Origin of the sequence: Paracoccus sp. MKU1 (assembly GCF_001447385.1) — a bacterium.
Taxonomy (GTDB): Bacteria; Pseudomonadota; Alphaproteobacteria; order Rhodobacterales; family Rhodobacteraceae; genus Paracoccus.
Genome location: NZ_LLWQ01000193.1, coordinates 276,991 through 330,289, shown reverse-complemented (window position 1 = coordinate 330,289; position 53,299 = coordinate 276,991). Strand labels below are relative to the sequence as shown.

General features: G+C 69.5%; 58 protein-coding genes and 2 riboswitches (2 of these 60 running past the window's edge). Of the genes, 17 read left to right on the top strand and 41 right to left on the bottom strand.

Annotation, left to right across the window (positions count from 1 at the left end; genetic code table 11):
• The 4 genes in view from AQY21_RS17785 to cbiE are tightly spaced (each overlapping or abutting the next) and all read right to left on the bottom strand, a layout consistent with a single transcriptional unit that may run on beyond the window.
• A protein-coding gene (locus tag AQY21_RS17785; RefSeq protein WP_058098939.1) for a cobyrinate a,c-diamide synthase crosses the window boundary here: on the bottom strand, positions 1-266 show its start. 1,027 nt of this gene lie to the left of the window's left edge; the window shows 266 of its 1,293 coding nt (coding positions 1-266); its start codon is at positions 264-266; the stop codon falls past the left edge of the window.
• Complete coding sequence (gene cobM, locus AQY21_RS17780; protein WP_058098938.1) at positions 263-1,036, bottom strand: precorrin-4 C(11)-methyltransferase; 774 nt, start codon at positions 1,034-1,036, stop codon at positions 263-265. Before cobM ends, AQY21_RS17785 begins: the two co-directional genes overlap by 4 nt.
• Positions 1,033-1,383: a cobalamin biosynthesis protein gene (locus AQY21_RS17775; RefSeq protein WP_058098964.1), complete on the bottom strand. Its 351-nt coding sequence runs from the start codon at positions 1,381-1,383 to the stop codon at positions 1,033-1,035. The genes cobM and AQY21_RS17775 overlap by 4 nt, the downstream gene beginning before the upstream one ends.
• Complete coding sequence (gene cbiE, locus AQY21_RS17770) at positions 1,380-2,552, bottom strand: precorrin-6y C5,15-methyltransferase (decarboxylating) subunit CbiE (RefSeq protein WP_058098937.1); 1,173 nt, start codon at positions 2,550-2,552, stop codon at positions 1,380-1,382. The genes AQY21_RS17775 and cbiE overlap by 4 nt, the downstream gene beginning before the upstream one ends.
• On the opposite strand from cbiE, the gene AQY21_RS17765 reads away from it, so the two are divergent.
• Positions 2,551-3,288 carry a cobalt-precorrin-6A reductase gene (locus tag AQY21_RS17765; protein ID WP_058098936.1) on the top strand — a complete coding sequence of 246 codons (738 nt, stop codon included), beginning with the start codon at positions 2,551-2,553 and terminating at the stop codon, positions 3,286-3,288. The genes cbiE and AQY21_RS17765 overlap by 2 nt on opposite strands.
• Here AQY21_RS17765 and cobJ read toward each other — a convergent pair.
• Genes cobJ through AQY21_RS17730 form a run of 7 tightly spaced genes read right to left on the bottom strand, consistent with a single transcriptional unit; the run spans position 3,264 to position 11,146 of the window.
• The gene (gene cobJ / locus AQY21_RS17760; RefSeq protein ID WP_058098935.1) at positions 3,264-3,992 is read right to left on the bottom strand and encodes a precorrin-3B C(17)-methyltransferase; all 729 of its coding nucleotides are present in this window, start codon (positions 3,990-3,992) and stop codon (positions 3,264-3,266) included. The two genes, AQY21_RS17765 and cobJ, sit on opposite strands and share 25 nt — an antisense overlap.
• Positions 3,989-4,750, bottom strand: a complete 762-nt coding sequence (locus AQY21_RS17755) for a precorrin-2 C(20)-methyltransferase (RefSeq protein ID WP_058098934.1) — start codon at positions 4,748-4,750, stop codon at positions 3,989-3,991. Before AQY21_RS17755 ends, cobJ begins: the two co-directional genes overlap by 4 nt.
• 2 nt (positions 4,751-4,752) lie before the next feature.
• Positions 4,753-5,382, bottom strand: coding sequence for a precorrin-8X methylmutase (locus AQY21_RS17750; protein ID WP_058098933.1), 630 nt, complete (start codon positions 5,380-5,382; stop codon positions 4,753-4,755).
• A 54-nt stretch (positions 5,383-5,436) separates the two neighbouring features.
• Positions 5,437-6,603, bottom strand: a complete 1,167-nt coding sequence (locus AQY21_RS17745) for a precorrin-3B synthase (RefSeq protein WP_058098932.1) — start codon at positions 6,601-6,603, stop codon at positions 5,437-5,439.
• A complete protein-coding gene (cobN, locus tag AQY21_RS17740; protein WP_058098931.1) occupies positions 6,600-9,752 on the bottom strand; it encodes a cobaltochelatase subunit CobN in 3,153 nt (1,050 codons plus the stop codon). Before cobN ends, AQY21_RS17745 begins: the two co-directional genes overlap by 4 nt.
• Before the next feature lie 2 nt (positions 9,753-9,754).
• Positions 9,755-10,789: a cobalamin biosynthesis protein CobW gene (gene cobW, locus AQY21_RS17735; protein ID WP_058098930.1), complete on the bottom strand. Its 1,035-nt coding sequence runs from the start codon at positions 10,787-10,789 to the stop codon at positions 9,755-9,757.
• 3 nt (positions 10,790-10,792) lie between these two features.
• The gene (locus tag AQY21_RS17730; protein ID WP_058098929.1) at positions 10,793-11,146 is read right to left on the bottom strand and encodes a DUF1636 domain-containing protein; all 354 of its coding nucleotides are present in this window, start codon (positions 11,144-11,146) and stop codon (positions 10,793-10,795) included.
• Positions 11,147-11,221: 75 nt separating this feature from the next.
• Positions 11,222-11,423: riboswitch (cobalamin riboswitch) on the bottom strand.
• Positions 11,424-11,460: 37 nt separating this feature from the next.
• On the opposite strand from AQY21_RS17730, the gene cobO reads away from it, so the two are divergent.
• Entirely contained in the window at positions 11,461-12,072 is a 612-nt protein-coding gene (gene cobO / locus AQY21_RS17725) for a cob(I)yrinic acid a,c-diamide adenosyltransferase (protein ID WP_058098928.1), read from the top strand.
• Positions 12,073-12,076: 4 nt separating this feature from the next.
• Entirely contained in the window at positions 12,077-12,493 is a 417-nt protein-coding gene (locus AQY21_RS17720; RefSeq protein ID WP_058098927.1) for a DUF1801 domain-containing protein, read from the top strand.
• A gap of 3 nt (positions 12,494-12,496) precedes the next feature.
• On the opposite strand, the gene bluB is transcribed toward AQY21_RS17720, so the two are convergent.
• The 6 genes from bluB to leuD all read right to left on the bottom strand — a co-directional run bounded on the left by bluB (position 12,497) and on the right by leuD (position 16,654).
• The gene (gene bluB / locus AQY21_RS17715; protein ID WP_058098926.1) at positions 12,497-13,120 is read right to left on the bottom strand and encodes a 5,6-dimethylbenzimidazole synthase; all 624 of its coding nucleotides are present in this window, start codon (positions 13,118-13,120) and stop codon (positions 12,497-12,499) included.
• Entirely contained in the window at positions 13,120-13,653 is a 534-nt protein-coding gene (locus tag AQY21_RS17710) for a hypothetical protein (RefSeq protein ID WP_058098925.1), read from the bottom strand. The genes bluB and AQY21_RS17710 overlap by 1 nt, the downstream gene beginning before the upstream one ends.
• A gap of 69 nt (positions 13,654-13,722) precedes the next feature.
• Positions 13,723-14,421, bottom strand: coding sequence for a CbtA family protein (locus AQY21_RS17705; RefSeq protein ID WP_058098924.1), 699 nt, complete (start codon positions 14,419-14,421; stop codon positions 13,723-13,725).
• A complete protein-coding gene (locus tag AQY21_RS17700; protein ID WP_011748804.1) occupies positions 14,421-14,597 on the bottom strand; it encodes a CbtB domain-containing protein in 177 nt (58 codons plus the stop codon). Before AQY21_RS17700 ends, AQY21_RS17705 begins: the two co-directional genes overlap by 1 nt.
• Positions 14,598-14,633: 36 nt before the next feature.
• Positions 14,634-14,840, bottom strand: a riboswitch (cobalamin riboswitch).
• 165 nt (positions 14,841-15,005) lie between these two features.
• Entirely contained in the window at positions 15,006-16,058 is a 1,053-nt protein-coding gene (locus AQY21_RS17695) for an endonuclease/exonuclease/phosphatase family protein (protein WP_058098923.1), read from the bottom strand.
• Positions 16,049-16,654, bottom strand: a complete 606-nt coding sequence (gene leuD, locus AQY21_RS17690) for a 3-isopropylmalate dehydratase small subunit (protein WP_058098922.1) — start codon at positions 16,652-16,654, stop codon at positions 16,049-16,051. The genes AQY21_RS17695 and leuD overlap by 10 nt, the downstream gene beginning before the upstream one ends.
• Positions 16,655-16,747: 93 nt before the next feature.
• On the opposite strand from leuD, the gene AQY21_RS17685 reads away from it, so the two are divergent.
• On the top strand, positions 16,748-17,329 hold the full coding sequence (locus AQY21_RS17685; RefSeq protein ID WP_058098921.1) for a hypothetical protein: 582 nt from the start codon (positions 16,748-16,750) through the stop codon (positions 17,327-17,329).
• A 16-nt stretch (positions 17,330-17,345) separates the two neighbouring features.
• Here the strand turns inward: AQY21_RS17685 and leuC are convergent, their stop codons facing one another.
• The gene (gene leuC / locus AQY21_RS17680) at positions 17,346-18,782 is read right to left on the bottom strand and encodes a 3-isopropylmalate dehydratase large subunit (protein ID WP_058098920.1); all 1,437 of its coding nucleotides are present in this window, start codon (positions 18,780-18,782) and stop codon (positions 17,346-17,348) included.
• A gap of 293 nt (positions 18,783-19,075) precedes the next feature.
• Here leuC and AQY21_RS17675 point away from each other — a divergent pair, with 293 nt between their 5' ends.
• The 4 genes from AQY21_RS17675 to AQY21_RS17660 all read left to right on the top strand — a co-directional run bounded on the left by AQY21_RS17675 (position 19,076) and on the right by AQY21_RS17660 (position 20,955).
• The gene (locus tag AQY21_RS17675; RefSeq protein ID WP_058098919.1) at positions 19,076-19,309 is read left to right on the top strand and encodes a hypothetical protein; all 234 of its coding nucleotides are present in this window, start codon (positions 19,076-19,078) and stop codon (positions 19,307-19,309) included.
• Positions 19,310-19,441: 132 nt separating this feature from the next.
• Positions 19,442-19,840, top strand: a complete 399-nt coding sequence (gene rsfS / locus AQY21_RS17670; protein ID WP_152988261.1) for a ribosome silencing factor — start codon at positions 19,442-19,444, stop codon at positions 19,838-19,840.
• A 3-nt stretch (positions 19,841-19,843) separates the two neighbouring features.
• Positions 19,844-20,311, top strand: coding sequence for a 23S rRNA (pseudouridine(1915)-N(3))-methyltransferase RlmH (rlmH, locus tag AQY21_RS17665; protein ID WP_058098917.1), 468 nt, complete (start codon positions 19,844-19,846; stop codon positions 20,309-20,311).
• Positions 20,312-20,484: 173 nt separating this feature from the next.
• Positions 20,485-20,955, top strand: coding sequence for a hypothetical protein (locus AQY21_RS17660; RefSeq protein ID WP_238986817.1), 471 nt, complete (start codon positions 20,485-20,487; stop codon positions 20,953-20,955).
• A 278-nt stretch (positions 20,956-21,233) separates the two neighbouring features.
• On the opposite strand, the gene AQY21_RS17655 is transcribed toward AQY21_RS17660, so the two are convergent.
• Positions 21,234-22,061: an LOG family protein gene (locus tag AQY21_RS17655; protein ID WP_152988260.1), complete on the bottom strand. Its 828-nt coding sequence runs from the start codon at positions 22,059-22,061 to the stop codon at positions 21,234-21,236.
• A gap of 92 nt (positions 22,062-22,153) precedes the next feature.
• On the opposite strand from AQY21_RS17655, the gene dapD reads away from it, so the two are divergent.
• Both dapD and AQY21_RS17645 read left to right on the top strand, forming a co-directional pair.
• Entirely contained in the window at positions 22,154-22,978 is an 825-nt protein-coding gene (gene dapD, locus AQY21_RS17650; protein WP_058098915.1) for a 2,3,4,5-tetrahydropyridine-2,6-dicarboxylate N-succinyltransferase, read from the top strand.
• Between the two features lie 106 nt (positions 22,979-23,084).
• Positions 23,085-23,336 (top strand): GlsB/YeaQ/YmgE family stress response membrane protein, encoded by a 252-nt coding sequence (locus AQY21_RS17645; RefSeq protein ID WP_028713184.1) that lies wholly within the window; start codon positions 23,085-23,087, stop codon positions 23,334-23,336.
• 36 nt (positions 23,337-23,372) lie between these two features.
• Here AQY21_RS17645 and AQY21_RS17640 read toward each other — a convergent pair whose 3' ends face one another.
• Positions 23,373-23,843 (bottom strand): YbaK/EbsC family protein, encoded by a 471-nt coding sequence (locus tag AQY21_RS17640; RefSeq protein ID WP_058098914.1) that lies wholly within the window; start codon positions 23,841-23,843, stop codon positions 23,373-23,375.
• A gap of 56 nt (positions 23,844-23,899) precedes the next feature.
• Here AQY21_RS17640 and AQY21_RS17635 point away from each other — a divergent pair, with 56 nt between their 5' ends.
• Both AQY21_RS17635 and AQY21_RS17630 read left to right on the top strand, forming a co-directional pair.
• Positions 23,900-24,217: a hypothetical protein gene (locus tag AQY21_RS17635; RefSeq protein ID WP_082658159.1), complete on the top strand. Its 318-nt coding sequence runs from the start codon at positions 23,900-23,902 to the stop codon at positions 24,215-24,217.
• A gap of 77 nt (positions 24,218-24,294) precedes the next feature.
• Positions 24,295-25,548: a lytic murein transglycosylase gene (locus AQY21_RS17630; RefSeq protein ID WP_058098912.1), complete on the top strand. Its 1,254-nt coding sequence runs from the start codon at positions 24,295-24,297 to the stop codon at positions 25,546-25,548.
• A gap of 90 nt (positions 25,549-25,638) precedes the next feature.
• Here AQY21_RS17630 and AQY21_RS17625 read toward each other — a convergent pair whose 3' ends face one another.
• The 6 genes from AQY21_RS17625 to AQY21_RS17600 all read right to left on the bottom strand — a co-directional run bounded on the left by AQY21_RS17625 (position 25,639) and on the right by AQY21_RS17600 (position 32,375).
• A complete protein-coding gene (locus AQY21_RS17625; RefSeq protein WP_058098911.1) occupies positions 25,639-26,130 on the bottom strand; it encodes an RNA pyrophosphohydrolase in 492 nt (163 codons plus the stop codon).
• Positions 26,127-27,542, bottom strand: a complete 1,416-nt coding sequence (locus tag AQY21_RS17620; protein WP_058098910.1) for a S41 family peptidase — start codon at positions 27,540-27,542, stop codon at positions 26,127-26,129. The genes AQY21_RS17625 and AQY21_RS17620 overlap by 4 nt, the downstream gene beginning before the upstream one ends.
• Entirely contained in the window at positions 27,539-28,774 is a 1,236-nt protein-coding gene (locus tag AQY21_RS17615) for a murein hydrolase activator EnvC (protein ID WP_058098909.1), read from the bottom strand. The genes AQY21_RS17620 and AQY21_RS17615 overlap by 4 nt, the downstream gene beginning before the upstream one ends.
• The gene (gpmI, locus tag AQY21_RS17610) at positions 28,771-30,294 is read right to left on the bottom strand and encodes a 2,3-bisphosphoglycerate-independent phosphoglycerate mutase (protein ID WP_058098908.1); all 1,524 of its coding nucleotides are present in this window, start codon (positions 30,292-30,294) and stop codon (positions 28,771-28,773) included. The genes AQY21_RS17615 and gpmI overlap by 4 nt, the downstream gene beginning before the upstream one ends.
• Before the next feature lie 247 nt (positions 30,295-30,541).
• On the bottom strand, positions 30,542-31,738 hold the full coding sequence (rlmN, locus tag AQY21_RS17605) for a 23S rRNA (adenine(2503)-C(2))-methyltransferase RlmN (protein ID WP_058098907.1): 1,197 nt from the start codon (positions 31,736-31,738) through the stop codon (positions 30,542-30,544).
• Positions 31,739-31,847: 109 nt separating this feature from the next.
• The gene (locus AQY21_RS17600; protein ID WP_058098906.1) at positions 31,848-32,375 is read right to left on the bottom strand and encodes an invasion associated locus B family protein; all 528 of its coding nucleotides are present in this window, start codon (positions 32,373-32,375) and stop codon (positions 31,848-31,850) included.
• A gap of 151 nt (positions 32,376-32,526) precedes the next feature.
• On the opposite strand from AQY21_RS17600, the gene AQY21_RS17595 reads away from it, so the two are divergent.
• Positions 32,527-33,513 (top strand): asparaginase, encoded by a 987-nt coding sequence (locus AQY21_RS17595; RefSeq protein WP_058098905.1) that lies wholly within the window; start codon positions 32,527-32,529, stop codon positions 33,511-33,513.
• A gap of 201 nt (positions 33,514-33,714) precedes the next feature.
• Here AQY21_RS17595 and AQY21_RS17590 read toward each other — a convergent pair whose 3' ends face one another.
• The 4 genes from AQY21_RS17590 to fsa form a co-directional block, all read right to left on the bottom strand.
• Positions 33,715-34,473, bottom strand: a complete 759-nt coding sequence (locus AQY21_RS17590; RefSeq protein ID WP_058098904.1) for a TSUP family transporter — start codon at positions 34,471-34,473, stop codon at positions 33,715-33,717.
• Between the two features lie 144 nt (positions 34,474-34,617).
• On the bottom strand, positions 34,618-35,556 hold the full coding sequence (locus AQY21_RS17585) for a tyrosine recombinase XerC (RefSeq protein ID WP_058098903.1): 939 nt from the start codon (positions 35,554-35,556) through the stop codon (positions 34,618-34,620).
• On the bottom strand, positions 35,553-36,263 hold the full coding sequence (locus AQY21_RS17580) for a DUF484 family protein (protein WP_058098902.1): 711 nt from the start codon (positions 36,261-36,263) through the stop codon (positions 35,553-35,555). The genes AQY21_RS17585 and AQY21_RS17580 overlap by 4 nt, the downstream gene beginning before the upstream one ends.
• Positions 36,263-36,916 carry a fructose-6-phosphate aldolase gene (fsa, locus tag AQY21_RS17575; RefSeq protein WP_024843021.1) on the bottom strand — a complete coding sequence of 218 codons (654 nt, stop codon included), beginning with the start codon at positions 36,914-36,916 and terminating at the stop codon, positions 36,263-36,265. The genes AQY21_RS17580 and fsa overlap by 1 nt, the downstream gene beginning before the upstream one ends.
• A 96-nt stretch (positions 36,917-37,012) precedes the next feature.
• Between fsa and AQY21_RS29180 the strand changes: the two genes are divergently transcribed.
• Both AQY21_RS29180 and AQY21_RS17570 read left to right on the top strand, forming a co-directional pair.
• Entirely contained in the window at positions 37,013-37,165 is a 153-nt protein-coding gene (locus AQY21_RS29180; RefSeq protein WP_162531879.1) for a hypothetical protein, read from the top strand.
• Position 37,166: 1 nt separating this feature from the next.
• Positions 37,167-39,368 (top strand): primosomal protein N', encoded by a 2,202-nt coding sequence (locus AQY21_RS17570; protein ID WP_058098901.1) that lies wholly within the window; start codon positions 37,167-37,169, stop codon positions 39,366-39,368.
• Between the two features lie 187 nt (positions 39,369-39,555).
• Here AQY21_RS17570 and katG read toward each other — a convergent pair whose 3' ends face one another.
• From katG to AQY21_RS17515, 11 genes are all read right to left on the bottom strand, one after another.
• Positions 39,556-41,727, bottom strand: coding sequence for a catalase/peroxidase HPI (gene katG / locus AQY21_RS17565; protein WP_058098900.1), 2,172 nt, complete (start codon positions 41,725-41,727; stop codon positions 39,556-39,558).
• Between the two features lie 206 nt (positions 41,728-41,933).
• Positions 41,934-42,200, bottom strand: coding sequence for a hypothetical protein (locus AQY21_RS17560; RefSeq protein WP_058098899.1), 267 nt, complete (start codon positions 42,198-42,200; stop codon positions 41,934-41,936).
• Positions 42,157-43,611 carry a nitrite reductase gene (locus tag AQY21_RS17555; protein WP_058098898.1) on the bottom strand — a complete coding sequence of 485 codons (1,455 nt, stop codon included), beginning with the start codon at positions 43,609-43,611 and terminating at the stop codon, positions 42,157-42,159. Before AQY21_RS17555 ends, AQY21_RS17560 begins: the two co-directional genes overlap by 44 nt.
• Positions 43,586-44,809 carry a heme d1 biosynthesis radical SAM protein NirJ gene (gene nirJ, locus AQY21_RS17550; RefSeq protein ID WP_058098897.1) on the bottom strand — a complete coding sequence of 408 codons (1,224 nt, stop codon included), beginning with the start codon at positions 44,807-44,809 and terminating at the stop codon, positions 43,586-43,588. The genes AQY21_RS17555 and nirJ overlap by 26 nt, the downstream gene beginning before the upstream one ends.
• A gap of 12 nt (positions 44,810-44,821) precedes the next feature.
• Positions 44,822-45,304 carry an AsnC family transcriptional regulator gene (locus tag AQY21_RS17545; RefSeq protein WP_058098896.1) on the bottom strand — a complete coding sequence of 161 codons (483 nt, stop codon included), beginning with the start codon at positions 45,302-45,304 and terminating at the stop codon, positions 44,822-44,824.
• A complete protein-coding gene (locus AQY21_RS17540; RefSeq protein WP_058098895.1) occupies positions 45,301-45,774 on the bottom strand; it encodes an Lrp/AsnC family transcriptional regulator in 474 nt (157 codons plus the stop codon). Before AQY21_RS17540 ends, AQY21_RS17545 begins: the two co-directional genes overlap by 4 nt.
• Entirely contained in the window at positions 45,771-46,745 is a 975-nt protein-coding gene (locus AQY21_RS17535) for an AsnC family transcriptional regulator (protein WP_058098894.1), read from the bottom strand. The genes AQY21_RS17540 and AQY21_RS17535 overlap by 4 nt, the downstream gene beginning before the upstream one ends.
• 2 nt (positions 46,746-46,747) lie before the next feature.
• A complete protein-coding gene (locus AQY21_RS17530; protein ID WP_058098893.1) occupies positions 46,748-47,902 on the bottom strand; it encodes a cytochrome D1 domain-containing protein in 1,155 nt (384 codons plus the stop codon).
• Complete coding sequence (locus AQY21_RS17525; protein ID WP_058098892.1) at positions 47,899-48,210, bottom strand: cytochrome c; 312 nt, start codon at positions 48,208-48,210, stop codon at positions 47,899-47,901. Before AQY21_RS17525 ends, AQY21_RS17530 begins: the two co-directional genes overlap by 4 nt.
• Complete coding sequence (gene cobA, locus AQY21_RS17520) at positions 48,203-49,066, bottom strand: uroporphyrinogen-III C-methyltransferase (protein ID WP_058098891.1); 864 nt, start codon at positions 49,064-49,066, stop codon at positions 48,203-48,205. The genes AQY21_RS17525 and cobA overlap by 8 nt, the downstream gene beginning before the upstream one ends.
• Positions 49,067-49,131: 65 nt before the next feature.
• A complete protein-coding gene (locus AQY21_RS17515; protein WP_058098890.1) occupies positions 49,132-50,922 on the bottom strand; it encodes a nitrite reductase in 1,791 nt (596 codons plus the stop codon).
• 127 nt (positions 50,923-51,049) lie between these two features.
• On the opposite strand from AQY21_RS17515, the gene AQY21_RS17510 reads away from it, so the two are divergent.
• Entirely contained in the window at positions 51,050-53,095 is a 2,046-nt protein-coding gene (locus AQY21_RS17510) for a NosR/NirI family protein (RefSeq protein WP_058098889.1), read from the top strand.
• Positions 53,092-53,299, top strand: the start of a protein-coding gene (locus AQY21_RS17505) for an FAD:protein FMN transferase (protein ID WP_058098888.1). 707 nt of this gene lie beyond the right edge of the window; the window shows 208 of its 915 coding nt (coding positions 1-208); it begins with the start codon at positions 53,092-53,094; its stop codon lies beyond the right edge, outside the window. The genes AQY21_RS17510 and AQY21_RS17505 overlap by 4 nt, the downstream gene beginning before the upstream one ends.

Sequence of the window (53,299 nt, the reverse complement as noted above, 5' to 3'; positions counted from 1 at the left end):
ATCGAGCCCTCGGCCAGCGCGATATCCGCGCCGTCCGCCGCGCCGATCAGCTGCGCGATCTGCGCCCGGCCCATGGCCCAGCTGTCCAGGTTGAAGGACTCCCGCCCCGCCGCGGCGCGGTGAAAGGCGGGGTCGATATAATCCGGCCCGCTTTTGAAGGGCTGCACCACCAGACCGCGCGCCCGCAGGGCGGCGATCAGCCCCAGCGTGACCGTGGTCTTGCCGGAACCCGAGGCCGGCGCGCTGACGATCAGGCCGCGAGTCATTCCGGGAACCTCGGCGCGGTGCCGACGGGGCGGAAGCGGCGGTCGTAGTCGCCGGCATAGAGCCGGCTTTCGTCGAAGCCCTCGGCCGCCAGCGCCCTTCCGACAAGGATCAGGGCCGTGCGCTCACCCGCGCCGATGGCGGGGTCCAGCGTGGCCAGCGTGGCGCGGTGAATGCGCTGGTCGGGCCAACTGGCGCGGAACACCACGGCAACCGGGCAATCGGCGCCGTAATGCGGCGCCAGCTCCGCCTGCACGCGGTCCAGCACATGCACCGACAGGTGGATGGCCAGCGTCGCGCCGGTGGCGGCGAAATTGGCCAAGGTCTCGCCCTCGGGCATCGAGGAGGCGCGGCCCGAGGTCCGGGTCAGCACCACCGATTGCGCGATGCCCGGCAGGGTCAGTTCCGCCCCCAGCGCCGCGGCGGCGGCGGCGAATGACGGCACGCCGGGGGTCACGTCATAGGGGATGCCGAGGTCGCGCAGCCGCCGCAACTGCTCGCCCATTGCCGACCAGACCGACAGGTCGCCCGAATGCAGCCGCGCCACGTCCTGGCCTGCCTGATGCGCGGCGGCGATCTCGGCGATGATCTGGTCGAGGTCCATGGGCGCGGTGTTCACGATCCGCGCGCCGGGCGGGCAATGGCTGAGCAGCGCCTGAGGCACCAGCGAGCCGGCATAGAGGCAGACCGGGCAGGATGCGATCAGGTCGCGGCCGCGCAGGGTGATGAGGTCGGCCGCGCCGGGGCCGGCGCCGATGAAATGGACGGTCATGCGGGGTCTCCTTCTGCGATGGCGGCGGTGGCCGTGCCGTCTTGCGAGATGACGCGCGGCGCGACGATGCGCGCGCCGGGGCCGAGCGCGGCCAGGGCGGCGGCTTCGGCCAGCGAGCCGGTGCCGTGGCGCGCCAGGATGCGCGGCGATCGGGTGGGGGTGGCGATGCCGGCGACCTCGACCGCGATCAGCGGCAGGCCGGTCTGCGCGGCCAGCGCCCGCATCACCGGCGCATCCGCCTTGGCCGGGCTGGTCGCCAGCGCATCCGCCGAACCGGCGCGGGCCAGCGCGTCGGCCAGCGAGGCGAGGCTTGCCGCCTGCCGAAAGCCGATGCCCGCGACCCTCATGGCCAGCTCCATTGTGTGACGCCGCGCGCGGGGGTCCAGCCGCGCATCCGGCCCAGGGGGGCGGCTTCCTCCAGCGCGATCCGGGTCAGGCTGCCGCCACGCGCGGCGTGGAGCGCGATCAGCAGCGCCTCGGTCTCCAGCGTGACCGCGTTCGCGACCAGACGGGCGGGGGGCAGGGCGTCGATCAGCGCGGTGCTGGCGCCGCCGCCGATGAAGATGGCGTCGGGCGGCGGCAGATCGTGTAGTGCCTCGGGGGCCGCGCCTTGGACGGCGCGCATCCGGCCTGCCAGCCCGAACGCCTCGATATTCGCGGCGATATTGGCGAGCCTGTCGGTGCGGGGCTCGATGGTCACGGCCCGGCCGCCGTTCAGGCACCATTCCACGCTGACCGAGCCCGAGCCGCCGCCGATGTCCCAGAGCATCTCGCCCGCGCGCGGTCCCAGCGCCGCCAGAGTCACCGCCCGGATGGCGCGCCTGGTGATCTGGCCGTCATGGGCGAAGCTGTCGTCGGGCAGGCCGAAGCCGCGCGGCAGGCCGGCGCCTTGCGGCAGGTCCGATCCATCCAGCGCCACCGCCACCGGCGCGATGCAGTCCAGCGCGAAGCCGTCGGCGCGCGCCTCGCGGATGCGTTCGCGCGGGCCGCCAAGCGCCTCCAGCACCACCATGCGCGTCGCGCCCAGCCCATGCGCTACCAGCCATTCGGCCAGTTGCGCGGGCGCGGCGCCGTCGCGCAGCAGGCAGATCGCCCGCGCGCCCCGCGCCATTACCGGGCGCAGCCGGGCCAGGGGCGCGGCGTGCAGGCCAAGGCAAGCGACCTCTTCCAGCCGCCAGCCCAGCCTTGCGGCGGCCAGCGAAAAGGTGCCCGGCGCGGGAAAGGCCCGCCATTCGCCCGCTTGCAGCACGGCGGCGATGCTGCCGCCGGCGCCGTGCCAGAACGGATCGCCCGAGACCAGCGCCGCCACGCCTTGCCCGCGCAGGGCCAGCAGCGGGGCCAGATCGAAAGGCACCGGCCATTCCCGGCCCCGCGGCCCTGCGATCCCCGCTAGTCCCAGATGCCGGGGGGCGCCGAAGACGATTTCCGCCCGATCCAGCGCATCGCGGCTTGCAGGCGGCAGGCCGGCGGGGCCATCCTCGCCCAGACCGATGATGGAAAGCCAGGGATCAGGCATGACGCGCATCCTTCTGCTGGGCGGCACCACCGAGGCGGGGGCCATGGCCCGCGCGCTGGCCGAGGCCGGGCTGGACGCGGTCTATTCCTATGCCGGCCGCACCAGGAAGCCGATGGCGCAGCCGCTGCCCATGCGCATCGGCGGCTTCGGCGGGACCGAGGGGCTGGTGGACTATCTGCGGGCCGAGCGCATCACCCATGTCATCGACGCCACCCACCCCTTTGCCGCGGGCATGAGCCGCAATGCCGTCGCCGCCTGCACGGCCACCGGCACGCCGCTGATCGCGCTGGAGCGCCCGCCCTGGGCCGCGCAGCCCGGAGACCGCTGGCTGCACGTTCCCGATTACGCCGCCGCCGCCAGGGCGCTGCCCGGCGACGGTTCGGCGGTGTTCCTGGCCATCGGGCGGCAGAACCTGCAACCTTTCGTCGGGCTGAACCACAGCTGGATGCTGCGCTTTGCCGAGGTGGCGGCGCATCCCCTGCGCGATGCGACGCTGATCGTCTCGCGCGGGCCGTTCACCGTCGCGGGCGACATGGCGCTGATGCGGCGGCACGCCATCGCCCATGTCGTCGCCAAGAATGCCGGGGGTCAGGCCGCCCAGGCCAAGCTGGCCGCCGCCCGCGCCCTTGGCCTGCCGGTGGTGATGATCGACCGGCCCGCGCTGCCGCTGCGCCGCGTCGTCGCCACGCCGGCCGAGGTGATGGCCTGGCTTCATGGCGCGGATCGCGGCGTATAGACCCAGGCGCCGACCCGGCGGGTGGCGCTGTTGCCGAGGATGACCACGGTGCGCATGTCGGCCATCTCGGGGCAGGCTTCGGCCAGGGTGACGGTGCTCAGCGCCTCGTCCGGGGTCGAGATGGCGCGGGCGAATGAGATCAGCCGCTCGGGGCCGCAAGCCTCGCGCAGGATCTCCAGCACGCGGGCGAAGCCTTCGGGCCGGGCCTTCGAGCGCGGGTTGTAGAAGGCCATGGCGAAATCCGCCTCGGCCGCCAGTCGCAGGCGCTTTTCGATCAGCGCCCAGGGCTTGAGATTGTCCGACAGGTTGATGGCGCAGAAGTCATGGCCCAGCGGCGCGCCCAGCCGGGCGCTGGCGGCCAGCATGGCGGTGATGCCGGGCAGGATGCGGATATCGGGCGTCCTGTCGCGCCCCTCCAGCGCCTCGAACAGCGCCGAGGCCATGGCAAAGACCCCCGGATCGCCCGAGGAGACCACCACGACCCGCTGCCCCCGCGCCGCCAGGTCCAGCGCGAAGCGCGCGCGGTCCAGCTCGACGCGGTTGTCCGAGGGGTGCAGCGCCAGCCCCTCGCGCGGGGCGACGCGGGCGACATAGGGGATGTAGCCCACGACATCGGTGGCCTCGGCCAGCGCCGCCTGCACCTCGGGCGTGACCAGATCCTCCGCGCCCGGCCCAAGGCCCGCCACCGCGACCCAGCCGCTCATTCCGCGGCATCCGCCGCAGAATCGGACAGCGGTCGGCGGCCGTTGCCATGCACAAGCACGGTGGCGAAATAGGGGCAGGCATCCAGGTCGGCCTGCGCCAGCGGCGTCACGCGCTGGTTCGGCATGGTGCCGCGCTCGACCAGCCAGGCATCGGCCATGCGCCCGGCCGAGGCCAGCGCGCGGGCGATCTTGGGCAGGTTGCGGCCGGTCTTCATCACCACCACCGCGTCGGCGGCGCGCATGTGGCGGGCCAGCTCGGCCTCGGGCAGGGTGCCCATCAGCACGGTCATGGCGTCGTCGCCCCAGGTCATCGGCTGGCCGATGGCGTTCCAGCAGCCGGTCATGCCGGGAATGCCGGGGATGATCTCGACCGGGACAATGCCTTGCAGCCGGGCATGCAGATGCATGAACGAGCCGTAGAACAGCGGGTCGCCCTCGCACAGCACCACCACGTCGCTATCGGCGGCCAGGGCGGCCAGACGCATTGTCCAGTCGTCGTAGAAACCCGCAAGCAGCCGGTTGTATTCCGGGCTGTCGAAGGGAATCTCGGTCGTGACCGGATATTCCATCGCGTGCTCGACCACCTCCGGCGCCAGCATCTCGGCGACGATGCGGCGGGCCTGTCCGGCCCGGCCCTTCTTGCGGAAATAGGCGATCTGCCGCGCATTGCGGATGGCGCGGTCGGCGCGGACCGAGATCAGGTCGGGATCGCCGGGGCCGAGGCCGGCGCAGATGATCTTTCCGGTTTGGGGGCCCATGGCTATTCCTTCCGGCTGGCGAGGGCGTTGACGGCGGCGACGGTGATGGCCGAGCCGCCCAGCCGCCCGCGCACCACCAGCGCCGGCGCGGGCAGGTCGTCCATCAGCGCCGCCTTGGATTCCGCCGCCCCGACGAAGCCCACCGGGCAGCCGATGATCGCGGCCGGGCGCGGGCAGGCCGGATCGCGGAGCATGTTGAGCAGGTGGAACAGCGCCGTCGGCGCGTTGCCAATGGCGACCACGGCGCCGTCCAGGTCGTCGCGCCACAGCTCCAGCGCGGCGGCGCTGCGCGTGTTGCCCATCCGGGCCGCGAGATCCGGCACGCGGGGGTCGTTCAGCGTGCAGATGACCCGGTTCGCGGCGGGCAGGCGGGCACGGGTGATGCCCTCGCTGACCATGCGCGCATCGCAGAGGATCGGCGCGCCATCCTCCAGCGCCTGGCGCGCCGCTGTGGCCATGCCGGGCGAGAATGCCATGTCGCGTTCCAGCCCCACCAGCCCGGCGGCATGGATCATGCGCACGACGACCGGCTCTTCCTCGGCGGTGAAGCGGGCGAGCTCGGCCTCGGCCCGGATGGTGGCGAAGGACTGCGCATAGATCCGGGCGCCGTCGGTTTCGTATTGGTGCAGCATCGGGGTTCCCTGGGATTTCTGCGGCTATCTCATGCAAGCGGGGGTCGGGCAAGGTCAGAGCGGGATGCGGTGCGGCGCGAGCCCGCATTGCGCGGCGGGATCGCGCGTGCCGCCGCCCCGGATCAGGTCGAAGCGGTCGGGCGCGGTGGCGACCAGCGTGACCGAGGCGGCGCCGCGATGCGCGCAGCCCTTGGCGCAGCCGCTGACATGCAGGCTTTGGCCGGGGGCGAGGCGCGGGGCGAGGCTGCGGGCCAGGGCGCGGACATCGGCCAGCGCCTGCGGGCAGCCGGGCGCGCCGGTGCAGGCATGGCTGCGCAGGAGCGGGTCGTCGGGGTCGAGGATGGCGCCCTCGATGCGCGGATGGCTCGCGCCCTCGATCAGCAATGCGCGCCAGGGGGTCAGGCGCAAGGCGCCGATCGCGGCGGCGGCGGTCAGCTGCTGGGGCGTGATCTGGCCGAAGGCAAAGCCCAGCAGCCAGCCGTTCGGCGCCGGGCCGGGGCTGGGCGAGGTGGCGCCGGCGGTTCCGGCGGCGCGGTCGCATGGGTATTTGGACAACAGAGAAGATGCCAGCGGGGCCGCGCCGGAGGGCGGGGCGGGGGCGCGGCGCAGGTGGTCGCGCATCCGGCCGCGGCCCTCCTGTACGCCGCCCTGCATGAACCAGCGCGCCAGGGCGACGGCGCGGGCGGCGGCCTCGGCGGCGTTGTCGGCCTCCAGCGCCCAGTCCCCGCCGTCCGGCAGGATCAGCCAGCCGGGGCCATGCGGGTGCAGCCTGATGTCCGAGGGCGTGTCGGCCAGCACCGGCGGGCTGGCATCGACGGCGAAGCCGAACTTGTTGGGCACCTGCGGCGCATCCGGGGTGGTCATGGCCCGGGCGATGGCTTCGGCCAACTGCCAGGCCGCGCCGCCCATCGGGGCGAAGGGCGACAGGATCACGTTGCGCCGCGCTTCGGACTCGGGGCTGTCGTCGATCAGGCCGATGCCGTCCAGCGCCGCGACGCTTGCCGCATGGCCGGCGGGATCCAGCCCGCGCAATTGCAGATTGGCGCGGCTGGTCAGGTCCATCAGCCCGTTGCCATGGCGCGCCGAAAGCCCGGCGATCAGACGGGCCTGGTCGGGCGTGAGCCGGCCGTTCCGGGCCCGGATGCGCAGGACCAGCCCGTCGCCCGATGCCATCGGCCGCAGCGCGCCGGGGCACCAGCCCTTGACCGCGAAGCCGGTCATGGCGCCGCCTCGGCCAGCACCGAGTTGCGCCGCGTGACCCAGAGGCCCGATTCCAGCAGCCGCGCGAACATCGCCCGCATCGCCGTCAGCGCCTGCGGATTCTCGCGCTGCATGAAGGCGACGACCTCGGGCCGCCCCAGCGTGGCGTCGTGATAGAGGTCGAAAAGGTGGCCGGGCACCACGCCGGCCAGGTTGGCGAAGGCGGCCATGTGGTCGAGCGTCGCCGCGATCTCGGCCGCGCCGCGGAAGCCGTGCCGCATCATGCCGTCGGCCCAGGCCGGATTGGCGGCGCGGGCGCGGGTGACGCGGGCGATTTCCTCGGCCAGGCTGCGGGCGCGGGGGGCCTCGGGCCGGGTCGCGTCCAGGTGGTAAAGCGCGGGTGCGGGAGCGCCGATCCGCGCCATGGCGGCGGCGAAGCCCGCCTCGTGCGCGGCATAGTCGCCGGCCAGCAGCAGGTCGGATTCCGGCAGGTCCTGCGCGTGGACGAAGGCATCGGCCCGGGCGAGGCGGTCGCGGATCGCCTGCGGCTGGTGGGTGATCCGGCCATCGGCGCCGATGGCGTGGGAGGAGGCGGCAAGCCATGCCTCGCCCGCTGCCTGCCGCGCCTCGTCCGTGAAACTCTCGGCCAGGTCGGTCATGCCGAGGCCGTAGAGGCCGGGCTTGGGACCGAAGACGCGAGGGGCGCGGCTGCGATAGGGGTTGTCCCCGGGCGCCTCGTCGCGGGCGGAGAGCGCCTCGGCCCCGGTCTCGAACAGTTGCGCGAGGCCTGGGAAGATGTCGCGGAACAGGCCCGAGACCCGCAGCGTCACGTCGATCCGCGGCCGGCCCAGCTCGGCCAGGGGCAGGATCTCGATGCCCGCGACGCGGCCCGACTCGCCGTCCCAGCGGGGGCTGAGACCGGCCAGATGCAGCGCCATGGCGAATTCCTCGCCCGCCGTGCGCATGGTGGCGCTGCCCCACAGGTCCACGATCAGCCCGCGCGGCCAGTCGCCGTGGTCTTGCAGGTGGCGGCGCAGCAGCTCCTCGGCCAGCTTCACCCCCTGGGCATGGGCCGCGCGCGAGGGCACGGCGCGGGGATCGACGGCGAACAGGTTGCGCCCGGTGGGCAGCACGTCCCGCCGCCCCCGCGCCGGCGAGCCCGAGGGGCCGGGTGCCACCCGCTTGCCGGCCAGCGCGCGGGCCAGGCCCTCGGTTTCGCCGGGAGCGGTGCCATAGACATGCAGCCCGTCGCCGAAGCGGCTGTCCTTGAGGTCGCAGAGGAAACGGTCGATCAGCGGGATCGCCTCGGCCGGCGCGGCATCGGGGGGCAGGCCAAGGTCGGCCTCGACCCCGGCGGCGCGGGCCTCGTCGCGGATCGCCAGGATCAGCCGGTCGCGGCGGCGCGGGTCCAGCCCGTCGGCGGTGGAATATTCGTCGAGCAGGCGCTCCAGATGCGTCAGGTTTTCGGGGACGCCCGAGTCCACCAGCGGCGGCGGCAGGTGGCCCAGCGTCACGGCAGAGAGCCGGCGCTTGGCCTGCGCGGCCTCGCCGGGGTCGTTGACGATGAAGGGATAGATCACGGGCAGGTCGGCCAGCAGCGCCTCGGGCCAGCATTCATCGGACAGGGCCACGGATTTCCCCGGCAGCCATTCCAGCGTGCCATGCGCGCCCATGTGGATTAGGACATCCGCCTGACCGCGCAGCCAGAGGTAGAAGGCGACGTATTCGTGGCGCGGGGTGCGCGTCAGGTCGTGGTAATCGTGGGCGCGGGTCTTCGCCTCGCCGCGCTCGGGTTGCAGGGCGATCAGGTCGGTGCCGTGGCGGATGGCGGCGAAGCGGAAGCCGTCGGGCGGCGGCTCGCCCCATGCCGCAGCGAGGTCGTCGCGCAGGCGTTGGGGCAGGGTGGCCAGCGCCTCGCGGTAATCGTCCAGCGGCCAGGCGATGCGCTGGGACGTCAGTCGCCGGCCCAGGTCGCCATGCGGGATGCCAAGGATCGCGCCGCATGATGCCAGCGCGTCCAGCCCCACCGCATGGGCAAGCTGATGCGCCTTGCCGGGATAGGTAGAGAGCACCACCGCCCGGCGTGCCGCCTGCCGCAGCCGGTGCCAGGCCGTGATTCGCGCCACGGCCGCGTCGATGCGGTCCGGGTCGGGGGCATGGATCACGCGGGCGAATTGCAGGTCGGGGTCGCGGTCCTGCGGTTCCTTGAAGCTGATCGCGCCCAGGAAGATGCGGCCATCGACCTCGGGCAGCACGACATGCATGGCCAGATCGGCGGCGGAAAGGCCGCGCTCCTCGGCTACCCAAAGGGTGCGCGGCGCGGTGGACAGCGCCACCTGAAAGACCGGGCAATCCGCGCCGTCGAAGGGCGTCGCGCCCGCATCGTCGCGGGCGGAAAAGGCGGTCAGGTTCACCACCGCCGCAAGCCCGGGCAGGTGCGGCGCCAGCCAGTCGGCGAAGCCCGGCGCTTTCAGCGAGGGCGCGAAGACCCCGGTCGCGGCAAGGCCGACCCCGCGCAGGGCGCGGATCATCGCATCCACCGGCGCAAGGTCGGCTGCGGTCAGGTAGCTGCGATAGAAGCTGACCAGAACGCCGGGCTCGGGGCGGTCGATCACGCCGCGGTCGGGGTCGTAGAAGCCGAAGTCCGGGATCGCGGCCTCGCCACGGACAGGGGCGGCGGGCAGTCCTGCCGCATGCGCCAGTTCCGCCAGCGCCATCTGCGCCGCGACTGCGCCGCCCTGGTCGCAAAGCGCTGCAAGCCGGCGCAGCAGCGGCACCGGCAGCGTGGAAAAGCGGTCCAGCGTTGGGTCGGGGCGGCCGTCCGCCGGCAGGAAGGCCAGCGCGATGCCCCGCCGTCGGGCCAGATCCTGAAGGCTGGCTGTGCCGTAGGGCCAATAGGGCTCGCCGCCGATCAGCCGGACCAGCACGGCGCGGGCGCCGGACAGCGTCGCCTCGCAATACTGATCGACCGAGATCGGGTGCCGCAGCGCCGAGAGGTTGCACAGCCGCAGCGCAGGCAGCCCTCCGGCCGCCCGCTGCCAGCCCGCCGCGAAAGCGCCGAGGTCGCTGTCGGAATAGGACAGCACGACCAGATCGGCAGGGCCTTGGCCGGGGTCGGTCGGAACCTCGGTTTCCTCGAGCCCACGGCTTTCGCGGAAGACGACGTGCATCGTCAGGCCGCCAGGACCGCCCGGATCGCGATCTCGTCGATATCGTCATGCTCGGCGATCACGACAAGGCGCGAGGCGCGGGGGCCGTCGCCCCAGGGCCGGTCGTATTGATGGCGCACCCGCTCGCCCACCGCCTGCACCAACAGGCGCATGGGCTTGCCGGCGACGGCGACATGGCCCTTGACGCGCAGGATGTTCTGCTCGCGGGCCAGCCGCTCGATGCGGGCGGCAAGCTCGGCAGGGTCGGCGATCTCGGCCAGCTCGATCACCACCGAGTCGAAATCGTCATGTTCATGATCGTCGGCGCCGTCGTGATGGCTGGGGCGGGCGGCGAGGTCGTCCTCGGCCGCCGCACCCAGGCCGAGGATCACGCGCGGGTCGATCACCCCATCGGTCAGCGGCAGGATCGGCAGCTTGCGCGGCGCCTCGGCCTCGATCACCGCGCGGGCGGCGGCCAGCCCCTCCTCGCCGGCCAGGTCGGCCTTGGACAGCAGCACGATGTCGGCGCAGGCGATCTGGTCCTCGAAGACCTCGGAGAGCGGCGTTTCGTGGTCCAGGCTGTCGTCGGCGGCGCGCTGCGCCTCGACCGCTTCCTCGTCGGGGGCGAAGCGGCCGGCGGCCACCGCCTCGGCATCGGCCAGCGCGATCACCCCGTCCACGGTGATGCGCGAGCGGATCGCCGGCCAGTCGAAGGCCTTGAGCAGGGGTTTCGGCAGCGCCAGGCCCGAGGTCTCGATCAGGATATGGTCGGGCTTGACGGGCATCGCCATCAGCCGCTCCAGCGTCGGGATGAAATCGTCGGCGACCGTGCAGCAGATGCAGCCGTTCGACAGTTCCATGATGTTCTCGGCCGGGCAGTTCTCGTCGGCGCAGCTTTTCAGGATCTCGCCATCGACGCCCATGGTGCCGAATTCATTGACCAGCACCGCCAGCCGCTTGCCCTGCGGGTGCAGCATCAGGTGGCGGATCAGCGTGGTCTTGCCGGCGCCGAGAAAGCCGGTGATGACGGTCACGGGGGTCTTGGTCAGGTCGGTCATCTCTCATCCAATCGGGGGAATGCGCGCGAGGCTGCGCTTGCGGAAAATCGTGACGCGCTCGCGCCAGGGCACGATGCCGTCGGGGGCCTGGGCATAGGCGGCGGCGCCGGCCAGGATCTCGGGGGCGTCCTCGGCGGCCATGCGGCCATAGACATAGGTCCAGCGGCCGGGCGCCGACAGCGCGATGGCGGCGCCGTTGGCGCAGGCGGACAGGCATTCGACCGGGACGATGCGCACGCCCTCGGGCGGGTCTCCGGCGGTCAGCGCGTCATGCAGCCGCGCGCCGGGCACCGGCTCGCCCTCGGGGACGGGCTGGCCGGCGCGGCAGGTGATGCAGACATGCAGCGTGACGGTCATGCGCCTTTCATCCCTCAAGGCGGCACGAGGCAGGGGACCAGCGCCCAAGCCCCAGCGGGAACACCCCGTCCGCCGGTCAATCCTTCCCGCGCTGGCAGGTCTCCCGGCTTGCGGATTCGGGCCTGGGCCCACGGCCGCCCCGCCTTCCCGGCTTTCGCCAGTGGCTTCGGGGCGACCTTTCCGGTCACGGTCGCGGGGGCGGCTGCTTTCAGGCGGTTGCCTGTCGCATTCCCTCTTCGCCTGTCGTAGGACAGGAACCAGCGCCTTTCGTCTGTGCGCGCCCGGTCCCGACTTGTCAAGCAAAGGAGTGCCCGATGCAGACCGACGACAATACCCGCCATGCCGAAAAGATGGCCCGGATCAAGGCCGCCCGCGACAGGATGATGCAGGAAAAGCAGGGCGAAAAGGGCTTGGTCATCGTCCATACCGGCAAGGGCAAGGGCAAGTCCTCGTCAGGCTTCGGCATGATCCTGCGCTGCATCGCCCATGGCATGCCCTGCGCCGTCGTGCAGTTCATCAAGGGCGCCTGGGATACCGGCGAGCGGCGGTTGCTGACCACGCATTTCGGCGATCTGTGCCAGTTCCATGCCATGGGCGAGGGCTTTACCTGGGAAACCCAGGACCGCGAGCGCGACATCGCCGCCGCCCGCGCCGGCTGGGAAAAGGCCAAGCAGCTGATCCGCGATCCCTCGATCCGCATGGTGCTGCTGGACGAGATCAACATCGCGCTGCGCTATGACTACCTGGATCTGGACGAGGTGCTGGCCTTTCTGCGCGACGAAAAGCCGCCGATGACCCATGTCGTGCTGACCGGGCGCAACGCCAAGTCGGAACTTATCGCGCTGGCCGATCTTGTGACCGAGATGGAACAGGTCAAGCACCCGTTCCGCGACGGGATCAAGGCCCAGCCGGGCGTGGAGTTCTAGGAGCATGGAAAAATCGCAGGACAAGCCGAAGCTGCTTTCGGGCGGCAACCCGCAGATCCCCAAGGGCTATGGCGAGGCGCCGGTCCGCGCCTATATCGCCGCCATGCCGGGCTGGAAGCAGGAGATCGGCCAGAAGCTGGACGAGATCATCACCCGCACCGTTCCGGAGGTCAGGAAGGCGGTGAAATGGAACTCGCCCCTTTACGGGGTCGAGGAGGGACATTGGTTCCTCAGCTTCCATTGCATGACGAAATACATCAAGATCGGCTTCTTTCGCGGCGCCCAGCTTGAACCGATGCCGCCGGTCGCCTCGAAACAGCCGGATGTGCGCTACATGCACATCCCCGAGGGGCCGTTCGACGAGGACCAGTTCGCCGACTGGGTCAGGCAGGCCAGCCGCCTGCCGGGCGAGAAGATGTAGGGCTCAGCGCCGCTGCCAGTCCCGCGCGGTGTTTTCCTGCCAGCCGCTGCGGTGCAGAAGCGGCGTGTCGTCGGTGAATTCGGGCCAGCCGAGGCAGAGGAGCGCCGAGAACTCCCAATCCTCGGGCACTTGCAGCAGCGCCGTGACCCGCGCGGGGTCGAGGATCGAGACCATGCCGAGGCCCAGATTGCGCACCCGTGCCGCCAGCCACAGCGCATGGATCGCCATGGCCGTCGATTGCCGCAGGGTCTGCGGCATGGTGGCGCGGCCCAGGCCGTGGCCCTCGGTCGGGTCGATCCGGGTGAAGATGGCCAGCCAGACGGGCGCATGGTCCAGGCCGGCCAGCTTCAGCGCATCGTATTCCTGCCGCTGCCGGCCCTGATAGCGGTTTGCGGCCTCGGCATTGCAGCGCAGGAAATCGGCGCGGATCTCGGCGCGCAGGGCCGGGCTTTCCACGCGGATCACCCGCCAGGGCCGGGCATTGCCGACCGAGGGCGACAGTTCCATCGCCGCGTGCAACTCGTCCAGCAGCGGCTCGGGGACCGGGTCGTCGCGGAAATGCCGCACGTCGCGGCGCCAGCGCAGGATGCGCTCCAGTGCGGCCTGGTCCTCGGGGCCGAACTCCATCACGGCGCCGCGCAGATGGCGCTGTCGGGCAGGCCCTCGGCCCCGGCGCGGATGCCGACCGGCCGGTCGGGCACGGTCAGCTCGACGGCGAGCGGCTGGCCGGCGACGGTCAGCGGGCGGTGGTCGTTCGCGTTCAGCTCGACCCGCAGCCGGTCGCCGGGCGCGAGCGTGTCGAGGTGATGGGCCGGGCCGTAGAGCCGGGCGATCTTGGCGCCGTTGAGATAGAGATGCGCGTGGCCTTCGCCTTTGCGGTCGGCCAGCCCGGCATGTTCGGGGGCGAAGCAGAAACCCTGCGCCTCGACGAACAGGTTCCAGCCCGCGACGCTGTCCGGCTCCAGCCGGGCCGAGGCGGTGACGCTGCCGGCAGGCAGGTCAATGGGCGCGCCGTGGTCATGCGCCGCGGCCTGCGCGCCATGGCCATGCGCGCCGTGGTCGTGGCCGTCCAGCGTGATGCCGTTGGCGGCAGCGATGACGAAGCCCATGCCGCCGCCGAAGATCAGGCCGATCAGCAGCATCGGGATCGAGCGATCCATGTCGTTTTCCCCTGCTCATGAAAAGGCCGGGCACGGCAGCGCGCCCGGCGGGAAGGGTTGCGGCCCCGATCAGGCGGCCTGCGGCACGGGCGCGCGCTGGCTTTCGCGCTGCCAGAACCAGCCGGCCAGCAGGCCCAGGATCGCCCAGGCCATGGCTCCGGCACCCAGCGCGCGGCCGGCGAACTCGGCCGAAAGCTCGGGCGGGACCGGGCCGGCATAGCTGTCGGGCTGCGGCGCGCCGATCACATGCGGCGCCAGGAGCAGCACGATGGCCACGCCCCAGGCCGCCCAGCCCTTGCCAAAGGCGATCAGCCACAGCGCGAGGCCGGTGGCCAGTGCCGTGCCCAGCCACCAGAGGGCGCGGATCTGCACATCGGCGGCGGCGACGCCCGGCACCTCGGGGGCAAGGCCGAAAGCGGGGGCGAGCTGCATGGTCAGGTAGCCCGCAAGCCCCCAGAGCAGCCCCTGCCGCGCGGTGACCGCATGACCCTGCGCTTCGGAAACCGCCATCAGCGCCACCAGCATCAGCCCGTAGCCGGCATAGACCAGCATGGTGAACAGGACCGAAAGCATGTTGCGGGTCCATTCGAACGGCCCGAGATCCTGATGCGCGCTGACAACCTCGGCGCCGAAATGGGCCAGCTGGCCGGATTCATACAGTTCGGCATGCAGCAGCACGGGCTGCACGAACCAAAGCTGCAACAGGGCGGCAATCAACCCCGTTGCAGCGCCAGCGATCAATCCGCTGGTCAGAATGCGCGAGAACATCAGTGGCAGGGGAAGCCGGTCGCGTGACGCACGTCATGGGCGGCATCATGCAGGGTCTCGGCCTGCACCAGCCCGGACATGAAGATCAGCCCGAAGCCGATGGCGAAAGCGGCCACGGCGGGGAACAGGACCGAGGCGCGGCTGGCGCCGGCGGCGGTCATGGGTTTTGCGGTCATCTGCGACCCTTTCCTTTGGTCGTCCAACCCGACGACATTGCGGTTCCACGCATCGGCAGGTCTCCTGGCTCACGGGTCACGGCTGACGCCCGCCTTCCCGGCCGGATGGCCAGTGGCACGATGGGCGCCCGCTCTCCGCTTACAGTCGCGGGGGCGGCTGCGGATTTGGCCCCCGAGACGCCGGAGACCGCACCGCATTCCCTTTTGGCCCCGGAAAGGGGCACCGATACACACATATGTTATCCGTGATGCCGCGGCGGCGGCAAGCGGAATCGGGGCGAACGCTGCGGGTGGGCTCGGAGACCGGGCGACGGGCGGCGCTGTCGCATGGGTATTTGGACAACGAAGAAGATGCCAGGGGATCGCGCGGGGACGGGCGGGCGGGGAGCGGCGAGCGGCTTGTCCGAATCACGGCCCTTTCGGCCAGTCCAGATCGACCCAGACCAGCCGATGCGCGGAAGCTGCCAGCGCGGCCTCGGCCAGCGGCCCCTCGGCCGGCCAGAACACCCCCGAGTCCAGCACCGTCAGCCCTTGGGCCGGCAGGACGTAATCGACGCGCAGGTTGCCCGGCGGCTTGTCGTCCGGCCAGTCGCCGGTATCCAGCGCCGGATCGCCCTTGTGGCCGTCGTTCACGCCGCCCCTTGCCGCTGCGCCGCCGGGGCTGCGGGGCTGCGGGTCGATGACATGCGCCATGATGCGGGCCAGCGCCTCGGGCCGGCCCTCGCCGTCCAAGGGATCGAGGTTCAGGTTGCCGGCCAGCACGAAAGGGCCGTTGGGCAGGTGGTGAAGCCAGAAGGCCAGCTCGTCATGGTTGCGCCGCCCGTTCAGGTCCTCGGGCCCGTCGAAGACCGGCGGGGTCGCGGACATGGCGAGCAGATGCAGCGGCCGGTCCGCCACGGTGATCGTGGCGTCCCAATGCGCGGTCGAGGACAGGCGGCGCAGCGCCGCCACCGCCTCGGGCAGCGGCGGCATCAGGTGGCCGGGCAGGTCGCGCCACAGGACATCCGTGTAGTCGGTCACCGGCCCGATGGGGTGGCGCGACAGGATCGCCATGCCGCCCTGGCCCGGGAAGGTGCCGAAGCCCTGCGCATCGTCGGCGCTGCCCAGCCGCCCGTCGGCGTTCAGGTCGAGCTCCGTCGCCATGCCGGAATTCGGCCGGGCGGCGAAGCGGTGCGGATAATCCAGCCCGGCCTCGGCCAGCCTTGCGGCAAAGGCGTCCAGCGCCCGGCCGTCGTGGTCCCAGTCGAAATGCGTCAGCAGCAGGATGTCGGGCCGGGTTTCCGCCAGCACCTGCACCACCGCCGCGATCTGCGCATCCTTGCGGCCCAGGTCGCGCAACAAAAGCCCCGGCCCGTCGCGCGACAGGTCGGGGCTGTAGGTGGCGATCCGCAGGGGGTCGGCATGGGCGGCAAGGCCGAGGCCGGCGATCAGCGCCGCCCCGGCAAGGCGCCTCAGACCCAAGGACGGCTCTGGGCCATCTGCGCCTCGAAGGTGTCGATGGCGCTGGCCTTCTCCATGGTCAGGCCGATGTCGTCCAGCCCGTTCAGCAGGCAGTGGCGGCGGAACGGGTCCAGCTCGAAGGGGAAGCTCTGCCCGTCCGAGGTGGTCACGGTCAGGTTCTCCAGATCGACGGTCATGCGGGCATTGGCGCCCTTTTTGGCGTCCTCCATCAGCACGTCCACCACCTCTTGCGGCATGACGATGGGCAGGATGCCGTTCTTGAAGCAGTTGTTGTAGAAGATATCGGCGAAGCTGGTGGAGATCACGCAGCGGATGCCGAAGTCCAGCAGCGCCCAGGGCGCATGCTCGCGCGACGAGCCGCAGCCGAAATTGTCGCCGGCGACGATGATCTGCGCGTCGCGCCAGGCCGGCTGGTTCAGCACGAAATCCGGGACCTCGTTGCCCTGGGCGTCATAGCGCATCTCGTCGAACAGGTTCTTGCCCAGACCCGAGCGGTGGATCGTCTTCAGGAACTGTTTCGGGATGATCATGTCGGTGTCGATATTGACCAGCGGCATGGGTGCCGCGATGCCGGTCAGGGTGGTGAACTTGTCCATGTCGTGATCCTCGCAGAATTGACTTGGGCCGCAGCGGCCCGTTAACCGAGACCCGGGGCGGCGCCTGGCGCCATGGCGATACGGGTCTTGCTGATGTTCTTCGGGTTTTCGAGCTTCGCCGCCTTGCGCGCCTGCATCGCGCGCGACTGGAGGCCGCAGGTCGGAGACCCCGAGATCACCGGCTGGCTGACGGTGATCTCTTATTTCATATGCTTCGCGCTGGCCGTCATGGTGCTGCGCCGCCGTCCCGCCGGCGCGGCGCGCGGGCTGTGGCTGGCGATTGCCGGGCTGGTGGCCTTCCTGGGGCTGAACAAGCAGCTCGATCTGCAAACCGCGCTGACGGCCACCGGGCGCTGCATGGCGCGGGCGCAAGGCTGGTACGACGAGCGCCATCTCGTGCAGCTGGCCTTCATCGCCGGGCTGGTGCTGGGCGCGGCGATCGTGCTGCTCTGGACGGCGAACACCTTGCGCGGGCACATGCGCCGCAACGGCCTCGCCCTGCTGGGGCTGGGCGTGCTGTGCGGTTTCGTGCTGGTGCGCGCGGTGGGCTTCCATCATGTCGACAGGCTCCTCAGCATGGATTTCTCGAACCTCGAGTTCAACTTCTGGTTCGAGAATGCCGGGCTGGTGCTGATCGCGATCAACGCCTTGCTGCTTCTGCGGCGGGGCCGGTAAGACCCCGCCCGAAGCATCAGACGGTTTCCGCCAGCAATTCGCGCACGTCGGTCAGGTGGCCCTTGATGCCCGCCGCCGCCGCCATCACCGGCGACATCAGGTGGGTGCGGCCGCCGCGGCCCATGCGGCCCTCGAAGTTGCGGTTCGAGGTCGCGGCGCAACGCTCGCCCGGCGCCAGCTGGTCGGGGTTCATGCCCAGGCACATCGAGCAACCCGCCAGCCGCCATTCGAAGCCCGCGTCGATGAAGATCTTGTCCAGACCCTCCTCTTCGGCCTGCATGCGCACGAGGCCCGAGCCGGGCACGACCATGCCGCGCACGCCCGGTGCCAGCTTGTGGCCCTTGAGGATGCCGGCGGCGGCGCGCAGATCCTCGATCCGGCCGTTGGTGCAGGAGCCGATGAAGACCGCGTCGATCTTGATCTCGTTCAGCGGGGTGCCGGGTTTCAGGCCCATGTAGTCCAGGCTGCGGCGCGCGGCCTCGACCTTGCCGCCCTCGAAATCCTCGGGGGCGGGAACCGTGCCGGTGATCGGCAGCACGTCCTCGGGCGAGGTGCCCCAGGTCACCACCGGGGCGATGTCCTCGCCGCGGATGGTGATGACCTTGTCCCAATGCGCGCCCTCGTCGGTGAAGAGCGTCTTCCACCAGCTGACGGCGGCCTCCCAGGCGGCGCCTTTCGGGGCATGCGGGCGGCCCTTGCAGTATTCGAAGGTCTTTTCGTCCGGGGCGATCAGGCCGGCGCGGGCGCCGCCCTCGATCGCCATGTTGCAGACGGTCATGCGGCCTTCCATCGACAGATCGCGGATCGCCTCGCCGCAATATTCGATGACATAGCCGGTGCCGCCGGCGGTGCCGGTCTTGCCGATCACCGCCAGGGTGATGTCCTTGGCGGTGACGCCGGGACGCAGCTTGCCGGTGATTTCCACCTTCATGTTCTTGGACTTCTTCTGGATCAGCGTCTGGGTGGCCAGGACGTGTTCCACTTCCGACGTGCCGATGCCATGCGCCAAGGCCCCGAAGGCGCCATGCGTCGCGGTATGGCTGTCGCCACAGACCACGGTCATGCCGGGCAGGGTCCAGCCCTGTTCCGGGCCGACGATATGCACGATGCCCTGGCGGATGTCGTTCATCGGGTAATAGTTCAGCCCGAATTCGCGGGCGTTCTTGTCCAGTTCGGCGACCTGGATGCGGCCCTCGGGGTTCTCGATGCCGTCCACGCGGTCGGGCGTGGTCGGCACGTTGTGGTCCGGCACGGCGATGGTCTGGTCGGGGCGGCGCACCTTGCGCCCGGCCATGCGCAGGCCCTCGAAGGCCTGGGGCGAGGTCACCTCATGCACCAGGTGGCGGTCGATATAGAGGATGCAGGTGCCGTCGTCGGAACGCTCGACCACATGGGCGTCGAAGATCTTGTCGTAGAGGGTGCGGGGCGCGCCCGCGTTCGTGTTGCCGGTCATGGCTGTCTCTTTTCTGGAAGACTAGCTGGGAAAGGGCGGAGGGGCCGCAGCCTGCGGCAGGGCGCGCGCAGGCGCCCGCTCCCGTCAAAGTCGGGCGGTGACGGACAGGCTTTCGCCGTAGAACCGGCCTGGCAGGCGGGCGCGGTCGTGAATGTCGAAATAGACGAATCCTCGCATGCCAGCAGTAATAGGTCGATTTCACGTCATATTCAATATCGCCACACGGCTCTGTTAATTCCAAGTTGAGAAATGGCTCCTATCTTTGGTGCCAAAGACGACGGAAGGGACCGATCATGCTGATTCGCATCATCCTGCGGGCCATCCCGCTGATCTGCGTGGCCGTTTTCGCGCTGGCGGTGCATTGGGCGGACACGCCGCTCAAGCAGGCGCGGCAGATGGCGGGGGTCGAAACCCGGCATCTGGCCTGGGCTGCGGGGCAGGTCAGATGCGCCGATCCCTGGGGAAATCTGCCGGTTTCCGCCTGTCCACCGGGGGATGCGGCCAGAAATCCGCCGCCCCTGCATTGAGCGGGCGCGATTCCATGCTACATTGGTAAGGCCCCTGCGCCGGGGGAGATCGGCGTGATGACCGGAGGATGAACCCTGTCCAATACCGTCTCGCCGGCTTCTGCGCCGGCTGCGACCACCGCGGAATCCGGGCTGACGAGCGATCAGCTACTGGGCCGCATTCTTGCCTCTCTTGACGACGACAAGGCCGAAGATGTCGTGACCATCGACCTGCGCGGCCGTTCGGCCATGGCCGATCACATGGTGATCGCCTCAGGCCGGAACGCGCGGCAGGTGGCCTCGATCGCCGAAAAGCTGGTCGAGCGCCTGAAGGAGCAGACCGGCCGCTCGGCCCGGATCGAAGGCAAGGAAACCGGCGATTGGGTGCTGATCGACACCGACGATGTGATCGTCCATGTCTTCCGCCCCGAGGTGCGCGAGTTCTACCAGCTGGAAAAGATGTGGATGCCCGCAGACGCGCTGCGCTCGGCCGCGCTTGACCGGATGCGCGCCGAGCATGCGGCCGATCGGGCCGGCACGCCCCGCAACTGATCCATGCGCATGGTCATTGCCGCGGTCGGGCGGCTGCGGCAGGGCCCCGAGGCGAAGCTGATCGCCGATTATCTGGACCGCCACGCCAAGGCGGGCCGCGCCTTGGGCCTGCCGCCCGTGACGCTGGCCGAGGTCGAGGACAGGCGTGGCGGCGGCATGGCGGCCGAGGCGGTGCTGCTGGACAGGGCCATCCCCCAGGGCGCCGCGCTGGTGGCGCTGGACGAGCGCGGCCAGATGCTCAGTTCGCCCGAATTTGCGGATCGGATCGCCGGCTGGCGCGATCAGGCACGGGATGTCGTCTTTGTGATCGGCGGCGCGGACGGCATCGATCCCGGCCTGCGCGACCGGGCCGATCTGGCGATCAGCTTTGGCCGCATGGTCTGGCCGCATATGCTGGTCCGGGTCATGCTGGCCGAGCAGATCTATCGCGCCACCACCATCCTGGCCGGCAGCCCCTATCACCGGGAATGACCGCAACCCGTTCGATTGCTAAGCTTTTAACGAAATAATCCGGCGGCCGGGCGGTGAAATCCGCTTGCCGTGGACTATGATGGTCCCATCCAGATCACGAGTTGCCGGGTGTGTCATGCTTCCAGTCGTCCCTCAGATCCAGAGCCGGGCCGGTCCCGCCGGCGGCGCGGGACATGGAACTCGTCGGCCCCACCATCGCGCGCGCCCAGCCCGAAGTGCCTGCGGTCGAGGAAAGCGGCGCGGTCGGCGGGGATGTGCAGCCCGGCCGCGAAGGCATCGACCGTTCGCGCCCGAGCGAATCGCCCGACATCCGGCGGCCGGGCGGCGGGCCGGCGCAGGCGGCCGGGGAGGCGGACGGGCCGCAGGATCGCGCCGTGTTCCGCGCCACGGTCATCAAGGTCCTGACCGCGATCTATGGCGAGGACGAATCCTTCCAGCGCGCGCTGAGGCTGGGAACCATCGTGATCCGGGCCGCCGAGGACCCGCCCGACCCGGAGATGCGGCCGGAACTGTCGCATGCGATCTATCGCCATGGCGCGGGGCAGCCGCATCCTGCCGGAGCCGGGCCGGTGGCGGGCGACAGGTCCCGTGGCCAGCCGCCGACTCTCGGGCCGAGCGATTTCGTGGCCTGGTGGCCAAAATAGTGCCGCCGGCCTGTAGCCGCTCCACGGGCGGCGCGGAAACCGCCGCGGCGACCGGGCCTAAGCCGCGACGAACAGGGCCGGTGCCAAGACGGGAGGGAGCGGGCCACAATCCGCCGAGACTGTGCGAGAGCCCGATCTCGTGATTGCGATGAGAACGACTTCCCTGCGGCGCCGTCCTCGTCGATCTCAACCGGAATTTCGTTCTGCCGTTTTGCCCATGGCCGGACGCAATTCCGACGGGGATGCCGCTGGACCGGCTCTCCCGCGGTTTCCGGCCGTCAGGGACAGGGCACCACCCAGTTGTCGATGATCTCGACCGCCTCGTCGGCGCTTTCGACGAAGCTGATCAGGTCCAGATCCTCGGGGCTGATGGTGCCGGCCTCGGCCAGCGCCTGCCAGTTGATGACCTTGTGCCAGAATTCCGGCCCGAACAGGATGAAGGGCACGCGCTTCATGCGGCCGGTCTGGATCAGGGTCAGCGCCTCGAACATCTCGTCCATGGTGCCGAAGCCGCCCGGGAAGATCGTCACCGCCTTGGCCCGCATCAGGAAATGCATCTTGCGGATGGCGAAATAGTGGAAGTTGAAGCACAGGTCCGGCGTGACATAGGCGTTCGGCGTCTGCTCGTGCGGCAGCACGATGGACAGGCCGATCGAGGCGCCGCCGGCCTCATGCGCGCCCAGGTTGCCGGCCTCCATCACCCCCGGCCCGCCGCCGGTGCAGATCACGTTCTCGGCGCCATAGCTTTTCAGGCTGCGCTCGGTCATCAGCCGGGCAAAGCGCCGCGCCTCGTCATAGTAATGCGACAGGGCGGCCAGGGTCGGGGTGCGCGCCCCTTCGCGCCGCTCGGGCGAGGGGATGCGGGAGCCGCCGAACATCACCACCGTCGAGCGGATGCCGCGCGCATCCATGATCATCTGCGGCTTCAGCAGTTCGAGCTGCAACCGCACCGGGCGCAGCTCCTCGCGCAGCAGGAATTCGGTATCGGTAAAGGCCAGCCGATAGGCCGGCGCGCGCGTCTGGGCCGTGTCCGGTGTGATCTGTGCCACCGCCACGTCCTGATGGCTGTCGCGAAACGGGTGGCTGCGCTCGTCAAGTTCCGTCATCCGATCCTCTGGCAGAAACCGCCGCATTGCGCGGCCGCACCCCTCGGCTTATAGCGCTTGGGCAAGAGTTTCCACCCGAGAGAGGCCAGACCATGTCGAATGACGCCCTTGAAGCCGCCATCGAATCCGCCTGGGAGATCCGCGACCAGATCACCCCCACGACCAAGGGCGAGGTTCGCGATGCCGTCGAGGCCACGCTGGAGGCGCTGGACAAGGGCGTGCTGCGCGTCGCCGAAAAGCGCGGCAGCGACTGGCATGTGAACCAATGGGCGAAAAAGGCCGTGCTGCTGGGTTTTCGCCTGAAGGACATGGAGGTCCATATGGGCGGGCCGCAGGGCGGCACCTGGTGGGACAAGGTGGACAGCAAGTTCGCCCATTGGGGCGAGACGCAATGGAAGGTCGCCGGGTTCCGCGCCGTGCCGAACTGCGTCGTGCGCCGCTCGGCCTATATCGCCAAGGGCGTGGTGCTGATGCCGAGCTTCGTCAACCTGGGTGCCTATGTCGATGAGGGCACCATGGTCGATACCTGGGCCACCGTCGGCAGCTGCGCGCAGATCGGCAAGAACGTCCACCTGTCGGGCGGCGTCGGCATCGGCGGCGTGCTGGAGCCGATGCAGGCCGGTCCGACCATCATCGAGGACAATTGCTTCATCGGGGCGCGTTCCGAGGTGGTCGAGGGCTGCATCGTGCGCGAGGGCTCGGTCCTGGGCATGGGCGTCTTCATCGGCAAATCGACCAAGATCGTCGACCGCGAGACCGGCGAGGTCATGTATGGCGAGGTCCCGGCCGGTTCGGTGGTGGTCGCCGGCTCGATGCCCTCGAAGAACGGCGTGAACCTCTATTGCGCGGTGATCGTCAAGCGCGTCGATGCGCAGACCCGTTCCAAGACCTCGATCAACGAGCTGCTGCGCGACTGACCTGTTGCAGCCCTGCACCGGACTCACCCGCGCGTGAGTCCGGCGTGAAACCCAAGCGCCGCCACTGCGTTCAACCCGCACAGGTATCCTGAAAGCGGAGTTTCACATGCAGGGTTTGGGTTGGCTGGCCGCGATCATCGTCGGCGGTCTTGCGGGCTGGATCGCCAGCAGCATCATGAAGGCGGATACGGGGATCATCCTCAACGTCATCCTGGGCATCGTCGGCGCCATCGTCGGCAATGCGCTTCTGGGTCTGGTCGGGCTGAACGCCCAGGCCGGCAGCTGGCTTGCGCAGGGCGTCGCCGGGCTGATCGGCGCGGTGGTGCTGATCTGGCTTTACCGAGCCGTGGCCGGATAGCGAAAGCGGGGGCGGGCCTTCCCGCCCCTTTTCAGGTCAGGCGGTGAAATCCGCCTGTTTCGCCCCGGTGATGCGGATCAGCTCTTCCGGCGCGATGGCGAAGACGTGGCGCGGCGTCCCGGCCGCCGCCCAGACCGTATCGAAGTCCAGCAGCCGCGGGTCCAGCCAGGCCTCGACCTGCCGCAGATGCCCGACCGGCGCGACTCCGCCGATGGCGAAGCCGGTCTCGGTCCGGATCAAATCGGCATCGGCCTTGCCCAGGCTCTGCCCCGCCACCGTGGTCGCCTTGGCCGGATCGACGCGATTGCCGCCTGCGGTCAGGAACAGCACGACATGGCCGGTCTCCTCGCCGCGAAAGATGATCGACTTGGCGATCTGATCCACCGCGCAGCCGACCGCCGCCGCCGCGCCCTCGGCGGTGCGGGCGCTGTCGTCGGTCTCGCGGATCTCGACGGCGAGGCCGGCGGCCTCCAGCGCCGATTGCACGCGCCGCAAACTCTTGCTCATTGTCACCTCCGTCCGTTTCGGGCGATATGACGGTAAATCGCCGCGAAGGAAAAGCCATGCAACAGGTCTATACGCTTCTGGTCCAGGTCGGCCGCACCGCGGAGGACGGTCTGCCCGAAGGTGCCAGCGGCGCGGCGCTGGTCTGCTATGCCTCGGGCAAGGACGAGGAAGAGGCGGTGCGCGAGACCGTCGCCATTCTGAAGCAGGCCGGCCTTGCACCCATCGAGGTCTCCGGCCATGGCAGCATCGACGAGCGGCTGGCCGAAGGCCATGAGATCCCCGACGAGGAACGCGCCCTGATGGACCGCGCGCTGGAGGAGAACGCAGTGATCGTTGCGCAGATGGAGCCGCTTTACGGCGATGAGGAGGGTTGATCCGCCCCTATCCAGCCGCGCCATGCTGGGCTAGACTGGCCGCAACCAGAACAAGAACAACGGAACGGACAGGCAGAATGACCAGACGCATTTCCCGCATCGCGACCTCGGCCGTGCTGATCCTCGCCCTGGCAGGCTGCGGCGTGTCGCTGAACCAGACCCCGGGCGCGGTCGGCGGCGGCAATTTCGGCGGGTTGCCCACGGCGGGCGGGCAGGGCTCCGAGGCGGGCTTCCGCAACTGGGTGCAAAGCTTCCGTCCGCGCGCGCTGGCGGCCGGCATCTCGCCCGGCACTTTCGACAGCGCCATGGCCGGCGCACATTACCAGCCCAGCATCGTCGCCCTGGACCGCAAGCAGAGCGAGTTCACCAAGCCGATCTGGGACTATCTCGACGGCGCCATCGGCACGCGCGGCGCGACCGGCCGGTCCAAGGCCGCGCAATATGCAAGCACGCTGTCGGCCATCGAGGCGCGCTACGGCGTCCCGCGCGAGATCGTGCTGGCGGTCTGGGGCATGGAATCGAATTTCGGCGCCAATCGCGGCAATACGCAGATCGTGCCGGCGCTGGCGACGCTGGCCTATGACGGCCGCCGCGGCGAATTCTTCGCCGGCGAGCTGGTGGCGGCGCTGCGCATCATCCAGTCCGGCGACGTGGACAGCGCCCATATGGTCGGCAGCTGGGCCGGGGCCATGGGGCATACGCAATTCATGCCCTCGTCCTTCCTCAGCCATGCCGTGGACTTCAACGGCGACGGCCGCCGGGACATCTGGTCGAACGACCCGACCGATGCGCTGGCCTCGACCGCCTCCTACCTGCGCCAGAACGGCTGGCGCCCGGGGCAGAGCTGGGGCACCGAGGTGATCCTGCCGCAGGGCTTCGACTTCAACCAGTCCGGCAAGTCGGTGCAGCATTCCGGCAGCCAATGGGCGGCGATGGGCGTGCGCACGGTCAGCGGCGCGCCGGTGCCCTCGGGCTCGATCCTTGCGCCTGCGGGCGCGCGCGGCCCGGCCTTCCTGATCACCGAGAATTTCCGCGCCATCCTGAAATACAACGCCTCGGACAGCTACGCCCTCGGCGTGGCCTATCTGGGCGAGGCCATTGCCGGCCGCCGCGGCATCCAGGGCGGCTGGCCGCGGGGCGACCGCACGCTGTCGAACAGCGAAAAGGCCGAGATCCAGCGCCTGCTGATGGCCCGCGGCTTCGACACCGGCGGCGTGGATGGCAAGCTCGGCAGCCAGTCGACCGAGGCGATCAAGGCCTTCCAGCGTTCGCGCGGCGTGACGCCCGACGGCTATGCCGATACCCGCCTGCTGGCCATGCTGCGCAGCTAGAAGCAGGGGCGGTCCCGAAAGCCGCCCCTTGCGCTTCTTCGTTGTCCAAATACCCCTGCTGCCCGCGCCACAGGGCGCGGCGCTGCCGGTTCAGGCGAGAATGTCGCGGAAATCGGCAAAGACCCGGGCATAGACATCGCGCTTGAAGGGCACGATGCTGTCGATCAGATCCACCGCCCGCATCCATTGCCAGCGCTCGAACTCGGGATGTTCGGTGGCGATCCGCACCGCCGAATCCTCGCCCAGGAAGCGCATGGCGAACCATTTCTGCTTCTGCCCGCCATAGCGGCCCTTCCAGACCTTGCCCAGCAGCTCCGGCGGCAGGTCATAGGTCACCCAGCCCGGCGTCTCGGCCAGCACATCGACCAGATCGGTGGTCACCCCGGTCTCCTCGACCAGCTCGCGCAGCGCCGCCTCGCGCGGCGTCTCGCCCTGGTCGATGCCGCCCTGCGGCATCTGCCAGGCCGGGCCGGGATTGTCGATGCGCTGCCCGGCAAAGACCAGCCCCATCGGGTTGATCAGCACCACCCCGGCGCAGGGCCGGTAGGGCAGGCCCGAGGGCCCCAGCAGAGCCGCGCTCATTCCGCCTGCGCCCCCTGGGCGGCGTCCTCGCCGGTATTGGCGGGTTTCGCGGCCTCGGGCACGGCCTGGGCGTGGTAATCCACCGCCGCCAGGCCCTTGAGGATATCGACCGCATAGGCGAGCTGATAATCCTCCTCGCGCAGCTTGGCGGTGGCCTCGACCTGCTTGGCCTCCTCCTCGATCTGCTTGCGTTCCTCGTCGCTGATCGAATCGTTGTTCAGCGCCCCGCGCAGGTCGGCCTCCGAGTTCAGGAATTTCGACTCGGTCCGCGGCGTGTCGGCCTCGTCCTCCTCCTGCGGTTTCGGGGCGGGCTGCTCGACGATGATGTCGGGCTGGATGCCCAGCGACTGGATCGAGCGGCCCGAGGGCGTGTAATAGCGCGCCGTGGTCAGCCGGATGGCGCTGTCGGCGGTGACCGGCATCACCGTCTGCACCGAGCCCTTGCCGAAGCTCTTGGTGCCGACGACGATGGCGCGGCGGTGGTCCTGAAGCGCGCCGGTGACGATCTCGGATGCCGAGGCCGAGCCGCCGTTGATCAGCACCACCATCGGCTTGCCCTGCGCCAGATCGCCGGTCTTGGCGTTCCAGCGCTCGCTTTCCTCGGGCTTGCGGCCACGGGTCGAGACGATCTCGCCCTTGTCGAGGAAAGCGTCCGAGACCTCGATGGCCTGGTTCAACAGCCCGCCGGGGTTGTTGCGCAGGTCCACCACGAAGCCGGTCACCTTGTCGATGCCGCCCGCCTCCTTGATCGCCTTGTCCATCTCGGTCCTCAGGGTCGAGAAGGTCTCGTCATTGAAGGTCGAGATGCGCAGGATCACGGCATGGCCCTCGATCCGGGTCTTGACCACGGTCAGCTTGATCGTGTCGCGGGTGATGGTCAGGTCGAAGGGCTCCTTCTCGCCCTCGCGCAGGATGGTGATCTTGATCTCCGAGCCGACGGGGCCGCGCATCTTCTCGACCGCCTCGTCCAGCGTCAGGCCCATCAGCGATTCGCCGTTCACATGGGTGATGTAGTCGCCGGCCTTGACCCCCGCCTCGGCCGCGGGCGTATCGTCGATGGGCGAGATGACCTTGACGAGCCCGTCCTCCTGCCCGACCTCGATCCCCAGCCCGCCGAAGCTGCCGCGGGTCTGGGTCTGCATGTCGTCGTAATCCTTGGCCGACAGGAACGAGCTGTGCGGGTCGAGCGAGGTCAACATGCCGTTGATCGCCGCCTCGATCAGCTTCTTGTCGTCCACCTGCTCGACGTAATCGGCGCGCACGCGCTCGAACACGTTCCCGAACAGGTCCAGCTGTTCGTAGACCGAGGCGTTCTTGCCCGATTCCTGCGCGACCAGCGGGCCGGCGAATTGGGTGGCGACGGTGATGCCCGCAAGCGTGCCGATCGCCCCTGCCAGAAGATAATGTTTCATTCGGTTCCGTCCTGCCCGGTTGCGTTGCGGCCTGTCCCGTCCGTGGCCTCTCCGACAATGGGATTCATCACGAACCATTCTGCCGGGTCCAGTGTTTCCTTGCCCTTGCGGAGTTCAACATACAGTGTCTCGGTCTGTCCAGCGCCGCCTCCGGCGGCGGCATTGGCGACGAATTCGGCGCCGAACTCCTGCGCGGGCGGCTCCTGCCCGCCCATCAGCCCGACCGGCTCGCCCGCGGCCAGCACGTCGCCCGTCTCGCCGAAGACCTGGGCCAGCCCGGCAAATATCATCAGATACCCCCGCGCGGGCTCAACGATCATCACATTGCCGTAATCGAGCAGCGGGCCGCGATAGCGGATCGTCGCAGGCCAAGGCACCGTCACCAGCGCGGCGGGCGAGGTGGCGATCACCATTCCCGGCCTGCGCACCCCCGCGGCGTCGGGTTCGTCATAGCGGCGCAGCACCCGGCCCAGCACCGGCAGCGCCAGACTGCCCTGCGCGCCCTCGAAATCGGCCATGGGCGGGCCGACATCCTGCTCCATGCCGACGATGCCCGAGGCAAAGGCGTCCAGCGTATCGGCCGATTGCACCAGCGCGGTCAGCTCCCTGGGGTCCTCGCCGAAACGCACCGGCAGGCTGGAGCGGTCGGTGACGGCCGAGGCCAGCAGCCGCCGCGCCTCCTGCACCTGGTCCAGCCCCTGCGCCAGCGTGTTCGCCGCACTCAGCTGGATCGCCCGTACGGTGCGGATCTCCTCCAGCTTCTGCTGCATGTCGCGGGCCTCGGCCTCGAGCCCCGGCGCGACCGAGGACAGGATCATCCCCGCCCGGGCCGAGGATTCCGGCCCCGAGGGATGCAGCAGCAGCATGGTCTCGGGCGATTTCTGCATCGAGGTCATCACCCCCAGCACCCGGCCCAGACGTTCGCGCCGGGCGTCGAACTCGGCGCGGATCTCCTGTTCGCGGATGCCGGCGCGGCGCAATCCCTCGCGCAGCGCCGCCATGCCCTGCTCATAGGCGCGGATCATCCGGGTCAGCGAGGCGACCTGATCGTCCTCGGTCAGCGCCTCGTCCAGCTGGCCCACCGCGCCGCGCAGCATGTCGGCGGCCGCGGCCGCCTCCTGCGCGGCCTGGCTCAGCTGCGAATCGTCCTGCGCGGGCGTCGCCGGCTGGGCCGGAGCCATCGAGCCGAGGCCGAAGGCCAGCAGCATCGGCAGGAGCAGACTGGGTCTCATGCGCGCTCGATCAGCGAGGTGCCGGTCATTTCGGGCGGCAGGTCCAGGCCCATCAGGTCCAGCACCGTCGGCGCCACATCGGCCAGCCGGCCGTTGCGCAGTTCCGCGCCCTCGGGCCCGCCGAAGACGATCACCGGCACCGGGTTGGTGGTGTGGGCGGTATGCGGCCCGCCGGTCTCGGGATCGATGGTGGTCTCGCAATTGCCGTGATCGGCGATGACCACCGCGGCGCCGCCGGCCTTTTCCAGCGCCTCCAGCATCATGCCCAGCCCCTTGTCCACCGCCTCGCAGGCGCGGATGGCGGCGGGCAGGCTGCCGGTATGCCCGACCATGTCCGGGTTGGCATAGTTCACCACGATCAGGTCGTAGCCCGCCTCGATGGCCTCGACCAGCTTGGCGCTGACCTCGGGCGCGGCCATTTCCGGCGCCAGGTCATAGGTCGCGACCTTGGGGCTGGCCGGCATGAAGCGGTCCTCGCCCGGCTCAGGGGTTTCCTTGCCGCCGTTCAGGAAGAAGGTGACATGCGGGTATTTCTCGGTCTCGGCCAGGCGGAACTGGCGCAGGCCCCTGGCGGCGACCCAGGCGCCCAGCGTGTTGACCACCTGCCGCTTGGGATAGGCGGCCTGCATGTATTCGTCATGGCTGGCCGAATAATCGACCATGCCCAGCAGCGCCGCCCATTCCGGCCGCATGCCGGTGTCGAAGGCAGAGAAATCCGGCTGGCCGATGGCGGCCAGGATCTCGCGTGCGCGGTCGGCGCGGAAATTGAGGCAGAAGAAGCCGTCGCCGTCCTTCGCGCCGGCATAGCCCTCGATCACGGCGGGCTGGATGAATTCGTCGGTCTCGCCGCGCTCATAGGCGTCGGCCACCGCCTGCACCGCATCCGGGGCCGGCAGCCCCTCGGCGCGGATCATGGCGGCATAGGCGCGGGCGACGCGCTCCCAGCGATTGTCGCGGTCCATGGCGTAATAGCGGCCGATGACGGTGCCGATGCGCGCGGCCTCCGGCAGTTCGCCCAGAAGCTTGGTGACGAAGTCCAGGGCCGATTGCGGCGGCACGTCGCGGCCATCGGTGATGGCATGGATCACCACCGGCACGCCCTTGTCGGCCACCGCCCGCGCGGCGGCGATGACATGCTGGACATGGCCATGTACGCCGCCATCCGAGACGACGCCCATCAGATGCGCCGTGCCGCCGCTGGCCTTGAGCTTGCGGATGAGCTCACCCAGCGCGGCGTTCTCGTAGAAGCTACCATCCTCAATGGCGAGGTCGATCTGGCCGAGGTCCATGGCCACCACGCGGCCGGCGCCGATATTGGTGTGCCCGACCTCGGAATTGCCCATCTGGCCCTTGGGCAGGCCGACATCCGGGCCGAAGGTCACCAGCGTCCCATGCGGGCAATCACGCATCAGCCGGTCGAAATTCGGCGTCCTGGCCTGGTCGGGCGCGCTCTGCTCGGGGCGCGAGGAAATGCCCCAGCCATCGAGGATGCAAAGGACGACGGGTTTCGGACGGCTCATGCGGCACCTCTTTCGCGGGTCGCGACGCTTCTACGACTGCGGGGCGCGCGGGGCAAGGTCACCACGGATTCTGGCGGATTCGTGAAGGCGCAGCGCCCCGACCTTCGGTGCTGTTGCAGGAGTATTTTGTGAAACGGTGAAAAGCGAGGAGCGCGACCCGACCAAAGCGGAGGCTCGGCTGCCTTTCCCTTTTCACCGTTCTGAAAATACTCATGCGGCAGTGCGGCTGGTCTCTACCGCTGCCCGTTCAGGCGCGGGCCTCGGCGGCGATTTGGGCGGCAGTCTTGCGGCCGCGTTCGGTCGCGGATTTCAGCTGACCGCAGGCGGCCATGATGTCCTCGCCTCTGGGCGTGCGGATGGGCGAGGCATAGCCGGCCTTGTGGACGATGTCGGCAAAAGCCTCGATCCGCTCCCAGCTGGAACGGCGATAGGGCGAGCCGGGCCATTCGTTGAAGGGGATCAGGTTCACCTTGGCCGGGATGCCGCGGATCAGCCGGACCAGTCGCCGCGCGTCCTCGTCGCTGTCGTTCACCCCGTCCAGCATCACATATTCGAAGGTGATGCGTTCCGAGTTCGACAGGCGCGGATATTCGCGCAGCGCATTGAGCAGCGTCTCGATGTTCCACTTGCGGTTCACCGGCACCAGCTTGTCGCGGGTTTCGTCGGTGGTGGCGTGGAAGCTGACGGCCAGAAGGCAGCCGATCTCCTCGGCGGTCTTGGCGATCTCGGGGACGATGCCGCTGGTCGACAGCGTGATGCGGCGGCGCGACAGGCTGATGCCCTCGCCGTCCATCACCACCTTCATCGCGTCGCGGACATTGTCGAAATTGTAGAGCGGCTCGCCCATGCCCATCAGCACCACGTTCGAGACCAGCCGCGTCTCGTCCTTGGGCGCGCCGGGCTTGGGCCATTCGCCCAGGTCGTCGCGCGCCACCATGACCTGGCCGACGATCTCGCCCGCCGTCAGGTTGCGCACCAGCTTCTGCGTGCCGGTGTGGCAGAAGGAGCACGTCAGCGTGCAGCCGACCTGGGACGAGATGCAGAGCGTGCCGCGGTTTTCCTCGGGGATATAGACGGTCTCGACCTCGTGCCCGCCGCTGATGCGCAGCAGGTATTTGCGGGTGCCGTCGGCGCTGATCTGGCGGGTGACGATCTCGGGCAGGGCGATCTCGAACTTCTCGGCCAGCAGGGCGCGATAGTCCTTGGCCAGATTGGTCATCTGCGCGAAATCGCGCACGCCCCAGTGATAGACCCATTGCCAGATCTGGCCGACGCGCATCTTGGCCTGCCGTTCCGGCGTGCCGGCCTCGATCAGCGCCTCGTACAGCTGCGCGCGGGTCAGGCCGACCAGGTTCCGCCGTGCTGTCTCGGGCAGTTTGCGCGGGATGGTCAGCAGATCCTGGGTGATCGGGGCGGCGGGCGTGACGGGCGACGGGGCGTTCATGGTTGCGGGTCCGGGCGGCGAGGGAGGCAATGGGCCTATATAGGGCAAAGCGGCCCAAAAGAAAACAGGGGCTCGCGCCCCTGTCCATGTCGGTTCCGGCAGGTGCGGCCTATTTGCAGGCCGCCTGCGCCTTGTTGGTCGCGGCGGTGATGCCCGACAGGCTGAAGGTGTCCTTGGTCACCGTGCCCCGCGCCGAACGGCCGGTGACGATGGCCGAGGACCCGGCGCGCAGGGCCGAGACCAGCTTGGCGTCGTCGGCCGGAGAGCCGGTCCAGGCGCTTTCGCCCTCGGTGAACAGCTTGAAGACCTGGCCGCCGATATTCACCTCGACCGCCGAATCCGGGGCGAAGGGATAGCCGCCCGAGAACGAGACCTCGCCCGACTGGCCGGGCCGATAGGCGACGTAGAGCCGGATGTCGCCGCGCGTCACCTCCTTGGGCTTGCCGCTGGTGTCCAGGTTCTGGGTGGATTTCGGGGCCGAGACGGCCCAGCATTCCTTGGGACTGTTCGCCGAGAAGACGGTCCAGTCGCCCTCGGTCCCGACTACATTCGTCGAGTCCTGGGCCAGGACTGGCGAAGACGCGGCGATCGCGAGTGCGGCGGCTGCCGCTGCGGCGCGCGGCGCGAATTTCAACATGCTCTGGCCTCCTGCCATGGTCCGGTTCGATCCGGCTTGTTGCCGATGACGGTGGTGTTTTCAACCATCCGGCGGCAAGATAATGCGAAAAGGAAGTCGTGAAAAACCCCCGTTCGCGGAAAATCGCGCGATTGTCAGAGGAAAAACAGCCATGACCGCTGCCAGACTTATCGAATTGTGGCGTGGCGGGATGCGCGAAAGCAGCCATCTGGGCCATGTGGTGATTGCGGATGCGAATGGCATCGTCGAGGCCTGGGGCAATCCCGGCGCGGTGATCTATCCGCGCTCGTCCTGCAAGATGATCCAGGCACTGCCGCTGGTCGAAAGCGGCGCGGCCGATGCGGCGGGGCTGACGAGCGAGCATCTGGCCCTGGCCTGCGCCAGCCATAACGGCGCCCGCATCCATACCGAGCGGGTCGCGGCCTGGCTGTCCGCGCTGGGGCTCGAGGATGGCGACTTGCGCTGCGGCGCGCATCTGCCGAGGGATCCGGCCGAGCACAAGCGGCTGATCTGCTCGGACGAAAGCCCCTGCCAGATCCACAACAACTGCTCGGGCAAGCATGCCGGATTCCTGACGCTCAAGCGGCACATGAATGCCGGGCCGGAATATGTCGAGATCGACCATCCGGTGCAGCGCGCCGTGCGCCGAGCCTTCGAGGAGGTGACCGGCGAGACCGCCGCCGGCTGGGGCGTCGACGGCTGCTCGGCGCCGAATTTCGCCTGCACTGTCGAGGGGCTGGCCCATGCCATGGCCGGCTTCGCCCAGCCGGGCGCCGGGGCGCGCGGCCAGGCGCAGCGGCGGCTGGTCGAGGCGATGCTGGCCCATCCCGAGCTGGTCGCCGGCGAAGGGCGGGCCTGCACCGAGCTGATGCGCGCGATGCGGGGTCGCGTCGCCGTCAAGACCGGGGCCGAGGCGGTCTTTGTCGGCCTCGTTCCCGAGCGGGGGCTGGGCATTGCGCTGAAGATCTCGGACGGCGGCACCCGGGGCGCCGAGGCGGCGATCACGGCGCTGATGCTGCATCTGGGCTTGCTGGAGGAAGGCCACCCGGTGGTGCAGAAATACCTGACCGGGACCTTGCGCAACTGGCGCGGCCTGGCGACAGGCGAATTGCGCCGCGCCGAGGGTTTTCCGAGCTGATGCCCCTGCCGTGGCATCGTACCCTCTCGGCAAGATCGGGGGCTTTGCCCCCGCGCGTTCCGCGCTCCCCCAGGATATTGGGACACGAAAGAAACCAGGCGCCGCGCATGGCTTTTGCCGGGCTTCTTTCGTGTCCAAATATCCTGCGGGGGAAGCCCGTCGGGCTTGCCCGGCGGGCGTGGGGGCGCAAAGCCCCCATGTCTACAGCAATTGCCAGATCAGCCGCAGCGCCAGCGCGGACGAGGTCACGACCAGCAACGGCTTGATGACCCTTGCGCCGATCCGCATCGCCAGCCGTGCGCCCAGCATGGCGCCGGCGATCTGCGCCACGGCCATGACGGCGCCGACCAGCCAGAGCGGCTTGCCCACCGCGGCGAAGGCGACCAGCCCGCCCAGGTTCGAGGCGAAGTTCAGCAGTTTCGTATGCGCGGTGGCCTTGAGGATGCCGTAGCCCGCCAGCATGACGAAGCCCAGCATGAAGAACGATCCGGTGCCCGGCCCGACCAGCCCGTCATAGAAGGCGACGACGGGCACGACCGTGGCGGTGAAGGCGGCCGGGGCGATGCGGCGCATGCGGTCGGTATCGTCCAGCCCCGGCTTCAGCGCGAAGAAGACGGCGATGCCGATCAGCACCAGCGGCAGGCCGTAGCGCAGCGCCTGCGCCGGGATCCAGGTCACCAGGAGCGCACCGCAGAGTCCGGCCGCAAAGGCCACCGCCGCCGCGCCGATTTGCGCGCGCAGGTCCACCAGCCCGCTCCGGGCATAGGAGATCGCTGCCGTGGCGGCGCCGAAGACGCCCTGCACCTTGTTGGTGGCCAGCGCCTGCGCGGGCGGCAGGCCGGCCAGCAGCAGCGCCGGCACGGTGATGAGCCCGCCCCCGCCGGCGATGGCATCGACGAAGCCGGCCGCGAAGGCGGCGCCGGCCAGCAGGAGCACGAGATCGAGGGACAGTTCGAACATGCCGCCCCTTTGGGATGCCGCGCAGGAAATGTAAAGCCGATGCGCATGGTGCGGCCGGATGCGCATTTCGGCAACGAAGGAGCCGCGGAGGAGGCTGGCCGCCGGCGCCGGCGGCCATGAGTATTTGGGAAACGGTGAAGGTGCTCAGGCGCGGGGATGGGCGGCGCGATAGACGGCCAGCAGGTGGGCGTCGTCCACGCCGGTATAGACCTGGGTCGTGGACAGGCTGGCATGGCCCAGGAGTTCCTGGATCGTGCGCAGATCGCCCCCCGCCGCCAGGAGATGCGTGGCGAAGGAATGGCGCAGCGCATGCGGGGTGGCGGTCGGCGGCAGGCCCAGCACCTGCCGCGCCTGGCGCATCGCGGCGGAGATCAGCGCCGGATTCAGCCGGCCGCCGCGGGCGCCGCGAAACAGCGGTGCCTTGGCCTCCAGCGGGTAGGGGCATAGCCGCAGATAATCGGCGATGGCCTCGCGCGCGATGGGCAGGACCGGCACCTGGCGTTCCCTGCCGCCCTTGCCGCGGATGGTCAGCGCCTCGCGCAGCGGCCAGTCGGCGCCGTCGAGCCCCAGCGCCTCGGAGATGCGCAGCCCGCAGCCCCAGAGCAGCGTCAGCACCGCCGCGTCGCGGGCGGCGATCCAAGCCTCGGGATGGGTGCTGCCGGCGATATCCAGCACCTCCTGCGCCTGTTCGGGCGCCAGCGGGCGGGGCAGCGAGCGGGTGTATTTCGGGCTGCGCGAGGCCAGCGCCTTCGAAGCGTCGAAACCGTGCCGGTCGGACATCCAGCGGATGAAGCTGCGCGTCGCCGAGAGCCTGCGGGCCAGCGAGCGGGCCGAAAGCCCGCGGCCGCGCTCGGCGGCGGCAAAGGCGCGCATGTCGGTCTGCGTCAGCCCGGCCAGCGTCGCGGGCAGGGCGGGCGTGCCGTGATAGCCGCCCAGGAAGGAGAGAAAGGCCAGCAGGTCGGCCTGATAGGCGCGGATCGTGTGGTCGGACCGGTCGCGCGCCGCGCGCTCGCTGTCGAGCCAGCGCGCGAGATTGTCGGCCATGGCCGGGGCCAGCGCCAATGGCTCGGCCCCGCCGGTCATTTCCTGAGCCAGGAGATCAGCACCAGCCGGAACGCCTGGCCGAAGAAGCGCAGCAGATCCGTGCCCTGGGCCGGGGTGAAGCGCCCGAGATCGGCCGAGCCCATCAGCAGCAGCGCCGGGAAGCGGCCGGGGCCGAGGTCGATGGGCAGCAGCGCCTCGGAACGGATCGGGGCGCGAGCCTCGCCATGGAAGGCCAGGGTTTCGCCCGCCACACGGCGCAGCACGATGTCGTCGCCGCGCGGCATCCGCCGCCCGCCCGAGATCAGCCGGGCCACGGTGCCGGCGGGGGCGATCATCAGCGGGCCGTCATTCTCCGGCTCGGGCACCTCGTCGCCCGATTCCATCACCAGCCGCAGGGTTTCGACCCGCAGGATCGGCGCCACGGCGATGTCGAGGTTTTCCAGGAACTCCTCGAAATCCATCGGCTCCAGCAGCGACAGCACGGCGCGGTGGATGGTGTTCATCCCCGACTGGTTGTCATAGGCGGCCGAGATCACCGATTCATGCGCCGCCTCGAGCCGGTCCAGCCGCGCCTCCAGCGCCTGCATGGCGCGGCCGCGGATGTCGATGACGTTCTCGCCCACCTCGGCCTCGCGCGCGCCGATCAGCGCGCGCATCAGGTCGCGGTCGGAGAGGATCAGCTCGGGCTGCGCCAGCAGCCGGGCGCGGATGTCCTCGGTCAATTCGGCCGCGGTCTGCTCGGTCATCAGACGATCTTCTGGCCGGTCTTGGCCCAATCGGCGGTGAACTGCTCCAGCCCCTTGTCGGTCAGCACGTGATTCGCCATCGCCTTGATGACGGCGGGCGGCGCGGTGATCACGTCGGCGCCGATCCGGGCGGCATCGGTGATGTGGTTCACCGAGCGGATCGAGGCGGCCAGGATCTGGGTCTGGAAGTCGTAATTGTCATAGATCTCGCGGATCTGGGCGATCAGCTCCATGCCGTCGAAATTGATGTCGTCGAGCCGGCCGATGAAGGGGCTGATGAAGGTGGCGCCGGCCTTGGCGGCCAGGATCGCCTGCGCGGCCGAGAAGCACAGCGTCACGTTGACCTTGTGGCCCTGCGAGGACAGCGCCTTGCAGGCCTTGAGCCCGTCCCAGGTCAGCGGCACCTTGACGGTGATGTTGGGGGCGATCTTCACCAGGTGCTCGCCCTCGCGGATCATGTCCTCGGCCTTCAGGGCGACGACTTCGGCGCTGACCGGGCCCTCGACGATGTCGCAGATCTCCTTGGTGACTTCCAGGATGTCGCGGCCGGATTTCAGGATCAGCGAAGGGTTGGTGGTGACGCCGTCCACCATGCCAAGGTCGTTGAGCTCGCGGATGGCGGCGACGTCGGCGGTATCGACAAAGAATTTCATGTGGAGGAGCCCTTCTTGCGGTTTTGCCGTGGGTTTAGCGCATAACAGCCGGCGCGTGAAGTCCGGCCTGCGCGGCTTGCGGGGCATGGCGCCGACATGCCACTATCCGGCCTCATGCACGGAGAGAATGTCGTGGAAGCCTTTCAGCCCGATCTCATTGACCTGTTGCCGGCCCTGGCGGCCGGGCCGCTGCTTGTCGGCAACTGGCCGGTGCTGCTGCTGATCGGCTGGGCCGCGCTGCCGGCCTGAGATGTCCCCGCCGCTGTTCTATCCCCATGGCGCGCGCATCGCGGTGCTGACGCAAGAGGTGGTCGGCGTGCTCGACTATCTTGCGCCCGAGGGCGGCGTGCGGCTGGGCCAGCTGGTCGTGGTGCCGCTGGGCCCGCGCCGGGTGATGGGCGCGGTCTGGGGGTCGGGGATCGGCGATTTCGATGCGGCGAAGCTGCGGCCGGTGGCGCGGCTGATCGACGCGCCGCCCTTGGCGCCCGGCATGATCGAGTTCCTGATCCGCATGGGCGAATACACGCTGACGCCGCTGCCCTCGCTGCTGCGGATGGCAACGCGGGCGCCGGACCTGGACCAGCCGCCCTCGGCCCGGCGCATCATCCATCGCGCGGGACCGCCGCCCGTGCGCATGACCGATGCCCGCGCCGCCGTGCTGCGGGTGATCGAGGACCATGGCGGTGCCGGTTTCGCGCCGGGCGAGCTGGCGCAGCTGGCCGGGGTCAGCGCCTCGGTGGTGCAGGGGCTGGTCAAGGCCGGCACGCTGGCCGAGGTGCTGGCGCCGCGCGACGTGCCCTATCCGAAGCTCGATCCGAGCCTGCCGGGCAAGCCGCTGGCCCCCGATCAGCTTGAGGCGGCCGAGACCCTGCGCGCGGCGCTGAAGAGCCGCGGCTATGGCACCACGCTGCTGCGCGGCGTCACCGGCTCGGGCAAGACCGAGGTTTACCTTGAGGCGGTCGCGGAATGCCTGCGGCAGGGCCGGCAGGCGCTGGTGCTGCTGCCCGAGATCGCGCTTTCGGCCGAGTTCCTCGACCGGGTCGAGGCGCGCTTCGGCGCCCGGCCCGGGGAATGGCATTCCGGCATCACCCGCAGCGAACGCCGGCGGTTGTGGACCATGGCGGCGCAAAACCATGTCGGGCTGGTGGTGGGCGCGCGTTCGGCGCTGTTCCTGCCCTTTGCCGACCTAGGCCTGATCGTCGTCGATGAGGAGCACGATTCCAGCTACAAGCAGGAGGATGCGGTCTATTACAGCGCCCGCGACATGGCGGTGCTGCGTGCCAGCGTCGAGCAGGCGCAGGTGGTGCTGGCCTCGGCCACGCCCTCGGTCGAAAGCTGGGTGAATGCGGGCTTGGGCAAATATCGCCGCCTCGACCTGCGCGCCCGCTATGGCACGGCGGACCTGCCCGAGATGGGCACCATCGACCTGCGCCAGCAGGAGATGGAAAAGGGCCGCTGGATCAGCCCCCGGCTCGCCACGGAAATCGCGCTGCGCAAGGAACGCGGCGAGCAGTCGCTGCTGTTTTTGAACCGGCGCGGCTATGCGCCGATCACCGCCTGCCGGGCCTGCGGCCAGCAGATCGGCTGCGACCATTGCGACGCCCGCATGGTCGAGCATCGCTTCCAGAACCGCCTGGTCTGCCATCAATGCGGCGCGACCAAGCCGATTCCGACCGCCTGTCCCGCCTGCGGCGTCGAGGGCAAGATGACCGCCATCGGGCCGGGGGTGGAACGGCTGGCCGAGGAGGTGGCCGAGCGCTTCCCCGAGGCGAAGGCGACGGTGCTGTCCTCGGACCTGTTCCACTCGGCCCGGGCGCTGAAGGAGGCGATCGCCGAGATCGGCGCCGGCGGCACCGACATCATCATCGGCACGCAGATCGTCGCCAAGGGCCACAATTTCCCGCGCCTGACGCTGGTCGGGGTGATCGACGCCGACCTGGGCCTGCAAGGCGCCGACCTGCGCGCGGCCGAGCGCAGCTTCCAGCTGATGCGCCAGGTCGCCGGCCGGGCCGGGCGCGAGGGCGGCGATGCGCGGGGGCTGGCGCTGTTGCAGACCTACCAGCCCGACCATCCGGTGATCCGCGCCATCCTGTCGGGCGAGGACGAGGCGTTCTGGGATGCCGAGGCGGCGGCGCGGCAGGCGGCGGGCATGCCGCCCTTTGGCCGGCTGGCCGGGATCATCCTGTCGCATCCCGACCAGCCGGTGGTCGAGGATTACGCCCGCGAGCTGGCCCGCCGCGCCGAGCCGCTGCGCGGCATCGGTGCCGAGCTGTTCGGCCCGGCGCCCGCGCCCATCGCCCGCATCCGCGCGCGTTATCGGGTGCGGATGCTGATCCGCGCGCCGCGCCAGGCCCCCTTGCAGGGCGCCATCGCGCAATGGCTGGCGGCGGCGCCGAAGCTGCCGACCAACCTGCGGCTGGCGGTGGATATCGACCCGCAAAGCTTTCTCTGAACCCGCGCCGAGCATGGCCGCGGCTTCGCCGGCAATCGTCCGGCTGTTGTGCCGGCGGGCGTTTCCGGCCGCTTGCATGGGTTGCGGATGGAAAAACCCCGGGGGCGGGTGGCCCCCAGGGGTGCACTCGTTACCACTACCGCCCCCGGCACCGGCGTCGCCGGGCGCCGTCCGGGGGCCGGATCGATTACGGGCGCAGGTCGAAACGGTCGGCGTTCATCACCTTCACCCAGGCCGCCACGAAATCCTCGACGAATTTCCCGGCATTGTCGTCCTGGGCATAGACCTCGGCATAGGAGCGCAGGATCGAGTTCGAGCCGAACACCAGATCCAGCCGCGTCGCCGTCCATTTCGTCGCGCCGGTCTTGCGGTCGCGGATCTCGTAGTGATCGCCGGCCTTGGCCCAGGTATTGGCCATGTCGGTCAGGTTCACGAAGAAATCCGTCGTCAGCGCGCCGATCCGGTCGGTGAAGACGCCGTGCTTGCTGTCGCCGTGGTTGGTGCCCATCGCCCGCATGCCGCCGACCAGCACCACCATCTCGGGCGCGGTCAGGCCCATGAGCTGGGTGCGGTCCAGCATCAGTTCCTCGGGGGCGACGACGTAGTCCTGTTTCAGCCAGTTGCGATAGCCGTCATGGATCGGTTCCAGCACCGCGAAGCTGTCGGCATCGGTCATCTCGTCCGTGGCATCGCCCCGGCCGGGCGCGAAGGGCACCTCGATGTCGTGGCCCGCCGCCTTCGCCGCCAGCTCGACCCCGACATTGCCGGCCAGCACGATGGTGTCGGCGACGCTGGCGCCGAACTCGGCCGCCAGCGGCTCCAGCACCGACAGCACGCGGGCCAGGCGCTGGGGCTCGTTGCCTTCCCAGTCCTTCTGCGGCGCCAGGCGGATGCGGGCGCCATTGGCGCCGCCGCGCATGTCCGAGCCGCGGAAGGTGCGCGCCGAATCCCAGGCGGTCGCCACCATCTCAGCCGGGCTCAGCCCGCTCTGGGCGATGCGCGCCTTCAGCCCGGCGATGTCGTAGTCGCGGTTGCCGGCGGGAATCGGGTCCTGCCAGACCAGATCCTCGGTCGGCGCCTCGGGGCCGAGATAGCGCGATTTCGGCCCCATGTCGCGGTGGGTCAGCTTGAACCAGGCGCGGGCGAAGGCATCGCTGAACGCCTCGAAGTCGTTCATGAAGCGCAGCGAGATCTCGCGATAGATCGGATCGACCTTCAGGGCCATGTCGGCATCGGTCATCATCGGCATGACGCGGATCGAGGGGTCCTCGACATCGACCGGCTTGTCCTCCTCGGCGATCGAGATCGGCACCCATTGCGAGGCGCCCGCCGGGCTGTGGGTCAGCGTCCATTCATGCTTGAACAGCATGTCGAAGAAGCCGTTGTCCCATTTCGTCGGGTTGGTGGTCCAGGCGCCCTCGAGACCCGAGACCACCGTGTTGCGCCCGATGCCGCGGCCCTTGGTGTTCATCCAGCCGAGGCCCTGGAATTCCGGGTCGGCGGTTTCGGGATCGGGGCTCAGATCGGCGGCGCTGCCATTGCCGTGGCACTTGCCGACGGTGTGACCGCCGGCGGTCAGCGCCACGGTTTCCTCGTCGTTCATGCCCATGCGGGCGAAGGTCTCGCGCATCTGGTAGGCGGTGGCCTGCGGGTCGGACTTGCCGTTCACCCCCTCGGGGTTGACGTAGATCAGGCCCATCTGCACGGCGGCGAGCGGGTTGGCCAGCGTCTCGGCCTTGCTCACGTCGCCATAGCGGCTGTCGCTGGGGGCGAGCCATTCCTTTTCATCGCCCCAATAGGTGTCCTTTTCGGGGTGCCAGATATCCTCGCGGCCCAAGGCGAAGCCATAGGTCTTGAGGCCGGCGACCTCATAGGCGACGGTGCCGGCCAGCACGATCAGGTCGGCCCAGGAAATCTTGTTGCCGTATTTCTTCTTGATCGGCCACAGCAGGCGGCGGCCCTTGTCGGTGTTGACGTTGTCGGGCCAGGAGTTCAGCGGCGCAAAGCGCTGGTTGCCGGTATTGGCGCCGCCGCGGCCGTCGCTGGTCCGGTAGGAGCCGGCAGCGTGCCAGGCGGTGCGGGCGAACATGCCGACATAGCTGCCCCAGTCGGCCGGCCACCAGTCCTGGCTATCGGTCATCAGCGCGCGCAGGTCGGCCTTCAGCGCCTCGACGTCCAGCGTCCTGACCGTCTCGCGGTAGTTGAAGCCCTTGAGCGGGTTGGTCTTGCTGTCGTGCTGGTGCAGGATGTCGAGGTTCAGCGCGTTCGGCCACCAGGCCATGACCGAACTGCCCAGGGCCGTCATCCCCCCATGCATCACGGGGCATTTCCCAACGCTCTCGATGTCGTTCCCGTCCATATCGGTCTCCCTTGCTAGGTCGCGTCACCGGTGCCGTGGGGGCACCGCGTGCGGACTATGGCTCTCATGCAGCCGCAGCGGATGGTTTCTGCGAATCCGCACACTTTCTGACGACAGGTTCTAGCAGCTTTCAGGATTGTTGGAATTTATATGTTTTAATGGGGATAATAATCAGAGGTTATGATGGCGGCGCCTGCCTGTCGCGATCAGCCGCGCGGGCGGGCGCGATCCATCAGGCCGCGGATCCAGCGCCCCGAGGCCCAGGCGGCCGGCACGCCCAGCACCAGCGCGGCGCCGGCCGCCCGGATCGGCGCCAGCACCGGCAAGCCGACCCAGCTGGCCAGCAGCGACAGCATGAACAGGTTGATCCAGACCGCCGCCGCCGCGAAGGGATAGAACAGCAGCGCCAGTTTCCAGACCGGCCAGCCGTCAGTGGCTGGTTCCGTCCTCGAAGGTGATCTTGTTCCAGACATTGTATTTCCCCGAAGGCTTGCGCATCGGCAGCCGTTTCACCTCGTCCAGCGTCTTTGCATCATAGACCACGACCGCGCCCTCGTCCTCCCACAGCGAAACCAGGACATGGCTGCCGTCGCGGGTGAATTCGCTATGGGCGAAGGTCTGGCCCGGGAAGGGCGCGAGCGTCTTGACGATTTCCAGCGTCTGCTTGTCGATGACGTGCATCTCGTCCCTGTGCGGGCCGAAGAACACGTCCGCCCAGACATAGGGGCTGGTGGCATGGCCGCGCAGGAAAAAGCCGGGACCGTCGGTCTTGATCTGCTTGACCAGGCTCCAGTCCTGCATGTCGATGACCGAAAGCACGCCCTCGCCCAGATGCGGGGTGGCCATGACGCGGCGGCCGTTCCGTTCCCAGGTGATGCCCGAGCCCAGATGCGGCATGCCGGGCAGCGGCAGTTCCGCCACCTTGTGCCCGTCGTCCAGGTCGATCACCACGCCCTTGTCGCCGTCGCGATTGGCGCCGATCAGCTGCCGATAGTCGGGCGAGAAGAAGAAATCGTCCAGCGGCTCGTCGATCGGGATGCGGCGAATGGAGAGGTCGGTGGTCGCGACCTCCCAGATCTCGGGCGCGTCCTTCAGCGCCAGCACGAAGCTGCGGCGCTGCGGCGCCTGATAGACGGCGCTGACCCGGCTGGGGGTGCCGCCGACCTGCGTGTCGATCAGCCGCAGCGGGTTTAGGTCGGAATCCAGGATGGTCAGGCTTTCCGGCAGGTAGTTCGCCACCGCGATGCGCTGGCCGTCCGGGCTGATGGCGATGTTGCGGCTGTTCAGTGCGGCGCGGATGCGGCCGACCTCGGCCAGCGACCAGATGTCGTATTTCTGCACCCAGCCGTCGCGCGACATGATGTAGACGAAGCGCCCGTCGGGGCTGAATTTCGGCCCGCCATGCACGGCGAAGGGGGTGGCGAAGCGGTCCAGAATCTCGAACGTGTCGCCGTCCAGCACGCTGACGTGATGGTCACCGGTCTCCACCACCAGCGTGATGTTCAGCGGATCGGCGGCAAAGACCGGCTTGTCCGCCGGCCGGTAGTCGGCATTCATCTCGCGACTGGCGGCGATCTGCGCGGCGCTCCAGTCCGGGCGGTGGTCCAGCGGCGCGGTGACATAATCCACCAGCGCGGCGATGGCCTCGGGCGACAGCCGGTCGGCAAAGCCCTCCATCTGGGTCGAGACCCGGCCCTGGGCGATCACCGCGTCGATGCCCTTCACGCGTCCCAGCGTCTCGGGGATCAGCGCCGGGCCGGTGCCGCCCAGCCGGTCCTCGCCGTGGCAGGCGGCGCAATGCTCGGCATAGTCGGCGGCCGGATCGGCATGGGCCATCAGCGGCAGGGCGAGCAGCAGGCTAAAGGAAACGATGGGCCGGATCATGGCTTTTTCCCCGGAAAGGCGTGACGGCAAGGCGGTCCAGGTCGGCGCCCTCTGCGCCGATCTCGGTGCCCGAGAGATAGCAGGCCGGATCCTCGGCCCATGGATCGCCGGTCAGTTGCAGCGCCCGGATGCGGGTATTGCCGCCGCAGACCGCCTGATAGGCGCAGGCGCCGCAGCGCCCCTTCAGCGGCCGCGGCCGGGTGCGCAGCGTGGCCAGGATCGGGTCGTCCCCGGTCCAGATCGCCGAGAACGGCCGTTCCTTGACCGAGCCCAGTGTATAGTCCGACCAATAGGTGTCGGGATGGACGCGGCCCTGCGGGTCGATATTGCCGACGCCGAGGCCCGAGGAATTGCCGCCCCAGGCCTCCAGATGCGCGCGCAGATGGGCGACGGCGGCGGGCGGAAAGCGCGTCTCGGCCCAACGCAGGAAATAGACCGCATCGGCATCGTTGTTGCCGGTGACGACCTCCAGCGGTTCGGCCTTTTCCACCGCCTCCCAGGCGCGGGCGATCAGCAGGTCCATGGCGCGGCGGGTGCGGGCATGTTCGGTATCCTCGCCCCGGTGCTTGTCGCCGCGGCCGGCATAGACCAGATGCGACAGGTAGAACTTGTCCACGCCTTCGTCGCGGCACAGGTCCAGCATGGCGGGCAGATGATGGGCGTTGCCCTCGGTGATGGTGAAGCGCAGGCCCACCTTGACGCCCTGCGCCTTGCAGGCCCGCACGCCGGCCAGCGCCTGGTCGAAGGCGCCCTCGACGCCGCGGAACCAGTCGTTCACCGCGCCGATCCCGTCCAGCGAGATGCCGACATAGTCGAAGCCCAGCCCGGACAGCCGGTCCACGTTGCCGGCGTCGATCCTGGTGCCGTTGGTGGACAGCGACAGGTGGCGGAAATCCAGCCGCCGCGCCTCCTCGGCCAGTTCCCAGAAGTCGAAGCGCGACATCGGCTCGCCCCCCGACAGGATCAGCGCCGGGATGCGGAAATCCGACAGGTCGCGTAGCACGGCCATGGCCTGCTCATGCGTCAGCTCGCCCGGAAAGGGCCGGTCGGCCGAGACGGTATAGCAATGGCGGCATTTCAGGTTGCAGCTGCGCGTCAGGTTCCAGATCACCACCGGGCGGACCGCATCCGGCCGGCTGCGGCGGCGCGGCGGCGAGGGGTCCAGAAGCTGGTGCATGTATTGGGTCAGGCGGAACATGGTTTGCCTTTCTTAGCCGTCCTTCAGGCGCAGGCCGGTCTTTTTCAGGATCCGGGTGGAATAGAGGATGTCGTCGCCCCGGCAGGCGGTGCCCAGCAGGGCGCGGACCTGGGCGCGCTTGTCCTCGACCTCGGCGCGGCTCTGGCCGTGCAGCATGGCGAAGAGGTTGTAGCGCCAGACCGGCGCGCGCGGCCGCAGGTAGCAATGCGTCACGAAATCCAGCGCGCCGATCCTTTCGCCCAGGGCTTCCGCCCGCGCGTCGTCCACGTCCCAGACGCTCATGCCGTTCGCGGTCATTCCCAGCGCGTAATGATTGGGCGCGATGGCGATGCGGCGGATCACGCCGCGCGCATGCAGGATCGACAGCCGGGTGATGACCTGCGTCTCGGTCAGGCCCAGATCGGCGGCGATCCGGGCATAGGGCGCCTCGACCAGCGGCAGGCCAGCCTGCGTGGCGGCGATCAGCCGGCGGTCGGTATCGTCCAGGACCGTCATGCCGCCACCCGAAAGCCGATGAAGAACTCCCGCAGCTTGGGAAAGCGCCAGACGGTCAGCCCGGTCTCGGCCTCGATGCGCCCGGCGGTCTTGGCGATGCCCTCGGGCGTGGCGGTGGCCAGCACGAACCACATGTTCAGCGCATGGTCGCGGGCATAGTTATGCGCCACTTCGGGATGGGCGTTCACCAGCGCGGCGATGCGGTCGAAATCCGCCTCGGGCGCGGACAATGCGCAAAGGCAGAAGGCCCCGCCCATCGCCGCGGCGTCGTAGAAGGGACCGAAGCGGGTGATGGCGCCGATCTCTTGCAGCCGCTCGATCCGCTGGATCAGTTCGGCGCCGCTGAGGCCAAGCGCCGCGCCGGCATCGTCGAAAGGGCGGGGGCTCAGCGGAAACGCTTCTTGCAGGCGGTTCAGGATGGCGCGGTCGGTGTCATCCAGCGCCTCGGGCGGCAGGGTGTGGCGTCTCATGCGGCGACCTCGGCGATGATGGCGCCCCGCTGGCGAAAGCAGCGGGTCGAGAACAGGATGCGATGCGGCACGTCTTTCAGCTCTGGCAGGGCGCGGGCCTCGGCCAGCACCTCCATCGCCTCGGCGCGGGAACGGGCGTGGATCATGCAGAACAGCGGCCAGTTCCACAGTCCCGGCACGGTGCGGCGCTGATAGCACAGCGTCACGCCGGGAACCCCAGCCAGCGCGGTGCCGGCGATCTCGACAGCGGTTTCGGGCAGCCGCCAGACCACCATGGCATTCTGGGTCCAGCCAAGCGCGCGGTGCTTCACGATCACGCCGACCCGGGTCAGGATGCGCGCCTCGGCCAGCGCGCGGATGCGCGAGATCACCTCGGCCTCGCTGCGGTGCAGCGCCTGCCCCAGTGCGACGAAGGGGCGCGGGACCAGCGCCAGCCCGGTCGAAAGCGCCTGCATCAGCGCGCGGTCGCGCGGGCGCAGGGCGTCCAGATCGGCGGGCCGGTCCAGCGCCATGGCGCGGCGTGGGCCGATCAGCGGAAAGCCCAGGTCGATGTTGAAGGCCCGCACCAGCGGCAGGGACAGGGGCACCAGCCGGGTCGCCAGCTCGATCCGGGCCAGGCTGTCATCCAGCGCCTCGGTATCGGGAGCGGTGGCGACGAACCACAGGTTCCAGTCGCTGCCCTCGCGCAGATAGGCATGATTGACGCCCGGCTCGGCCCCGACCAGCGCCGCGACCTCGTCGATGCGCCGGGCGGGCACCCGCAGCGCGGCCAGGGTCGAGGCGCCGGCGGTGTTCGGCCGGCAGGTGGCGCCGATGCGGGCGACGACCCCCTCGTCGCGCAGCCGGGACAGACGGGCGATCACCTCGGCCTCTCCGGTGCCGAGGCGTTGGGCGATGGCGGCGAAGGGCCGAGGCTCCAGCGGCAGGTCGCGTTGGAAACCGTCGAGCAGGCGCAGGTCCAGATCGTCCATGGTCACAGCCCCGTCCGATGTGCGCGGTCGGTGAAGAAGATGCCCGAGGGCGCGCGGGCCTCGATCTCGCCCAGCACCTCGCGGGTGCGGGTGTCGCGGATCTCGACCCGGTTCTCGTCGCGGACCGACAGCCAGACCTCGCGCCCGCGCGGGGCGAATTCCATGTGCAGGACGCCCTTGCCGGGGGCCAGGGTGTCGATGACCTCATGGCTCAGCACATCGACCACTTGCAGCTTGTCGTTGTCGGGCGGGGCGAAATTCACCCAGACCTCGCGCTTGTCGGGGCGGGCCAGCGCAAAGACCGGCTGGCCGGCCAGGTCGGTGCGGGCGATCTCCGCCAGCCCGTCGGCATCGACCCAAAGCAGTTGGTGCAGCCCCACGGCGGGCAGGGCAAAGACCCCGTCGGCCAGCGTCCAGCCTTGCAGATGCGGCATCTTGTAGACCGGCAGGTCGGGCTGGTCCTTGCCGTAATCGGGCAGGAAGCGCGTGACCTTGGGCGGGTCCTGCCACAGATCGACCTGCGTCAGCCCCTTTTCGCCGAACAGCCCGACGATATAGTGCCGCCCGTCGCCGGTCAGCAGCGCGTCATAGGGATTGGCGCCGATGCCCTCCAGCTTGGTGACCGCCGGCTGCGCGGCATCGGTGGAATGGTCGAGGATCCAGACCTCGCCCGTGTCCCAGGTCGCGACGACGAAGCGCGAGCCCGGCGCATCGGCGATGCCCACGGTCTTCGATCCCATCGGCACGTCCGCCACCAGTTCCAGCGTTTCGGCGTCGAAGACCTTGACGCCGCCCGGCTCGTAATTCGCCACCGCGACCAGCCGGCCGTCGTCCGAGATGGCGCCGCCGATGGAATTGCCGGCCTGCACCACGCGGCGGACCACCTGACGGGTCAGGATGTCCACCTTGGTCAAGCCGCCGTCGCGGCCGAAGACATAGGCGAAACGCTCGTCGGGGGAATAGACCAGGCTGGCATGGGACAGGTCGCCCAAGCCCTCGATCCGGCCGATGGCGGCGCGTTCGCTGCGATCCACGACCAGCAGCGAGCCCGCCTCGCGCTCGACGATCAGGCCCAGATCGCCGGTGCCGCGCAATTCGTCGGCCAGCGCCGGGCTGGCGATCAGCAGGAGGGCGGCGAGAGTTGCCTTGAACATCATTCCGTCTCCGTCTTCAGAAGGTAATCGGCGATCCAGCGCGCCTCGTCCTCGGTCAGCAGCGGGCGCCAGCCGGGCATGGCGGTGCCGGGCATGCCGTCCAGGATCACGCCGCTCAGATCCTCGACGTCGCGCCCGGCCAGCGCCCCGGCGGTGATCGGCCGGCCCAGCCCGCCGGTCAGCCGCAAGCCGTGACAGGAACCGCAATCCTGGCGCACCATGTGGCGCAACTGGTCCTGCCGCGCGGCGTCGGGCGGGCCCGCCACCGCGGTCCCGGCCAGCAGCACCAGCAGGAACGCCAGCCTAGCCATGCGCCACCAGCCGCCATTCCGGGTGGCAGAGCCCCTGGGGCAGGGCGCCATCCTCGGCCAGCGCCGCGACATGGCCGACGATGAACAGCACCGGCGCCGGCAGCGGCTTGCGCGCCAGCAGCGCGGCGATGTCCTGAAGCGTCGCGTGCAGCCGCTGCTCTTGCGGGGTGCTGGCCTGCGACACGGCCAGCACCGGCAGGTCGGCCGGCATGCCGTGGCGGATCAGCTGGGCCGCGATCTCGGCCATGTTCGCCGCGCCCATATAGACGGCCAGCGTGGTCTGCGGATCGGCCAGCGAGGCCCAGTCGAGGTCCAGCGCCGCGTCCCGCGCCCGGTGGCCGGTGACATGGCGCAGCCCGGTCGCCAGCCCGCGATGCGTCAGCGGAAAGCGGGCCGAGGTGGCCGCCCCCTGTGCCGCGGTGATGCCGGGCACATAGTCGCAGGGGATGCCGGCGCGGGTCACGGCCTCGAACTCCTCGCCGCCGCGGCCGAAAATGGTCGGATCGCCGCCCTTGAGCCGCGCCACGGTCAGGCCGGCGAGGCCCAGTTCGACCAGCAGGGCGTTGATCTCATCCTGCGGCACGGGATGGAAGCCCGCCGCCTTGCCCACCGGGATGCGCCGGACATGGGCGGGGACGCAGGCCATCACCTCGTCCGAGACCAGCCGGTCATGCACCACCACATCCGCCTGCTGCAAAAGCCGCAGGGCCCGCAGCGTCAGCAATTCCGGGTCGCCCGGACCGGCGCCGATCAGATCGACCCTGCCCATCCCAGCCTTGCCCCGCGCCGCGCCGTCCACGCCGCTGCGCGCGGCCTTTCCTTGCGCGGCCCCGTTTGTCACCGTCTTGCCGGCCATGTCGAACCCCCATTGAAATACTGCCGGGGCGGGGGCGCGAACGCCCCCGCCTGGGTTGTGACCGCTCAATAGGTGTCGGTCATGGTGTTGTAGACGTTGAACTTGCCGGTGGGGGTCACCAGCCGCTCGTCCTTGATGACGTGCTTCAGTTCCAGGGTCTTGTCGTCCACCACGACCAGCGCCGATTCTTGGTCCTTGCCGTTCCAGACGCTGAACCAGATCTCGGTGCCGTCCTTGTTGAACTCGCCCTGCACGACGCGGGGCTGGCCCTCGGCGATGCCGGCCCATTCGGCGATGGGCAGGGTGGTGAACTCGGGGTCCGAGCCGTCGCCCGTCATCGCCTTGGTGTCGAAGACCGCGACCGAGCCCGAGATCTCGGCCTCGGGGTTCAGGGTGGCATCGACATAGAGATATTGCGAATTCGGATGCGTCTTGATGAACAGCGAGCCGCCCCCCAGCGCCGGGAAGCTGTCCAGGATCTTCCAGGCATTGTCGGGATGGCCTTCGGGGTCGGTGCCGATCAGCGCCACCGAATCGTCGCCCATATGCGAGGTCGCCCAGACCGGCCCGAAGGTCGGGTGCACGAAGTTCGCGCCGCGGCCCGGATGCGGGGTCTGGCCGCCGGTATCCTCGATGGCGACCAGCTTGCCTTCCTTGGTGTCGATCACCACCAGCTTGTTGCGGGCGTTGGCGGCTGTGATGAAGTAGCGGTGCGAGCCGTCCAGGCCGCCGTCATGCAGGAAGCGTTCGGCGCTGATCTCGGTGGTCTTGAGGTTGTCGAGATCGGTATAGTCGACCAGCAGGATCTTGCCCGTTTCCTTGACGTTCACGATGAACTCGGGCCGGTAATGGCTGGCGAGGATCGCGGCGACGCGCGGCTCGGGGTGATATTCCTGCTCGTCATAGGTCATGCCGCGCGTGGACTGGATCTTTTTCGGCTCCAGCGTCTCGCCGTCCATGATGACGTATTGCGGCGGCCAATAGGCCCCGGCGATGGCGTATTTGTCCTCCCATCCCTCCATCTTCGAGGTCTCGATGGAACGCGCTTCCGAGCCGATCTTGATCTCGGCCACGGTGGCGGGTTCCTTCATCCACAGGTCGATCATATTGACCTTGCCGTCGCGGCCGATGACGAACAGGTAGCGGCCCGAGGCGGACATGCGGCTGATATGCACCGCATAGCCGGTATCGAGGACCGACTTGATCTCGTAGGTGGCGCCGTCGATCAGCGCGATCTGTCCGGCGTCGCGCAGGGTGACGCTGAACAGGTTTTCCAGGTCCCAGTCGTTTTCCTGCTGGGTCGGCCGGTCTTCCGGCGCGACATGCACCTTCCAGGATTCGCGCATCTCCTTCATGCCGAATTCCGGCGGCGCGGCCGGGTCCAGAAGCAGGTAATTGGCCATCAGGTCGACCTGCTCGGCCGAAAGATCGCCCGAGGTGCCCCAGTTCGGCATCCCCGCGGGCGAGCCGTAGGTGATGAAGCTTTGCAGATAGTCGAAGCCCAGGTCGCGGGTCAGGTCGGGGGTCAGCGCCTTGCCGGTCGCGCCCTTGCGCAGCACGCCGTGGCAACCGGCGCAGCGTTCGAAATAGATCTTGTTGGCTTCGTTATACTGCGCGTCGGTCAGGGCCGGGACGCCCTCGGGCGCGCCGGGCGCCGCGACGTCCTGCTGCGCAAGGTTGTCCAGCGAGGGCTCATAGCGGTTGTCGGTCTTGGTCTTGTGGTCCTCCAGCGCGGCGGCTGGATCCTTTGGCGGTGCGGCCTGTTCCTGTGCGGCGGCCGCAAGCGGCCCAAGGACAAGGGCCAGGGCTGCCGAGGCCAGCAGGCCGGGTCTGGCGAATGGAGTCCTTTGTCTCATCTGGCTTTCCTATTTGCTGGCGCGCGTTCACGCCGTTCCTGATCGCAATCCGCGCGTGAGGCTTTGACCTTTGTTAAGGTCGGGGTGCGGCATTTGCGCGATCAGCGGGACAAACCTTCGGACGCGGATGGCAATGCCCGGAAAGCTCCCTCTTGCACCCTGCCGCCTGGTGCTGGCGTTGCTGGCGCTGATTCTGCTGGCCCTGCCGGCGCGGCCCGAGCCGCCGGCCGCCCCCGATGCGGCGCTGGCGCAGGCGCTGTTCGGCGCCGATGGGCCGGTGATGCTGGACCGCCGCGAAGCCCCGGTGCCGGGCTGGAGCGTCAGCCGCGACGGCCGGGCGCTGGGCATGGTCGGCTCGACCTGGGAGATCGCGGCGACCGCCGGCTATTCCGGCAAGCCGCTAGACGTGCTGGTCGCCGTCACGCCGCAGGGGGTCATCGCCGGCGCCAGGCTGGTGCGCCAGACCGAGCCGGTGCTGAGCCTAGGCATTTCCGAGGCGCATATCGCCGCCTATGTGGACGGGTTCCGGGGCGTCGATCTGTCGCAGGGTGAAGCACAGGGCCAAGCGCTGCCCGACGTGATCTCGCGCGCCACGGTCTCGACCGGGGTGATCCGCGACGGCATCCTGCGCAGCGCCCGGGTGCTGGCGCAGGCGCAGGGGCTGGGCGGCGGCGGCATCGATCGCGTCGGCTACCGCCCCGCCACCTGGGCCGAACTGCTGGCCGAGGGGGCATTCGGCCACGCCTCGGTCTCGATGGCCGAGGCGTCGCGCGCCTTTGCCGGCGCCAAGGTGCCGGTCGAGCCCTCGGACGCGCCGTTCCTGGACCTCTATGCCGGGCTGATCGATCCGCCGACCGTCGGCCGCAACCTGCTGGGCGCGCAGGCATTCACCGCCGCCGCGGGCGCGCTGCAACCCGGTCAGGCGCTGGTCGCGGTGCTGTCGCGCGGCCTCTACAGCCCGCGCGGCACGGAATGGCGCCGCTCGGGCCGGTTCGAGCGCATCGGTTTCGAACAGGGCGCGCTGCGGATCGAACCGGACGACGGCGATTTCGTCATGGTCGAGACACTCGCCCTGCCCGACGCGCCGGCCTTCAAGGAAATCAGCCTGTTCCGGCTGAACATCGACCCCGCCGCCGGCGGCATCGACCCCAGCCGGCCCTTTGATCTGGTGGTGACCGCAACCCGGCCGCTGGCGGCGGGGGGCGAGGCCGCGCTGCCCATCCGCGCCACCATCCGCCTGCCCGCGGCCTATGCCGTCGCCGAGGCCCCCGTCGTGCCGCTGTGGCAGGAGTTCTGGCTGAAGAAGATCCCCGGCATCGCCGTGGTCGCGGCCATGCTGTTCGTGCTGGCGCTGATCCTGTTCGGGCAAGAGGCGCTGGTGCGCCGGCCGATGCTGTGGCGGCGGGTGCGGCTGGGCTTTCTGGCCACGACGCTTTTCGTGCTGGGCTGGGGGCTGAACGGCCAGCTTTCGGTGGTGCAGGTGGTGGCCTTCCTGAACGCGCTGCTGTCCGGCTTTCGCTGGGAAACCTTCCTGATCGAGCCGATCATCTTCCTGATCTGGTCCGCCGTGGCGCTGGGGCTGCTGTTCTGGGGCCGCGGCGTGTTCTGCGGCTGGCTGTGCCCCTTTGGCGCGCTGCAAGAGCTGACCAATGCCGCCGCGCAGCGGCTGGGGGTGCGGCAAATCGCCGTGCCGCAGGCCCTGCACGAGCGGCTTTGGGTGATCAAATACACGCTGTTCGTCGCCATCGTCGCGCTCAGCTTCTACAGCATGGAGCAGGCGCTGATCTTGGCCGAGGTCGAGCCGTTCAAGACCGTGATCTCGATGCGCTTCCTGCGCGCCTGGCCCTTCGTGCTGTTTGCGCTGGCGGTGCTGGCGGGCGGGCTGTTCATCGAGCGGTTCTATTGCCGTTACCTTTGCCCCTTGGGGGCGGGGCTGGCGATCCCGGCCAAGCTGAAGATCTTCGACTGGTTGCGCCGCCGCCCGCAATGCGGCCGCGAATGCCGGCTGTGCGAGACGAAATGCACCGTCGGCGCCATCGACCCGCTGGGCCGGATCAATCCCAACGAATGCGTGCTCTGCCTGCGCTGCCAGGTGGTGATGAACGACCCCGGCACCTGCCCGGTGCTGAAGCGCCGCGCCCGCAGCGCCGCCCCGACCGGAGATGCGCCATGAACCGCCGCCGCTTCCTGCTGCTGACCGCCTGCGCCGCGCTGCCCGGCATGACGAAGGCCGCGCCCGAGGAATGGCGCGGCCGCGCCATGGGGGCCGATGTCACCCTGCGGCTGCATGGCGCGAGCCCGGCGCAGGCGCGCGGCTTCTTCGCCGAGGCGGCGCGGCTGCTGGCCCATGTCGAAAGCCTGTTCTCGCTGCATCGCG

Coding starts and splice junctions, on each gene's coding strand:
- AQY21_RS17555 (WP_058098898.1), bottom strand. CDS start 43,611: ATGATCCGGCCCATCGTTTCCTTTAGCCTGCTGCTCGCCCTGCCGCTG.
- AQY21_RS17515 (WP_058098890.1), bottom strand. CDS start 50,922: ATGAGACAAAGGACTCCATTCGCCAGACCCGGCCTGCTGGCCTCGGCA.
- gpmI (WP_058098908.1), bottom strand. CDS start 30,294: ATGAGCCGTCCGAAACCCGTCGTCCTTTGCATCCTCGATGGCTGGGGC.
- AQY21_RS17655 (WP_152988260.1), bottom strand. CDS start 22,061: ATGACGGAACTTGACGAGCGCAGCCACCCGTTTCGCGACAGCCATCAG.
- AQY21_RS17720 (WP_058098927.1), top strand. CDS start 12,077: ATGGAAAAATCGCAGGACAAGCCGAAGCTGCTTTCGGGCGGCAACCCG.
- AQY21_RS29180 (WP_162531879.1), top strand. CDS start 37,013: ATGCCACTATCCGGCCTCATGCACGGAGAGAATGTCGTGGAAGCCTTT.
- cobN (WP_058098931.1), bottom strand. CDS start 9,752: ATGCACGTCGTCTTCCGCGAAAGCCGTGGGCTCGAGGAAACCGAGGTT.
- AQY21_RS17750 (WP_058098933.1), bottom strand. CDS start 5,382: ATGCTGCACCAATACGAAACCGACGGCGCCCGGATCTATGCGCAGTCC.
- cobM (WP_058098938.1), bottom strand. CDS start 1,036: ATGACCGTCCATTTCATCGGCGCCGGCCCCGGCGCGGCCGACCTCATC.
- AQY21_RS17530 (WP_058098893.1), bottom strand. CDS start 47,902: ATGATGTTCAAGGCAACTCTCGCCGCCCTCCTGCTGATCGCCAGCCCG.
- fsa (WP_024843021.1), bottom strand. CDS start 36,916: ATGAAATTCTTTGTCGATACCGCCGACGTCGCCGCCATCCGCGAGCTC.
- AQY21_RS17710 (WP_058098925.1), bottom strand. CDS start 13,653: ATGGATCGCTCGATCCCGATGCTGCTGATCGGCCTGATCTTCGGCGGC.
- cobJ (WP_058098935.1), bottom strand. CDS start 3,992: ATGAGCGGCTGGGTCGCGGTGGCGGGCCTTGGGCCGGGCGCGGAGGAT.
- AQY21_RS17600 (WP_058098906.1), bottom strand. CDS start 32,375: ATGTTGAAATTCGCGCCGCGCGCCGCAGCGGCAGCCGCCGCACTCGCG.
- AQY21_RS17765 (WP_058098936.1), top strand. CDS start 2,551: ATGACGCGCATCCTTCTGCTGGGCGGCACCACCGAGGCGGGGGCCATG.
- AQY21_RS17560 (WP_058098899.1), bottom strand. CDS start 42,200: ATGTCTGGAACAAGATCACCTTCGAGGACGGAACCAGCCACTGACGGC.
- AQY21_RS17700 (WP_011748804.1), bottom strand. CDS start 14,597: ATGACCGCAAAACCCATGACCGCCGCCGGCGCCAGCCGCGCCTCGGTC.
- AQY21_RS17675 (WP_058098919.1), top strand. CDS start 19,076: ATGCTGATTCGCATCATCCTGCGGGCCATCCCGCTGATCTGCGTGGCC.
- AQY21_RS17755 (WP_058098934.1), bottom strand. CDS start 4,750: ATGGGCCCCCAAACCGGAAAGATCATCTGCGCCGGCCTCGGCCCCGGC.
- AQY21_RS17540 (WP_058098895.1), bottom strand. CDS start 45,774: ATGAGACGCCACACCCTGCCGCCCGAGGCGCTGGATGACACCGACCGC.
- AQY21_RS17630 (WP_058098912.1), top strand. CDS start 24,295: ATGACCAGACGCATTTCCCGCATCGCGACCTCGGCCGTGCTGATCCTC.
- cobW (WP_058098930.1), bottom strand. CDS start 10,789: ATGACCGACCTGACCAAGACCCCCGTGACCGTCATCACCGGCTTTCTC.
- AQY21_RS17590 (WP_058098904.1), bottom strand. CDS start 34,473: ATGTTCGAACTGTCCCTCGATCTCGTGCTCCTGCTGGCCGGCGCCGCC.
- bluB (WP_058098926.1), bottom strand. CDS start 13,120: ATGGAGTTCGGCCCCGAGGACCAGGCCGCACTGGAGCGCATCCTGCGC.
- AQY21_RS17545 (WP_058098896.1), bottom strand. CDS start 45,304: ATGACGGTCCTGGACGATACCGACCGCCGGCTGATCGCCGCCACGCAG.
- AQY21_RS17640 (WP_058098914.1), bottom strand. CDS start 23,843: ATGAGCAAGAGTTTGCGGCGCGTGCAATCGGCGCTGGAGGCCGCCGGC.
- AQY21_RS17570 (WP_058098901.1), top strand. CDS start 37,167: ATGTCCCCGCCGCTGTTCTATCCCCATGGCGCGCGCATCGCGGTGCTG.
- AQY21_RS17625 (WP_058098911.1), bottom strand. CDS start 26,130: ATGAGCGCGGCTCTGCTGGGGCCCTCGGGCCTGCCCTACCGGCCCTGC.
- leuD (WP_058098922.1), bottom strand. CDS start 16,654: ATGGACAAGTTCACCACCCTGACCGGCATCGCGGCACCCATGCCGCTG.
- leuC (WP_058098920.1), bottom strand. CDS start 18,782: ATGACCGGCAACACGAACGCGGGCGCGCCCCGCACCCTCTACGACAAG.
- cobO (WP_058098928.1), top strand. CDS start 11,461: ATGCAGACCGACGACAATACCCGCCATGCCGAAAAGATGGCCCGGATC.
- AQY21_RS17580 (WP_058098902.1), bottom strand. CDS start 36,263: ATGACCGAGCAGACCGCGGCCGAATTGACCGAGGACATCCGCGCCCGG.
- cobA (WP_058098891.1), bottom strand. CDS start 49,066: ATGGCCGGCAAGACGGTGACAAACGGGGCCGCGCAAGGAAAGGCCGCG.
- AQY21_RS17685 (WP_058098921.1), top strand. CDS start 16,748: ATGTTCTTCGGGTTTTCGAGCTTCGCCGCCTTGCGCGCCTGCATCGCG.
- AQY21_RS17585 (WP_058098903.1), bottom strand. CDS start 35,556: ATGACCGGCGGGGCCGAGCCATTGGCGCTGGCCCCGGCCATGGCCGAC.
- AQY21_RS17745 (WP_058098932.1), bottom strand. CDS start 6,603: ATGACCGGCTTCGCGGTCAAGGGCTGGTGCCCCGGCGCGCTGCGGCCG.
- AQY21_RS17660 (WP_238986817.1), top strand. CDS start 20,485: ATGGAACTCGTCGGCCCCACCATCGCGCGCGCCCAGCCCGAAGTGCCT.
- AQY21_RS17645 (WP_028713184.1), top strand. CDS start 23,085: ATGCAGGGTTTGGGTTGGCTGGCCGCGATCATCGTCGGCGGTCTTGCG.
- katG (WP_058098900.1), bottom strand. CDS start 41,727: ATGGACGGGAACGACATCGAGAGCGTTGGGAAATGCCCCGTGATGCAT.
- AQY21_RS17730 (WP_058098929.1), bottom strand. CDS start 11,146: ATGACCGTCACGCTGCATGTCTGCATCACCTGCCGCGCCGGCCAGCCC.
- AQY21_RS17535 (WP_058098894.1), bottom strand. CDS start 46,745: ATGGACGATCTGGACCTGCGCCTGCTCGACGGTTTCCAACGCGACCTG.
- AQY21_RS17620 (WP_058098910.1), bottom strand. CDS start 27,542: ATGAAACATTATCTTCTGGCAGGGGCGATCGGCACGCTTGCGGGCATC.
- AQY21_RS17595 (WP_058098905.1), top strand. CDS start 32,527: ATGACCGCTGCCAGACTTATCGAATTGTGGCGTGGCGGGATGCGCGAA.
- rlmH (WP_058098917.1), top strand. CDS start 19,844: ATGCGCATGGTCATTGCCGCGGTCGGGCGGCTGCGGCAGGGCCCCGAG.
- rlmN (WP_058098907.1), bottom strand. CDS start 31,738: ATGAACGCCCCGTCGCCCGTCACGCCCGCCGCCCCGATCACCCAGGAT.
- AQY21_RS17635 (WP_082658159.1), top strand. CDS start 23,900: ATGCAACAGGTCTATACGCTTCTGGTCCAGGTCGGCCGCACCGCGGAG.
- AQY21_RS17775 (WP_058098964.1), bottom strand. CDS start 1,383: ATGAGGGTCGCGGGCATCGGCTTTCGGCAGGCGGCAAGCCTCGCCTCG.
- nirJ (WP_058098897.1), bottom strand. CDS start 44,809: ATGTTCCGCCTGACCCAATACATGCACCAGCTTCTGGACCCCTCGCCG.
- AQY21_RS17525 (WP_058098892.1), bottom strand. CDS start 48,210: ATGGCTAGGCTGGCGTTCCTGCTGGTGCTGCTGGCCGGGACCGCGGTG.
- AQY21_RS17615 (WP_058098909.1), bottom strand. CDS start 28,774: ATGAGACCCAGTCTGCTCCTGCCGATGCTGCTGGCCTTCGGCCTCGGC.
- cbiE (WP_058098937.1), bottom strand. CDS start 2,552: ATGCCTGATCCCTGGCTTTCCATCATCGGTCTGGGCGAGGATGGCCCC.
- AQY21_RS17510 (WP_058098889.1), top strand. CDS start 51,050: ATGGCAATGCCCGGAAAGCTCCCTCTTGCACCCTGCCGCCTGGTGCTG.
- dapD (WP_058098915.1), top strand. CDS start 22,154: ATGTCGAATGACGCCCTTGAAGCCGCCATCGAATCCGCCTGGGAGATC.
- AQY21_RS17705 (WP_058098924.1), bottom strand. CDS start 14,421: ATGTTCTCGCGCATTCTGACCAGCGGATTGATCGCTGGCGCTGCAACG.